General features: G+C 61.7%; 57 protein-coding genes (2 of these 57 running past the window's edge). 26 read left to right on the top strand and 31 right to left on the bottom strand.

Features of this window, described 5'->3' with window-relative positions; genetic code table 11:
• The 3 genes in view from FGU65_RS02230 to FGU65_RS02240 are tightly spaced (each overlapping or abutting the next) and all read left to right on the top strand, a layout consistent with a single transcriptional unit that may run on beyond the window.
• Positions 1–954, top strand: the end of a protein-coding gene (locus FGU65_RS02230) for a hypothetical protein (RefSeq protein ID WP_301662763.1). Its footprint begins 981 nt before the window's first position; 954 of the gene's 1,935 nt are visible here — the last part of the coding sequence; the start codon falls outside the window, past its left edge; its stop codon occupies positions 952–954.
• Positions 954–1,997 carry a polysaccharide deacetylase family protein gene (locus tag FGU65_RS02235; RefSeq protein WP_301662764.1) on the top strand — a complete coding sequence of 348 codons (1,044 nt, stop codon included), beginning with the start codon at positions 954–956 and terminating at the stop codon, positions 1,995–1,997. Before FGU65_RS02230 ends, FGU65_RS02235 begins: the two co-directional genes overlap by 1 nt.
• Positions 1,990–2,979: a GNAT family N-acetyltransferase gene (locus FGU65_RS02240; protein ID WP_301662765.1), complete on the top strand. Its 990-nt coding sequence runs from the start codon at positions 1,990–1,992 to the stop codon at positions 2,977–2,979. Before FGU65_RS02235 ends, FGU65_RS02240 begins: the two co-directional genes overlap by 8 nt.
• A gap of 92 nt (positions 2,980–3,071) precedes the next feature.
• On the opposite strand, the gene FGU65_RS02245 is transcribed toward FGU65_RS02240, so the two are convergent.
• The 4 genes from FGU65_RS02245 to FGU65_RS02260 form a co-directional block, all read right to left on the bottom strand.
• Positions 3,072–4,247 (bottom strand): glycosyltransferase family 4 protein, encoded by a 1,176-nt coding sequence (locus FGU65_RS02245; RefSeq protein WP_301662766.1) that lies wholly within the window; start codon positions 4,245–4,247, stop codon positions 3,072–3,074.
• A 103-nt stretch (positions 4,248–4,350) separates the two neighbouring features.
• The gene (locus tag FGU65_RS02250) at positions 4,351–5,724 is read right to left on the bottom strand and encodes a lipopolysaccharide biosynthesis protein (protein WP_301662767.1); all 1,374 of its coding nucleotides are present in this window, start codon (positions 5,722–5,724) and stop codon (positions 4,351–4,353) included.
• Between the two features lie 103 nt (positions 5,725–5,827).
• A complete protein-coding gene (locus FGU65_RS02255) occupies positions 5,828–6,961 on the bottom strand; it encodes a DUF7982 domain-containing protein (protein ID WP_301662768.1) in 1,134 nt (377 codons plus the stop codon).
• Between the two features lie 167 nt (positions 6,962–7,128).
• Positions 7,129–7,392: a DUF8044 family membrane protein gene (locus FGU65_RS02260; RefSeq protein WP_301662769.1), complete on the bottom strand. Its 264-nt coding sequence runs from the start codon at positions 7,390–7,392 to the stop codon at positions 7,129–7,131.
• Positions 7,393–7,627: 235 nt separating this feature from the next.
• Between FGU65_RS02260 and FGU65_RS02265 the strand changes: the two genes are divergently transcribed.
• Positions 7,628–8,848 (top strand): hypothetical protein, encoded by a 1,221-nt coding sequence (locus FGU65_RS02265; protein ID WP_301662770.1) that lies wholly within the window; start codon positions 7,628–7,630, stop codon positions 8,846–8,848.
• A 286-nt stretch (positions 8,849–9,134) separates the two neighbouring features.
• Here FGU65_RS02265 and FGU65_RS02270 read toward each other — a convergent pair whose 3' ends face one another.
• From FGU65_RS02270 to FGU65_RS02280, 3 genes are all read right to left on the bottom strand, one after another.
• Positions 9,135–10,145, bottom strand: coding sequence for a GNAT family N-acetyltransferase (locus FGU65_RS02270; protein ID WP_301662771.1), 1,011 nt, complete (start codon positions 10,143–10,145; stop codon positions 9,135–9,137).
• A 277-nt stretch (positions 10,146–10,422) separates the two neighbouring features.
• Positions 10,423–10,983: a hypothetical protein gene (locus FGU65_RS02275; protein WP_301662772.1), complete on the bottom strand. Its 561-nt coding sequence runs from the start codon at positions 10,981–10,983 to the stop codon at positions 10,423–10,425.
• Positions 10,984–11,234: 251 nt separating this feature from the next.
• Positions 11,235–11,498, bottom strand: a complete 264-nt coding sequence (locus FGU65_RS02280; RefSeq protein ID WP_301662773.1) for a hypothetical protein — start codon at positions 11,496–11,498, stop codon at positions 11,235–11,237.
• Between the two features lie 156 nt (positions 11,499–11,654).
• Here FGU65_RS02280 and FGU65_RS02285 point away from each other — a divergent pair, with 156 nt between their 5' ends.
• The 3 genes from FGU65_RS02285 (at position 11,655) to FGU65_RS02295 (ending at position 13,945) form a co-directional block, all read left to right on the top strand.
• On the top strand, positions 11,655–12,482 hold the full coding sequence (locus FGU65_RS02285; RefSeq protein WP_301662774.1) for a helix-turn-helix transcriptional regulator: 828 nt from the start codon (positions 11,655–11,657) through the stop codon (positions 12,480–12,482).
• Between the two features lie 146 nt (positions 12,483–12,628).
• Complete coding sequence (locus FGU65_RS02290) at positions 12,629–13,540, top strand: UbiA family prenyltransferase (protein ID WP_301662775.1); 912 nt, start codon at positions 12,629–12,631, stop codon at positions 13,538–13,540.
• 180 nt (positions 13,541–13,720) lie between these two features.
• Positions 13,721–13,945 (top strand): hypothetical protein, encoded by a 225-nt coding sequence (locus FGU65_RS02295; RefSeq protein WP_301662776.1) that lies wholly within the window; start codon positions 13,721–13,723, stop codon positions 13,943–13,945.
• Positions 13,946–13,998: 53 nt separating this feature from the next.
• Here the strand turns inward: FGU65_RS02295 and FGU65_RS02300 are convergent, their stop codons facing one another.
• Entirely contained in the window at positions 13,999–15,951 is a 1,953-nt protein-coding gene (locus FGU65_RS02300; protein ID WP_301662777.1) for a serine hydrolase domain-containing protein, read from the bottom strand.
• 201 nt (positions 15,952–16,152) lie between these two features.
• Here FGU65_RS02300 and FGU65_RS02305 point away from each other — a divergent pair, with 201 nt between their 5' ends.
• Positions 16,153–16,599 (top strand): hypothetical protein, encoded by a 447-nt coding sequence (locus tag FGU65_RS02305; RefSeq protein WP_301662778.1) that lies wholly within the window; start codon positions 16,153–16,155, stop codon positions 16,597–16,599.
• Positions 16,596–17,240: a DUF1673 family protein gene (locus tag FGU65_RS02310; protein WP_301662779.1), complete on the top strand. Its 645-nt coding sequence runs from the start codon at positions 16,596–16,598 to the stop codon at positions 17,238–17,240. The genes FGU65_RS02305 and FGU65_RS02310 overlap by 4 nt, the downstream gene beginning before the upstream one ends.
• Before the next feature lie 262 nt (positions 17,241–17,502).
• On the opposite strand, the gene FGU65_RS02315 is transcribed toward FGU65_RS02310, so the two are convergent.
• Positions 17,503–17,625 (bottom strand): hypothetical protein, encoded by a 123-nt coding sequence (locus FGU65_RS02315; RefSeq protein ID WP_301662780.1) that lies wholly within the window; start codon positions 17,623–17,625, stop codon positions 17,503–17,505.
• 125 nt (positions 17,626–17,750) lie between these two features.
• Between FGU65_RS02315 and FGU65_RS02320 the strand changes: the two genes are divergently transcribed.
• Genes FGU65_RS02320 through FGU65_RS02330 form a run of 3 tightly spaced genes read left to right on the top strand, consistent with a single transcriptional unit; the run spans position 17,751 to position 18,948 of the window.
• Positions 17,751–17,939, top strand: coding sequence for a hypothetical protein (locus FGU65_RS02320; protein WP_301662781.1), 189 nt, complete (start codon positions 17,751–17,753; stop codon positions 17,937–17,939).
• Positions 17,939–18,670 carry a hypothetical protein gene (locus tag FGU65_RS02325; protein WP_301662782.1) on the top strand — a complete coding sequence of 244 codons (732 nt, stop codon included), beginning with the start codon at positions 17,939–17,941 and terminating at the stop codon, positions 18,668–18,670. The genes FGU65_RS02320 and FGU65_RS02325 overlap by 1 nt, the downstream gene beginning before the upstream one ends.
• Positions 18,670–18,948 (top strand): hypothetical protein, encoded by a 279-nt coding sequence (locus FGU65_RS02330; RefSeq protein ID WP_301662783.1) that lies wholly within the window; start codon positions 18,670–18,672, stop codon positions 18,946–18,948. Before FGU65_RS02325 ends, FGU65_RS02330 begins: the two co-directional genes overlap by 1 nt.
• A 241-nt stretch (positions 18,949–19,189) precedes the next feature.
• On the opposite strand, the gene FGU65_RS02335 is transcribed toward FGU65_RS02330, so the two are convergent.
• The 8 genes from FGU65_RS02335 to FGU65_RS02370 all read right to left on the bottom strand — a co-directional run bounded on the left by FGU65_RS02335 (position 19,190) and on the right by FGU65_RS02370 (position 25,742).
• On the bottom strand, positions 19,190–19,492 hold the full coding sequence (locus FGU65_RS02335; RefSeq protein WP_301662784.1) for a hypothetical protein: 303 nt from the start codon (positions 19,490–19,492) through the stop codon (positions 19,190–19,192).
• Positions 19,493–19,500: 8 nt separating this feature from the next.
• Positions 19,501–19,845 (bottom strand): hypothetical protein, encoded by a 345-nt coding sequence (locus tag FGU65_RS02340; RefSeq protein WP_301662785.1) that lies wholly within the window; start codon positions 19,843–19,845, stop codon positions 19,501–19,503.
• 3 nt (positions 19,846–19,848) lie between these two features.
• Positions 19,849–20,157 carry an ArsR/SmtB family transcription factor gene (locus tag FGU65_RS02345; RefSeq protein ID WP_301662786.1) on the bottom strand — a complete coding sequence of 103 codons (309 nt, stop codon included), beginning with the start codon at positions 20,155–20,157 and terminating at the stop codon, positions 19,849–19,851.
• A 530-nt stretch (positions 20,158–20,687) separates the two neighbouring features.
• Positions 20,688–21,665 carry a hypothetical protein gene (locus FGU65_RS02350; protein ID WP_301662787.1) on the bottom strand — a complete coding sequence of 326 codons (978 nt, stop codon included), beginning with the start codon at positions 21,663–21,665 and terminating at the stop codon, positions 20,688–20,690.
• Positions 21,666–21,683: 18 nt separating this feature from the next.
• A complete protein-coding gene (locus tag FGU65_RS02355) occupies positions 21,684–23,573 on the bottom strand; it encodes a TolB-like translocation protein (protein ID WP_301662788.1) in 1,890 nt (629 codons plus the stop codon).
• Positions 23,570–24,292 (bottom strand): hypothetical protein, encoded by a 723-nt coding sequence (locus FGU65_RS02360; RefSeq protein WP_301662789.1) that lies wholly within the window; start codon positions 24,290–24,292, stop codon positions 23,570–23,572. Before FGU65_RS02360 ends, FGU65_RS02355 begins: the two co-directional genes overlap by 4 nt.
• A 17-nt stretch (positions 24,293–24,309) precedes the next feature.
• A complete protein-coding gene (locus FGU65_RS02365; protein ID WP_301662790.1) occupies positions 24,310–24,906 on the bottom strand; it encodes a hypothetical protein in 597 nt (198 codons plus the stop codon).
• Positions 24,907–25,028: 122 nt separating this feature from the next.
• A complete protein-coding gene (locus FGU65_RS02370; RefSeq protein WP_301662791.1) occupies positions 25,029–25,742 on the bottom strand; it encodes a winged helix-turn-helix transcriptional regulator in 714 nt (237 codons plus the stop codon).
• 161 nt (positions 25,743–25,903) lie between these two features.
• On the opposite strand from FGU65_RS02370, the gene FGU65_RS02375 reads away from it, so the two are divergent.
• The 4 genes from FGU65_RS02375 (at position 25,904) to FGU65_RS02390 (ending at position 29,483) form a co-directional block, all read left to right on the top strand.
• Positions 25,904–26,728 (top strand): hypothetical protein, encoded by an 825-nt coding sequence (locus FGU65_RS02375; protein WP_301662792.1) that lies wholly within the window; start codon positions 25,904–25,906, stop codon positions 26,726–26,728.
• A 47-nt stretch (positions 26,729–26,775) separates the two neighbouring features.
• Positions 26,776–28,113, top strand: coding sequence for a hypothetical protein (locus FGU65_RS02380; protein WP_301662793.1), 1,338 nt, complete (start codon positions 26,776–26,778; stop codon positions 28,111–28,113).
• A 201-nt stretch (positions 28,114–28,314) separates the two neighbouring features.
• Positions 28,315–29,235, top strand: coding sequence for a DUF7490 domain-containing protein (locus tag FGU65_RS02385; RefSeq protein WP_301662794.1), 921 nt, complete (start codon positions 28,315–28,317; stop codon positions 29,233–29,235).
• Positions 29,236–29,237: 2 nt separating this feature from the next.
• Positions 29,238–29,483 carry a DUF5671 domain-containing protein gene (locus FGU65_RS02390; RefSeq protein ID WP_301662795.1) on the top strand — a complete coding sequence of 82 codons (246 nt, stop codon included), beginning with the start codon at positions 29,238–29,240 and terminating at the stop codon, positions 29,481–29,483.
• Positions 29,484–29,496: 13 nt separating this feature from the next.
• Here the strand turns inward: FGU65_RS02390 and FGU65_RS02395 are convergent, their stop codons facing one another.
• The 5 genes from FGU65_RS02395 to FGU65_RS02415 all read right to left on the bottom strand — a co-directional run bounded on the left by FGU65_RS02395 (position 29,497) and on the right by FGU65_RS02415 (position 34,886).
• Positions 29,497–30,069: a hypothetical protein gene (locus FGU65_RS02395; RefSeq protein ID WP_301662796.1), complete on the bottom strand. Its 573-nt coding sequence runs from the start codon at positions 30,067–30,069 to the stop codon at positions 29,497–29,499.
• Positions 30,060–31,763 carry a hypothetical protein gene (locus FGU65_RS02400; RefSeq protein WP_301662797.1) on the bottom strand — a complete coding sequence of 568 codons (1,704 nt, stop codon included), beginning with the start codon at positions 31,761–31,763 and terminating at the stop codon, positions 30,060–30,062. The genes FGU65_RS02395 and FGU65_RS02400 overlap by 10 nt, the downstream gene beginning before the upstream one ends.
• 9 nt (positions 31,764–31,772) lie before the next feature.
• Positions 31,773–32,516 carry a carboxypeptidase regulatory-like domain-containing protein gene (locus tag FGU65_RS02405; RefSeq protein ID WP_301662798.1) on the bottom strand — a complete coding sequence of 248 codons (744 nt, stop codon included), beginning with the start codon at positions 32,514–32,516 and terminating at the stop codon, positions 31,773–31,775.
• 76 nt (positions 32,517–32,592) lie between these two features.
• Entirely contained in the window at positions 32,593–33,324 is a 732-nt protein-coding gene (locus FGU65_RS02410) for a hypothetical protein (RefSeq protein ID WP_301662799.1), read from the bottom strand.
• On the bottom strand, positions 33,321–34,886 hold the full coding sequence (locus FGU65_RS02415) for a PQQ-binding-like beta-propeller repeat protein (protein ID WP_301662800.1): 1,566 nt from the start codon (positions 34,884–34,886) through the stop codon (positions 33,321–33,323). The genes FGU65_RS02410 and FGU65_RS02415 overlap by 4 nt, the downstream gene beginning before the upstream one ends.
• A gap of 209 nt (positions 34,887–35,095) precedes the next feature.
• Between FGU65_RS02415 and FGU65_RS02420 the strand changes: the two genes are divergently transcribed.
• From FGU65_RS02420 to glnA, 3 genes are all read left to right on the top strand, one after another.
• Positions 35,096–35,863: a winged helix-turn-helix transcriptional regulator gene (locus tag FGU65_RS02420; protein WP_301662801.1), complete on the top strand. Its 768-nt coding sequence runs from the start codon at positions 35,096–35,098 to the stop codon at positions 35,861–35,863.
• Between the two features lie 117 nt (positions 35,864–35,980).
• On the top strand, positions 35,981–36,742 hold the full coding sequence (gene gpmA, locus FGU65_RS02425) for a 2,3-diphosphoglycerate-dependent phosphoglycerate mutase (protein WP_301662802.1): 762 nt from the start codon (positions 35,981–35,983) through the stop codon (positions 36,740–36,742).
• Between the two features lie 83 nt (positions 36,743–36,825).
• On the top strand, positions 36,826–38,154 hold the full coding sequence (gene glnA, locus FGU65_RS02430; RefSeq protein WP_301662803.1) for a type I glutamate--ammonia ligase: 1,329 nt from the start codon (positions 36,826–36,828) through the stop codon (positions 38,152–38,154).
• A gap of 21 nt (positions 38,155–38,175) precedes the next feature.
• On the opposite strand, the gene FGU65_RS02435 is transcribed toward glnA, so the two are convergent.
• Together FGU65_RS02435 and FGU65_RS02440 are read right to left on the bottom strand one after the other, a co-directional pair.
• Positions 38,176–39,630 carry a hypothetical protein gene (locus tag FGU65_RS02435; RefSeq protein ID WP_301662804.1) on the bottom strand — a complete coding sequence of 485 codons (1,455 nt, stop codon included), beginning with the start codon at positions 39,628–39,630 and terminating at the stop codon, positions 38,176–38,178.
• Positions 39,631–39,686: 56 nt separating this feature from the next.
• Positions 39,687–40,598 (bottom strand): class 1 isoprenoid biosynthesis enzyme, encoded by a 912-nt coding sequence (locus tag FGU65_RS02440; protein ID WP_301662805.1) that lies wholly within the window; start codon positions 40,596–40,598, stop codon positions 39,687–39,689.
• Between the two features lie 681 nt (positions 40,599–41,279).
• Here FGU65_RS02440 and istA point away from each other — a divergent pair.
• The gene (istA, locus tag FGU65_RS02445; protein WP_301662806.1) at positions 41,280–42,758 is read left to right on the top strand and encodes an IS21 family transposase; all 1,479 of its coding nucleotides are present in this window, start codon (positions 41,280–41,282) and stop codon (positions 42,756–42,758) included.
• The gene (gene istB / locus FGU65_RS02450) at positions 42,758–43,507 is read left to right on the top strand and encodes an IS21-like element helper ATPase IstB (RefSeq protein WP_301662807.1); all 750 of its coding nucleotides are present in this window, start codon (positions 42,758–42,760) and stop codon (positions 43,505–43,507) included. The genes istA and istB overlap by 1 nt, the downstream gene beginning before the upstream one ends.
• A gap of 296 nt (positions 43,508–43,803) precedes the next feature.
• Here istB and eno read toward each other — a convergent pair whose 3' ends face one another.
• A complete protein-coding gene (eno, locus tag FGU65_RS02455; RefSeq protein ID WP_301662808.1) occupies positions 43,804–45,096 on the bottom strand; it encodes a phosphopyruvate hydratase in 1,293 nt (430 codons plus the stop codon).
• 67 nt (positions 45,097–45,163) lie between these two features.
• On the bottom strand, positions 45,164–45,526 hold the full coding sequence (locus FGU65_RS02460) for an antibiotic biosynthesis monooxygenase family protein (protein WP_301662809.1): 363 nt from the start codon (positions 45,524–45,526) through the stop codon (positions 45,164–45,166).
• A 139-nt stretch (positions 45,527–45,665) separates the two neighbouring features.
• Between FGU65_RS02460 and FGU65_RS02465 the strand changes: the two genes are divergently transcribed.
• Positions 45,666–46,406: a TrmB family transcriptional regulator gene (locus FGU65_RS02465; RefSeq protein WP_301662810.1), complete on the top strand. Its 741-nt coding sequence runs from the start codon at positions 45,666–45,668 to the stop codon at positions 46,404–46,406.
• 9 nt (positions 46,407–46,415) lie between these two features.
• On the opposite strand, the gene FGU65_RS02470 is transcribed toward FGU65_RS02465, so the two are convergent.
• Positions 46,416–48,722: an efflux RND transporter permease subunit gene (locus tag FGU65_RS02470; RefSeq protein WP_301662811.1), complete on the bottom strand. Its 2,307-nt coding sequence runs from the start codon at positions 48,720–48,722 to the stop codon at positions 46,416–46,418.
• Between the two features lie 22 nt (positions 48,723–48,744).
• The gene (locus FGU65_RS02475) at positions 48,745–49,134 is read right to left on the bottom strand and encodes a hypothetical protein (protein ID WP_301662812.1); all 390 of its coding nucleotides are present in this window, start codon (positions 49,132–49,134) and stop codon (positions 48,745–48,747) included.
• A gap of 271 nt (positions 49,135–49,405) precedes the next feature.
• Between FGU65_RS02475 and FGU65_RS02480 the strand changes: the two genes are divergently transcribed.
• Positions 49,406–49,819 carry a YybH family protein gene (locus tag FGU65_RS02480; protein WP_301662813.1) on the top strand — a complete coding sequence of 138 codons (414 nt, stop codon included), beginning with the start codon at positions 49,406–49,408 and terminating at the stop codon, positions 49,817–49,819.
• Positions 49,820–49,948: 129 nt separating this feature from the next.
• Here the strand turns inward: FGU65_RS02480 and FGU65_RS02485 are convergent, their stop codons facing one another.
• From FGU65_RS02485 to FGU65_RS02495, 3 genes are all read right to left on the bottom strand, one after another.
• Entirely contained in the window at positions 49,949–50,293 is a 345-nt protein-coding gene (locus FGU65_RS02485) for a hypothetical protein (RefSeq protein WP_301662814.1), read from the bottom strand.
• Between the two features lie 114 nt (positions 50,294–50,407).
• Entirely contained in the window at positions 50,408–52,321 is a 1,914-nt protein-coding gene (locus FGU65_RS02490; RefSeq protein ID WP_301662815.1) for a PP2C family protein-serine/threonine phosphatase, read from the bottom strand.
• An 18-nt stretch (positions 52,322–52,339) separates the two neighbouring features.
• A complete protein-coding gene (locus tag FGU65_RS02495) occupies positions 52,340–53,650 on the bottom strand; it encodes an STAS domain-containing protein (protein WP_301662816.1) in 1,311 nt (436 codons plus the stop codon).
• 285 nt (positions 53,651–53,935) lie between these two features.
• Here FGU65_RS02495 and FGU65_RS02500 point away from each other — a divergent pair, with 285 nt between their 5' ends.
• From FGU65_RS02500 to FGU65_RS02510, 3 genes are all read left to right on the top strand, one after another.
• Complete coding sequence (locus tag FGU65_RS02500; protein WP_301662817.1) at positions 53,936–54,424, top strand: hypothetical protein; 489 nt, start codon at positions 53,936–53,938, stop codon at positions 54,422–54,424.
• Between the two features lie 428 nt (positions 54,425–54,852).
• A complete protein-coding gene (dps, locus tag FGU65_RS02505) occupies positions 54,853–55,404 on the top strand; it encodes a DNA protection during starvation protein (protein ID WP_301662818.1) in 552 nt (183 codons plus the stop codon).
• 62 nt (positions 55,405–55,466) lie between these two features.
• Positions 55,467–55,733 carry the beginning of a ZIP family metal transporter gene (locus tag FGU65_RS02510; RefSeq protein WP_301662819.1) on the top strand. Its footprint extends 558 nt past the window's final position, so only the first 267 of its 825 coding nucleotides appear in the window; it begins with the start codon at positions 55,467–55,469; its stop codon lies beyond the right edge, outside the window.

The raw sequence follows: 55,733 nt of genomic DNA on the forward strand, positions 1-55,733 counted from the left end.
CGGATTGGAGCAGCGCAGATCCATCTCAACAGTAAATACGCAGCGTACTTCGGGCTCATCACCATTCTCTACTGGCAGCACGCGTACGGCACCGAAACCCGATCCTTCTATGAAAAAGTCGTCTTCTCCGTCTATGACTCCCTGCAGGGAGCAGCCATCGGCAATGTCGGAGCCGTGACACAGATTGCAAAGTTCGATCTGCTCCAGATTGTCCTCGACAACCTCGGGTATGCGCTCCTCGTCGCTCTCATGCTCCTCGGGCTCTTCAGCGTCCTTGCGCATGAGAACTCCCGTGGAACCGGCGTCACGCTGCTCGTCCTCACCGGCGCCCTCTTTGCGTTCATCTATATCCCCGCTCTCGTCGGATCGAATGCAAGCCTTCCGCACCGCTGGTTTTTATACGCATACGTTCCGGCATCCATTCTCGCCGCTATCGGCTGCTGGTCGATGCTCGCTATTCTGAAACGGCCGGGGGCGAAGATCGCCGCTATCACCGCCATCGCCCTCTGTTTTACGTTCTTCATGACGACGAACTCTCTCGTCAACAGCGACAGTCCCCTCTATCCGAATGTCCGCGAAGATTCCATCACATGGGCACGGGAATACTATTACGACTCGGAGGTCTATGCCGGCCGGTTCCTGGCAAAACGCAGTTGTAACGACAACATCGTGACCGACGGGCGGTTCACCAACGTCTTCACGGAATACTACGGCTATGAGTGGGTGTATCCCATGTACCCGTCGGATCCGGGCTCCTATGCGAAGGGAGTCGTTCTCCTGCGGGAGAACGTCAGAAACGGCCGCATCGTCGACCGGCCTACCGGATACGTCTACACCTACGAGAAGGCTCCGAAGGCATTCCTCGACGGGTTCGAGGGAGCCCGGTACACCCGGGCCTACTCGTCGTCGAACGTCACGACCTACGTCCCCTGCCCGAGCTATGAGGTGCATTGATGCAGCAGCGCACTGCAGTGCTGGAGCTGCTCCGGCAGGATACCGACATCTGGGACATCTTCACCCGGAAAGAGGAGTATGATTCCGGCTTCCGTGACGGCTTCGGCCGCTTTCCGCACTACCTGAGTTCGTCCGGGAGCCCGTTTGAACCCAGCGTCTCGGAGTACCTGCACGACCGCGGCTACAGGATCGAATATCCGGACGGCCATCCCTTTGCCGTCTGCCTGACGCACGACATCGATACCGTCTATCAGCCCTCCATCGCCAAGGCGTATACTGCCCTGCGGTCCCTGAAGTCAGGAGACCTCCCGGGAGGCCTTGCCGGCATTCTGCAGCTACGGTCAAGAAAACTCCCTCTCTGCAATTTTCGGGATATTATGGCGCTCGAGGAGCAGTATGGCGCAACCTCCAGCTTCTACTTTCTGGCTCTTGCTCCCGGCGACGAGGACTACGCGTACGACGTCAGGGAGCTTGAGGCGGAGGTCGGGGCGATCGCCGATGCCGGCTGGGAGGTCGGGCTCCACGGCGGCCACCGGGCATACTGCGACCTGCAGCAGCTGCAGGCCGAGAAGAAACGGCTGGAGGCGGTTCTCAACCGATCGGTTGTCGGCTACCGGAACCACTTTCTCAGGTTTCAGGTCCCAAAGACCTGGCGGTGCCTCGCCGAAGCGGGGTTTGCATATGATACCACCTTCGGCTACGCCGACTGCGTCGGGTTCCGGAACGGGATGTGCCACCCGTTCCGGCCCTACGACCGCACCGCCGGCAGGGAGATCGAGATTGTGGAGATCCCCCTGGCAGTTATGGATGTCACGCTGGACATCTATATGCGGCTTGATGCCCGGAGGGCGTGGGAGATTACCCGCCGCATCATCGATGCGGCCGAGCGCTGCCGGGGTGTCGCCACCATCCTCTGGCATAATACGTCCCTGGGAGACGGGCAGCGGAGGTTCTATGAGAAGATCCTGAAGTACTCTGCGGAGAAGGGGGCATGGATGACGGGCGGTGCGGAGATAGCCCGGGTATGGAGGAACCATGACTAAAATTGACGTCCGGGAGGTGCAGAGCGATGAGTATCGTGCATGGGACCGCCTGGCCGTGGATTCTCAGCAGGGCACGGTCTTTCATATGAGTGACTGGATACGCACGTGCGCCTCTCTATCGCGTACGAGCGCACTGCCGGTCGGCTATTATGAGGACGATATCCTGACGGGGGGATGCCTGCTCTATGTTCGAGCAAAATTCGGTCTTCTTCACTTCGCCGACTCCACCGCACGATTGACCCCGTATGGGGGGTATCTCCTCCCAGAACCCGTCAGCACCCGGGTGCGAGAACGAGAGGGGCTGAACCGATCGATTATTCTGGGTATCGCGGACGAGATCTCCAGGATGGGTTTTATCGATGTGAATATCGTCAACACACCGGCATTTCAGGATATCCTGCCGCTCACGCGGAACGACTGGGCAAGCCGCGTATACTATACGTACATGCTCCCCCTGGTTGCAGATGTCGACTCCCGGCTCTCGAAGAAAGTGCGATGGGCCGTCCGCAAGGGAGAGAAGAACGGTATTCGTATCGGGAAATGCTATGATCCGGAGGTCTACTGGGATCTCAGCATCCATACCTATGCGAAGCAGAACCGCAAACCCCCGTATACAAAGGCGTTCCTGACAGGCATGCTTGAGATGATCGCGGAGAATACCTTCGGCGAGATGTGGATCGCGAGGATGCCGGATGGAGAAGCGATCGCTGCCGAAGTGATCACCTGGAGCGGCCGCACGGCAGATCGATGGTCCGCCGTATCAAATTCTGCCAGGGGGGATACGGGTGCAACATCACTCCTCCTCTATGGGATATTTCAGGACCTGTGGGAACGAGGATTCGTGAGCATTAATTTAATGGCCGCCAACACGCCGAACCTCAGTACATTTGTTTCGAGCTTCAATCCGGAACTGGTCCCGTACTACGGCATCGAAAAATCGCGGTTCGGATTTGGTCTGGTAAAACCATCCCTGATGCCATAGATGCAGGCGTCCGGCGAGCTCTTTTCGGTACACGGCACGGATATGAAGTAGATAACCCTGGAAGCGAGCAGCAACAGCCGCCGGACGGCGATTTAGCCCGCAGCACCCAGAGTGACTGTCTCTAGAAAACCCTTGAGTTTCTTCATCTTAACCGACCAGTCAAGGTGCTCTCGGGCATATGTGCGCATCTTCTGTGGGTGATCGGCATCGGCGCAGACCTCGCCGGCGAATGCCAGAATGCTCCTGATGTCGATGGGGCTTTCGTCGGGAGGAACCCTGAGGATATACGGGAAGTCTGCAGAGAAGTCAGGATCGGCGCATGCCATGATGTACGGGATTCCCCGGGCGCAGTACTCCCGCGCCTTCAGTTCGGCCGTCTGCGTCAGCCCTTTCCGGTGCATCCCGAGGCTCCCGACGGCCACATGGCACCGGTCAAAGAGGGCGCTTAAATCCTCGCCGGCCAGAAACCCGTGGAAGACCACCCGCTCGCTGATGCCGAGGTCGCCGGCCAGGCTCCGCAGGCGGGGGATCTCGGGGCCGCCCCCGGCGATGTGGAGTGCGATCCCGGGCATCCCGCTGCAGGCGGCAATGCCCCTGATGAGACGGTCGAGACCGTGCCAGCGGCTTACGTTTGCGACGCAGAGGATTCGGAGCTCCCCATCGCGCATCGCAGGGGCGTCCCGCTGCGGGACCGAGTCGACGGCAAACCCGTTTTCTATCGTGACATGGGGTATGGAAGAAGAGCCCGCCCGTTTCACCTGATATGCCGTGATCTCATCGGTAACCCCTACAATGCCGTCGATTTTCCGCCGCAGTATCCTGCCGAAGAGGATGTCGTGCAGGGCGATGAGATACTCGCCACTTGACCACCGCTCCCGGCTTTCGATGCACTGGAACTCGACAACCAGCCTGCAGCTTCGGGGTCTTTGCAGCGAGCGTATCGTTGAGATCGAGAGCGGGGGAACCCTGCAGTAGATGACGTCTGTCGGACCGAGCAACGCAAAAAGGTCGCGGAGAGCCTGGTTTATGCAGATGTCGCGCCGGAGCAGAGCGCCGAGGGTCATGCCCGGATCGCAGGCGGTCTTTGGACGGCTGTAGAAGATCTGATCGGGGGTTACTTCTCCCGGTTCCAGGCCGGCCCGGTCTCTGAAACTGAATATCTTTGCATCGACGCCCAGGCTCTGCAGGGAGCGTATCTGGGCGATCATCTTCTTCGAGACGCCTGGTTGAGCCTCCTCGAGCGGTCTTGTGAAATAGACGACCCGCATACAGGAATCTTCAGAGGCACTACTCTTTATACTGGTTGTGGATCCGGCAGCGCCGATCCCCGCTGCGGAGCGCTGCCATGCCGTTTCTTTCAGTGGGAGCATGCTATTCGGCTCCCGGAGTGGGATGGTCGATGATTCGGGCGCTCTCCTCCTTCTCGATCAGGCCTTTTTCGAGTATGACCATGATTGCGAACCAGACGAGGCCGTATACCGCAACTGCGGCCACCGCCCCGACAAGATTGAATGCCTGCGTGAACAGCACCAGGAGGGGAAAGTAGACGGCCAGACTCAGGAGGTGAACCTGGAGCGTCATTCTCGGCATCCCGATCGACGCCATTGCAGGCGCAAGAGGAAAACCGAAGATGGCGATGATCATTGTCGCCATATAGAGCACCGCGATCGGATACGCCTGAATATATGCCGTTCCGAAGAGGAAGCTGATGACGGGTGCGCCGAAGAGGGCGAACCCGAGCCATATCCCCGCTGCCAGGCTCCCGGCAACGATCCCCGACCGGATGATGAGGCGTTTGAACTGGACGATCTCTTGTTTTGCCCAGAGATGTGAGAGATCCGGATAGATCGCCTGGTAGAGCGGGTCAGAAAGCATTGCGGGTATCCAGCCCAGCTGCTTGGCAATCTTGTAGATCCCCGCTCCCTCTGCGCCGACGACGCCGCCGATGAGGATCGTGTCCACCTCCCGCGACCCGAGCAGCACCGAACTGTTCAGGTTCGTCGCCACGAGAAACCCCACGAGGCCGGGCGAGCGGGCGATGGACTCGTTCAGCGGCGTATTGAGGTATTCCAGATAGCCTCGCCGGGAGAGTTCGCGCCACCCGAGGATCAGGAGCAGCAGGTATCCCGCGACCGTTGCGACCATCCATACGATAAGGACCAGCCACAGGCCCGCCCCGAGGGCGAGGACGACGAGGATCCCGATGAACCTGATGACCGCCGATACGATGTTCTGAACGGCAAAGAGCCGGAACCGCTTGAACAGCCGGAATATGCCGGTCGGGACGCCGGAGAGATTGAAGAGCATGACCAGGCTGTAGAGAGCCGCCATACGCACCGTCTCCGGGTTCCAGGCAAACCACTGGCCGAGCAGTACAACAGCAGCAATGGCGATGAGGGTTCCGATGCATGCCGTGGCGAAATCCAGCAGGGTGCAGAATTTGACGAGACCCATGAACCGGTTGGGTTTCCCGTCTTCCAGTGCCTCTGTGCCGTACTTGATGAGCGCCGTCCATGACTGGAAGTTTACCAGGGCATCGATGATGAAGGCAAACGTGGTGATGAGGACGAAGATGCCGAACTGTTCCGGGCCGAGCAGCCGTGCGGTGATGGCATATGTGATGAGACCGAGCACCCAGGCGACCATGTTGCCGGTGAGAAGCGTTCCGGCGTTCTGAAAGAGATGCCGCAGCAGGTCTTCCTCAAACCACCGGAGTACTCTGCAAAATCCGAGTTTCCCGATCATATGTGCCCTCACCGGCTGTGACGCTCATCGGCGTGCAGACACATGCAGGCTGTCCCGGTGAAACGTTCGCGCCGCATCGATACCTCCCCGTCTCAGCTCTTCGTCAGCTCCGGATATCCCCCGCCTTTCTCTGAACCCTGTCCCGGTGGTCGATCCGTCCTCCCCGGTGACGCTTCAGGAGCGATTGCAGGGATTCCGCTGCTCCGGAATTTGAGGGCAGATGCTGATCCTCCGGAGACTGCAGGATCTCGTTCAGATTCAGGCGAGGCTGGGATGCTCTGATCTCGCTCAGGTCCGGGAGTGGCTGCAGGATTTCGTTCATGTCCGGGTGAGGCTGGGAGGATGCCCTGATCTCGCTCAGATCCGGGAGTGGCTGCAGGATCTCGTTCATGTCCGGGTGAGGCCGGGATGCCCGAACCTCGCTCGGGTCCGGGAGTGGCTGGGGCGCCGGGGACTCGTGAGAGTGGACGGAGGACGCGGGCATTCTCTCCATGAACCGAACCTGGAGGTGAAGCGACCGGTCATCAGGGTTAATCGTCACCCTGTCGATCGTCGTGACCTTCCCCATGCCTTTCGCAAATGCACAGGCGACCAGACTGCAGATGGGGCAGGGGGATATCGTGCAGCATTCCGGTTTTTCTGCCCGGGCAACAGCGCAGCCGGAGAAGAGCCGGTAGCCGATGATATCAACGAAGACCCGATCGCTGACCTGCCTGCCGGTTACTTGATCCGCAACCTCAAGTGTGTCGGTGAGGATCTCTTTCAGGGCAACAAATATCTGAGATTTCTCTGATGGGAGGGCGAGAGCATGGTTCTCTTCGAGATGCTTGAGGAGGGGAGCGGCTGTCGGGGGCAGGAGGATGCCGTGGCCGGATCTGTCGGCGGTCAGGGAAATATCCGGCGGAAGCCCTCCCCCGTCTGCAGGCACAAACTGTCGAACCTCTCTGTCAGGAGGGATAAAGAAGGCATTTCCTTCTGCATTGAGGCCGGTGCATGCCTGCGAGGCAGCATACGTATACGTGTACGAGGATGCAAGGCAGCTGGCGAGCTCCGGATTGACCGGGTTGTCGCGGCCGAGGGTGACGGCGAAAGCTCCCCCGACCAGGCAGGCTATTCCTGCGAGGGAGAGTGTGGCTCTCGTAGTGTCCCCTACCTCGGTGAACAGTATGCATAAGAATGCGAGAAGCGCAGTCGCGAACAGAAGGATTCCCAGAACTCCGGATTTCGGATGCGACAATATACCCATTATTCTCCCTCATGTCTGGTGCCAGGAACGCACCTGGCTGCCGGATACACCCTACAAGGATTGGGAGGTAATAAATGTATCTCCTCTTCGCCGCGGGGGCACCCGCAGGCTCAGGGAAAACAGGCCGTTGCCACCGTCGTGTTGCTGACCTGTCTGGTTCACTGAACCGCTCTGAAAATACCTATGGCAACGGCCGCCGAGACGAGCACGATTCCTGCTGCAACAATATATTGCAGGCGGAAAAGGTATGTCGATCTGACATATCGCGTTTCAGCAAGTTCGGCGATGATCAGAAAGCCCAGAAACCCAAGGAATGGATAGACTTCAGGGGATATGCCGGGCATCTGCACCGTAAGGTATGCCGCGAGCAGCAGCCAGGCCATGAGCGCGATCAGGGCGCCGTGTCTCTTCCGCAACCCCATCAGCAACGACTGCTAATCCATATTACTTAAATTTATCTCATCAGCGGCTCTCCGGTGAAATGGCCGGGATAATCGGGAGGCTGCTGGCTTCCGGAGCCGCAGGCCACGTATTCCGGAAATCACACCGAATCTCGCCGTAAAGCAGTGTCCGGGCGATACTGGCCTCCCTAAACCGGCGGTTTTCAGAGCCCCGGCCTGTGGAAAGGTATATATGAAACATGCGCCAGTCTCCTGCATGCTTCATTCCGGGACGGCAGAGGGGCTGAAAGGGCAGACATCCTTCATTGAACTGGTATACGGACACCTCACAGACTATAAGCATCCCGCCGGTACAAACGAGGAGCACCTGCGGGCGGTGATGGTGTGGCTCTGCAGCGCCCAGGACGCAACCGGGTGCGGGGGTGTCGCTGCAGCCTACTATCCGTACGTGGGCTGGGCACCCCCCTATCCCGAGGTCACGGGGTACATCATTCCGACGTTCCTGCATTACGCGGCGTTTTCGGGGGACGGCAGATACATCGAACGGGCGATCGGCATGGGGGAGTGGGAGCTTTCTATCCAGATGCCGGACGGAGCGGTGCGGGGAGGATGGGGCATCAATGACTACCCGCTTGTCTTCGACACCGGCCAGGTCATCTTCGGCTGGCTCTCCCTGTTTGAGAAAACCGGGCGGGAGGAGTTTCTGGCGGCGGCAGTACACGCGGCAGACTGGCTGGCCGACTGCCAGGACGCGGACGGCAAATGGTCCCGTTTTGTATACAAGAAGATCGCGACGACCTACCACACCCGTGTGGCCTGGCCGCTGCTCCTGGTCTACCGGCGTACCGGTGACCCCCGGCACCGGGATGCGGCAGAGCGACATCTCCGCTGGACGCTGGATCAGGTGCACGAGGACGGCTGGATCGACAACATGGGTTTTACGCAGAGCAGGCCGCCGTTCACCCATACCATCGCCTACACCCTGGAGGGGCTGCTTGAGTCCTCACACTCCGTCCCGGAACCCCTGGCCGGCAGGATCCGCGCCACCGTCCGGCGGGCATGCGACGCCATCATGGAGAGCTACAACCGCCACTATCCCCTCCCGATGCCCGGGACGTTCTCCCGGGGATGGCGGCCGTCGCACCGTTACACCTGCGTGACCGGCGATGCACAGATGGCAATTCTCTTTCTCCGGCTCTATCAGCTCTTCGGCAGTCCGCAATACTCCGATGTCGCTGATCGACTGTTGCAACAGATCAAGGAAGTCCAGTGCCGCACCTGTGCGGACGCCGGGATCCGGGGAGGGCTGCCCGGTTCGTGCCCGATCTGGGGAAGGTACCGGCGATTCTCGTACCCGAACTGCGGACCGAAGTTCTTCGCCGACGCGCTTATGCTCAGAGAGAGCATCGTGCAGAATCGGTGCATCGATCCCGTCTACCGGCCGTTTCACGGTGCCCCTTCTGCCGCCGGCTTTTGATCGCTGGGCCACACCGTCTGACAGTAGAAAAAATATCATTTTCTCCCGTGATGCCAGATGTCTTTCATGGACGAAGCAGTGCAGCCGATCCCGGATCATGCCGGGACGGTCTTCCGGGACGCGGGGGCGCACGGGCTCGAGCACGTCCTGCGGGTCACCCGCCTCTGTGAAGCGCTCGGCGCCCGTGAAGGCGCGGATATGATCGTCCTCATCGCGGCCGTCCTTTTCCATGGCAAAGCACGCACCTCCCTGCAAGCGTATGAGAGGCAGAAGATCTGCGCAGACATTAAACCGGGATCCCATCGCCTCCGGCCAGTGCATTCTTCATCCGGTAGGGCAGCGCAGCCATCTTCGAGAGCAGAACAACCCTCGAATAGATCGGTACATGATCTGCCCCGAAGTCTGCTTTTATCCGAAACCGGGTATTGGTCGGGTCAAGTTTCTGCCGGCCGAGGAATATCGTGTCGTATCCGTTGTTCCACGCCCAGACAAGCCCCTCCCAGAAGAGAGGATAGGTAGGGTGAAAGGTGCCCGGCAAGTTTCGGTTCAGGGAAAGGTACTGAAAATATGCCGTCCTGCCGGCCGGGTGCAGAAAGGTGAGCAGCCCCCCGGCGTAGAGATCACCCTTCGCCAGCGACGTTATCCGCATATCAGCCGGTGAGAACGTCTCCAGAAGTCTCTGGAAGAAGGAAAGCGGCAGGATATCTCCCTGCATCCGCGTGAGGTTCTCGACGTAGTAGCGGTAAAATTGTTGTATCGCCTCTTCGCGGCAAATCTCCCGGATTGTAAAGCTCTTCTCATCGAATCTGCGGATGAATTTCCTCTGCCCTTTCTTTGCAGGGAAGCTCTCCCAGATGCTGTCGGGAGGTCTCTGGCGCAGGTTGAGAATCATGTTGCCGGTATCATCTGCAGGGTAGTGGTCGTATCCGATATGATCCACCAGCGACGCTTCATTCACGTTCAGAAAAAGATATCTGTATTTTTGCGCGAACAGGGAGAGTATCGCGTTCAGATCATGGGGATTGAAATCGGTATCCAGCAGGATGCTATTGCACTCGGAATACGGGATGGGATCCAGCCCTTTCAGAAACGGCAGTCTTCGGGTCTTCGAAGGGAGAATCCCGACTGCTTCCCGGCCTTTGTAGAGTATCCAGTACTTCAGATCGAGGTTGAGCGCATCCTCGAGCACGCTCTTCCATTTCAGGCTGTGGAAGAACGTCCCCTCCGGGGACCGGTTGTTGAACGATTCCCAGACCGCTGCATTCTCTTCCGACAGTTCCTGCAGGGAATATTCCATGGGGGCTCATGCTCTGTCGGTATAAAAAATACTTTCTCTGCGGCACAGGGTGGACGCCTGCCCGCCTGTAATTCCGGCTGGACGGTAGCAGAGCAGTCTCTCCGAACCTCTGTCGACTCGCCGTCTCTGAGCACCTCTCTCCTTGCAGGCGTCCGGCTGCAACGTGCGATCTCTTCTCGTTGCTACCGGCGCCCAGGCATCGTCCTTTGTGCAGATTCACCAGCGGAGATGAGGCGGTGCGTCGAAGCACAGGAGCAGGAAAAAGAGGTGTCAGAAGTCAGATCCGTTTCAGCCAGGCTTCCCTCCAGAAGAGCAGGCACGACCTGTCACAGTTATTGTGCCGTTTCCCGTCGCAGTACACCCCCTCCAGAAATACGGTGGGACTTCTGAGCTTCCGTACTTCACCGTTGGATTCAAGGGTGATTGAGCGCACTTGCTTAAACACGTGGTATTCTTTTCCGCAGAAGGTCTTCATCTCAGGCATGAAGAGCAGACCTTTGTACTTCCCGTTTTCGTCGAGTGTAGAGCGGATCTCTTCCAGGGATCTGACCCGTACCCTGTCGCCGGGCTGCAGGTTGAGCACGTCGTCCACGGGCAGATCCCCGGTATGCATGCTGGCTGGTAGATCTTTGGCGTGGGCGGCGACACTTGCAGGAGAGATCACCTGCAGAATCCGTTTTCCCACCGGAGTGACGTATGGAATCTGTTTCACAGCAGATATCAGAGGAGTCTTGAGTGAATCGTTCCATGCCCTCTGTGTGAGCGATAGATATGATGGCCGGGTAAACCCGTATACCTCCTGAACCATGAAGGTGCAGGGTATTGCATGTTCGTCCATATTTCCCCCATATTTCGTTGGACACCACCGGTATACTTCAGGGTCGTGCAGAGTGCAGCCACGCACGCGTGTACCCTTCAGCCAATCGCATGATCAGCAGGAGCCTCCCGGTATATCCGGGTTTCAGGACGCCATATTATATATTATTTGCTGCGGATGCGCCTCTGTGCTGCTCTGCAGTAGAGGCGGCAGGAAGATCGGTTTCTCTCTTCGCCCGAGCGCCATATCTCCTCTATTTCTCCTTTCTGCTGCTATCCCCGCTCGATCGCCATCCCCTGCTCGCGGAGCGTCCGCTCGATCCCGTCGAGAAGTTCGGCATCGCCGAGGGCATGGTCGAGCATCGGGAACTTGCCCACCAGGGGTATCGCCTTGAAGAGCGCTACCGGCTGCTTCCCGCCGGCCTCGCCGGCGTCGCCGGGAGGGACCTGGAGCGCCGACCCGTCGGCGTAGACCGCGACGTTCCCGTAACCCTGTGCGTCCCAGAGCTTTCTGATGATATCACGCGTCGTTACCATAGCATTTTCACCGTATATGCCCTCTTTGCCCCTCTCTTTGATAAAGCCTCGCCTGTCCCGGCGCCGGAACCGCTCTATTGGAGACTGCCGGAAAGAGGACGCAAAACGAATGGAAAAGATGATATGCGCATCGGACTGTATTCCTGTTGTGTAACTATGGAAGAGATCTCTTCTCTGGATATCTACGACGAATTCCGTGAGGAAATTCAGGCGATCTTCCGGTCGAGGCTGTTAACCCAGATGCTGGTCGCCCTGGGAAGCGGAGCGAAGTCACTCTCGGATCTCCGTGATATCACCGGCAGTTCCTCGCAGGCGCTCATCCCGAAGATCCGGCAGCTGGAGTCGGCTCATTACATCGAGTCCGAGCGGGGAGATTATGTCCTCACTCCCCTCGGCAGGATCGTGGAACCTGAGATCGAGCGGTTGGTGACACTGATGGGCGTGCTCCAGCGTCACCGTGATTTCTGGACGCAGCATGACATCGAGAGCATCCCGGCGGAGATGCTGAAAGAGATCGGCGACCTCTACAGCTCGGAGGTCGTCAGGGACGTTGAAGAGAATATATTTGCAGTCTATACCACGTTTTTGAACCTCTTGCAGAATGCGAAGTGGATCCATGCCGTATCCTCGATAATGAGCCCGGCTCACGCTGAAGCGATGATGGGAACGGTGCGGCATGGGAAATCGGTCGAGCTGGTCATATCCGCAGATCTCGCAGACACGCTCATTGCCGACCCGTACAGCACCATGCTCCGGTCCCTGGAGGATTGCCACGATTTCAGGATTTATGTCTCTCCGGTCCCCGTCAGGCTTGGCATGACCGTAACCGACAGCTGCCTGTCGCTCGGGCTCTATAAGCGGGGAACCGATGCCTACGATACCTCCGTCGATCTCATCAGCTTCGATGCGACCGCGAACGCCTGGGGCGAGCGGCTCTTCCAGTACTACCGGCAGGTATCCGAACCGCTGGTTTACGACCCCTGAATACCCTTTCTCCCTCATGTGTAGCAGGAGAGGTTCTTTGTTTTCGCTCGGTTAGCTGCGGTGTTGAATATTCATCGGGCAGCTTAATCGGACAGATGAATTTTCATGGTCATAATAAATGTTAACTCTCTTTCTGAAAGCTATGCATGTCCGAAACTGCATATCGACCGAAAGCCGTTCAATTCGATCTCCAGGGGATCATTCAGCCCCTGATATACAGCTCTGCATACCTCTCGCTCGCCGGGGCGGCGATGGTCTGGATCTCCTGCGTTCTGCAGGGCATTGCCTTCGACCCCGCCGCCGCCGCCGTCATGGTGCTCGTCACGTTCTCCATCTACAACCTCAACCGGAAGACGGACGAAAGTGAGGACGCCATCAATCATGCCGAGCGCTACGCGTTTACGAAAAAGTACGGAAAAGTCCTCTTCGCTTCCGCAATCGCAGCATACATTCTTGCACTTCTCCTCGCCGTCTTCCAGGGTCTCGACAGTCTCCTGGTAGCGGCCATACCGCTGATCGGTGGCGTCGCCTACAGCATCCCCTTCTTCCCCACACGGAGCGGACTCATACGCCTCAAAGAGATCCCGGTGATGAAAAGCCTGATCGTGGCCGTTGCTTGGGCGGTCCCGCCCGCTCTCCTGCCGATCTGCCATGCCGGTCTCCACGCAGACCTCTCGACCGCCATCGTCGGCATCTTCTACTTCTCGCTGGTCTTCATCAACACTGTGGTCTTCGACATGCGGGACGTGGAGGGTGATGCGGCCACCGGCGTCCGGACAATCCCGGTGATCCTCGGTATGAGACGGACAAAGATCGCCCTCACGGTTCTCAACGTCTGCCTTGGCGCTGCGTTCGTCTACGGTGGCCTCGCCGTCATGGGCCTTCCGGCAACCCTGCTGCTGATCGCGAGCGTGACCTATGCCCAGTGGTACATTCTCTCCTTTCACCGCCTCAGCACCGCGAAGATCCTCTGCGAGGCGCTGGCGGACGGGCAGTTTATTCTGCTCGCCGGGGTGCTCTTCATCATCGTTGGTCTGGTGCCTATCGGCCTGACCTGAACCTGGCATGCAGCCGGATTCATGCCCGGAGATCTCCGCTCCCCCCGCCCCGATTTTTTTAAAGATTCATACACGCGATGAATCTTCATCAACGGAATATATGTCTATGACTTCGGAGAATTGTTCAGTGCGTGATGATACCCATCCCGCCAGGTCGTCCCGGAGATATGTGATGCGGAGATGAGCCCGAACCCAGTTCTCCCCGGTCCCGCCGAACCGGTAACCGGGAGGTATGCGGCACGGGGCAGCGCATCGTTTCCGGCAGAGGAACTCCGAAAGAAGCCGAGCCGGTCCTGGTGCGCCCTCTGCGCCTACTACGACCCCGAGCGTGCCTACTGCCTGTACGTGCATACTCCTGCCGGTATCCTCTTCGTCTGTCCGAGAGTCCTTGACCAGCAGGAATAGGCCTCTGTGTTTACGCGGCCGCAACGATGCTTTTTGAAAAAAGGGTGCCCTCTTCAGAGGCAGAAAATCCAGAGGTTCCATGCGCTTGCCCACCAGAGCAGGGCAAGCAGGGCGACGGTGACGATCGCGTAGTGCACCCGCTCCGGCACCGTCCAGTACCGCTCCTTCCAGGCAAGGGCGGCAAAGACGACGCTCGCCACCGTCATCACGGTCGCAACAACCGGCAGCGTGAGCGCTCCGGCGAGCGGCGACGGGGCTGCCGGTTCGTAGAGGTAGGCGGTGATGAGCGCTCCCTGCGCCCGGATCCACGGCACGAGGACGAACGCGAAGAGGAGGAGAACCAGCGCCGCCGCCCCGGCTACCCACCGTGCGATCCGGGCGGGCACCGGCACCGGAGGCTCCGTGATAGCGTAGGACCGGCGGAACGCGGCAAGCAGCGGCCAGAGCAGGACGGTCGCGAGGACAATCCCGGCCGCCGTTTTGAGCGCGTTGAGGAAACCGACCGTCGCGTACCACGGGACGCGCTCGAAGACCATGATGGGGACGTTCTGTATGCAGAAGTAGTCTGCCGTGCCGTCGGCCGCCTGGTGGAAGACGATCTCGTGGACGGCAGGTGACCCTCCTGCTGTCTTTGTAAAGACCCCCTGCTCGACCTCGGCGAACTCGAGCGTCCTGCCGCCGCGGTTCAGGAGCAGTGTTCCGTCCGGGCTGACCGTGACCGCAATCTCCTCCGGGGGAGCCAGGAACATCTCGAAGGTGGCGTAATTGCGGCGGTTGCTTGCGTAGGTGCCGGCGTAGGCCTGCAGACGGGCGGCCGCGGACGGATCAGGTTCCGAAACGCTCGACGGCTCCGCCGGATAGTAGTGGTTCATGAACGCGGCGAGCAGCTCTTCCCGCGCCTCGCCGCCCCCCGCACTGTTGTAGGAGACGAAGAACCCGGCCCGCTGCTCCGGGATGATCGCGAGCAGGGAGTGGAAGGTGTTCGTGTCCCCGCCGTGTACGATAATCCGCCGCCCGTTGATGAAATTCTCATAGAACCCAAGGCACATCCCCGCGACCCGCGGGTCGTTGGCGAACGTGCGGGCGTGCATCTCGCGGGCGGCGGCGGGAGAGAGGATGGTCGCGTTCCGGTAGGTTCCCCCATCCATGTGGGCGGTGAGGAACCGTGCCATGTCGGGTGCTGAGGAGGTGATCATCCCCGCCGGGCCTATCACAAAGATCGTGTCTGGGATGGGTTCGTTCTGCGGGCCGGCATACGCGTAGCCCTGCGCGAGGTCGGCGGCCAGTTCCGGCGGGAGGTCGGCGGCGATGCTGGTGCGGTTCATCCCGAGCGGGTCGAGGATGCGGGACGCGAGATACTCCTCGAAGGGGATGCCGGTGACGTCCTCGACGACGACGGCGGCAAGCGTCGTGCCGTAGTTTGAGTAGGAGGAGACGGTTCCCGGCGGGCGGACGCGGGCCGGAATGTTCTCCCTGCAGTAGTCGCGAAACGAGACGACCTCGTTCAGGCTTGCGGCCGCGAAGTGCCGTTCCGAATCCTCGAACCCGGCGGTGTGGGTCATGAGATGGCGCAGGGTCACGGGCTGTCCGGGATAGGTGTCCGGGATGGTGATGTCCGTCAGATACCCGTTCACGTTGGTATCGAGGTCAATCCGGCCTTCGCTTGCGAGCTGCATCACCGCGGTCCAGGTGAAGAGTTTCGTGATCGAGCCGATGTGAAAGAGCGTCCGGTCCGCATCGACCGGTGTCGCGTTCTCGATATTGGAGAACCCGTATCCCTTTGTAAGCACCAGGTTGCCGTCTTTGACGACCGCGACCGCTGATCCGGGAACGTTGTACTTCGCGAGGTTTGCCGGCACCGTCGCGTCGAAGAACGCCTCCACCTCGGCGGGATCGGACGGGCCGTCGGTACTGGCAGAGGCGGCGGCCGGGGCGGCGAGAGCGCAGATGAGCAGGACGAGCAGGACGAGCAGGACTGCTGCGGTCGTCCTGAGGCTTCGAACCATAACAAAGCGTATTTTTCACCGGGGCTGTAATAACGCTGCTGGTTTTCGCCACCGGCGCCGGGAGGGCTTTCGGCAATTGGTCAGTTTGAGAGGCGATTGCTTCCACAGATCCGTTGCCGGTTTCCTGCCGCCCCATCGGTATCGGCGGCACCTGCATGCCGGATCATAACGTTTAAAAAGTCAACTCGCATATGTTGACGCATGCCCCTCCCGCTGAGTGACCGGCAGTTCGAGTTCTGGAGGCTCCGCAGAAGCGGCTTCGCCAATATCCGGATCGCCGGCCTCTTCCAGGTATCCCGCCAGGCAGTCTCAAAGGCGCTCCTCACCATGGACCGGAAGGTCGAGGAGACGCTCCTCGAGATGGCCTCTGCAAACCAGATCGACGTGGAGCGCATGAACGCTGAGAAGGGGATCCTCTTCGGCCGCTCCGCCCCGCTCAACGTGAACGCCATCGTCTTTGTCTCCGCCAGGCGCGGTGTGCAGGTCTGGTACGAGCACGAGGGGGACTGCGGGGCATGCCCCCGGTATGCCCAATGCATCGAGCTTCTCTGGGATTTTGCCGACGAGATGGGCGTTTCCCTGACGAAGACCGACGACCCGACGCGGATGGCGGACGAACTCTTCGCGAAACTGAAGGAGATCGTATGACCATGCCTCTCACTGAGACGATACGGGCGTACCTCGGCTGGTGCCCTGCGGCGAGGCATGTGCAGGCGAGCCTGCCGGCGCACCCGGAGTTCCGGACAGACGACGTACCGGGTGGGCCGGGCGGGCCAGACGGACGAGCGGCAACCGATGCCGGTTGGCGGAGCCGCTACCATAACCAGGTCCTGGTCCCGGCGGTGGTTCTGTCGGCTGCGTCAGCGACCGCTCTCCTCCTGATTGAGGAGACGCCCGGCTATCCAATCGTGTCGACTGCCATCGCCATCGGAGTTGGATCGGCCATCGGATTCCTGATCAGTTACCAGAAGTGGTTCGGACGGGTCGCAGCCGGTGAGTTCGTCCGGATCCGCGGAACCGGGAGGCAGCAGATCGTCCGGCGCGTAAGAGCACTTGCTCTCTCCATGCCGGCGTTTTTCGTGGTTCTCATCGCCGGTGTGGTGGGTTTTGCGCTGTACGGCACGGTCGGCCAGGCTCCCGCGTTTCTGCTGGGCGGGAGCCTCATCTGCTGGGAGCAGTACTGCTTCACGCTCATCTGGGAGCGGCAGCACCGGGCGGTCCTGATCGCAGAGCGAGGCTCGTTGTATACCATTGAAACGGCAGTACGCGCTGAGGAGGAGGCGGTATGACGCCGAGTTTCTCCGAAGCGATACGAAAGTGGGCGGGATGGTGCCCGAACCGGGATGCTTTCACACAGATCCGGAGGGTTCACCCGTACGCCGGTGCCAGCGCTTCGGGACCTTTTGACCGCGATATACAGACGGTGAGCGGCGTGATCGTGGACTATGGGGGGATCGGGATTTCCGTCCGCCTTTTTATCGCAGTGATCGTGGGCCTTGCTGTGATCGTTGCCGGCCTTTTTATCCTGTTGCGTCCCGTGCCGGCTCTCTCTCAGCTTATCCCCGCCACCGTCATTGCCGCGATGGTGGTGTACGGAAGCAGAAAGGCAGCCCGGATCGTTGTCGACGCAAAGGCTATCACCATCCGGCGACCGCTCTTCCCGCCTCTGGTCATCCCTCGGGATGCCGTTGCGAGGGCAGCGGTGAAGGAGAACAGGGTGCCGGTCTCCCCGCGGCACCTTGCGGTAGTACTGACCCTGTGTCTCGCGTCGTACTTTGCCGTCACCTGGGGGGGATCTGTTGCAGCCGGATGGCAACACCGTGGGATTCTGGATCGCTATCGTGCTCTTCACCCTGGCGATGTTCTATCACGCCGGTACCCGGGCACGCTACCCGCAGGTCGTGACCGTCACGACGGCGGACAGCAGACTGATCGCGATCTACACCGACGATCCCGAACGGGTAGCCCGGATGCTGGGGGTGACCTGATGGCGATCTCCCTCGAGTACGTCAGGAAAAAACTCGGCTGGTGCCCGAATGCGGTGGTGCAGCCGGATCGGAGATTGGATACGGCGTACCCGGACTACTATGGTGCACATGACGCTGCAACGCCCTTAAAACGGGGGATGGCTGTTGATTACCAGCTTGTCAACAACAGATCCATACTGCTCGGACTGCTCGCCCTGTTTGGATACTTCATACTCTCTGTGATAGGCTTATGCATACCCGACCTGCGCCCCGGTTTCTATACGCTTTCGGGCATCTCCCTTCTGGCATATGCTGCGGTGCGCTTCTATCTCGATACGAAACGGGCTGCAATAGAGTTTAATCAGAGCTCCATTACTATCAGAAGGCCTCTCTTCGGACCTCTCGTCTTTGACAAGAGTTTCATCCGGTCGATCGAGGCGAAAAAGACGTATCTTCCCATACCCCGCTGGGCGTTTGCGGTTCTCTCCCTTCTGTCGGCTTTGATACTGTTCTTCAGTATGATACAGGTCAATGTGATGCGATGGGTGAACGGCTATGCTGTGACCCCGGATTTTGCATTTAGCCTTTTCTTCGCAGCCGGCTTTGCGGCCGTTATGCTGGAACTGAGCTACCGTTCCCATGCTATGCTGTCCTACCCCGGCTTTCTGAAAGTAAAACTGAACCCTGACGGAACGCTCCGCCTCTATGCAAAGGATCCCGACGATCTCGCCGCGATACTGGGAGCGCCGTGATGCCGAAAACGTGGTTTCGGGTCGATGCGATCCTGAAAGAAGAGCTGATGCGCTCCATCGTCGTATGGTTCGTCTCGTTCCTTGCAATCGGCGGACTGACGGCGACGGGATACATCCGCGTTCCCGGATTCTGGCCGTTTGTCCTCGCACTCGTTCCCACCGCAATACACGTTGCTCTCATGACCCGGTACCGGCGAAGGGAAGGGATCGCCGATCCCTCGATCCCGGCTATCGTATGTCACCTCATGGGGTCGCGTTCCGAACGTAATGAGAAATAGATCGGCTCAGTCCGGATCGCAGCACGAAAAGCGTTCGATATCCTCACGGTCGTCGTCTTCGCTCTCGACTACATCTCCACTGCTGCTTGTTGCCCGGCAGTCAGGCCTCTCTGGATCGTCGTCCTCGTCGGCGCCGCGAAACCGGGCACATCCTCTTCGAGTGATGTGCTGCCGGGGTCACTCTGCTCGCACGGCAAAAGGAGATGGACGGGAGTTACAGTGCGTCGGCACCAGCTCAGACTTATTCGGCCACCTTTGCTAGGATCCCTTCGATGGTGTCGACCTTCTTCTCGATACGTTCGAGCGACTGCCGGAGTGCCGCAAGGTCGGCAGCAGCACTCGATGATGCCACCGCACTCAGATGTTTCTCAAGCCACTGCTCTGCCCTGACGGCGATGACGAGCAGGAGGGCGATGACCACGGCCCAGTAGAAAACCGTGAGCACCGACGAGTCGATCAGGGACAGAAGATCGATGCTGAAGAGTGAGGCTCCGACAACGAGAGCAGCCAGCAGAAGAGCGGCCGCTGCCCTGGCGGATGGCATCTTCTCTCTCACTCCGCCACGTTCTCGAGGATCGCCAGGATGCGATCGGTCTTCTGCTCAAGGGAATCTACTTTGGTGCGGAGCACCCGAATTTCGGCGTCCGTCTCCGCCGTGTCGGGAGCACGGCTCGCGAGATTGTCCATGCGCTGCTCGACCCATTCCTTGAACTTGACAACGACGTAGACGAGCAGCGTAAAGGCAGCCAGATTGATCGTCACCCAGGCAATGCCCATCACACCGTAACCGAGTATCCGGGGTTCGATGAGCAATCCGCCGAGAATCACGCCCGCCCACAGTACGAGAACGGCGGCCCACGCCGCCATAAAGAATTTTTTCACCAGATCTTCCGCCATATTTTACTCTCTCCGTAATTTTTCGATCGTCTCCGTGTTCACCACCAGTTCGAACGGCACCGCCCGGTAGTACCGCCGGAGATACGGCGGCTCTTCCGACGTCCTGCTGGTCGCTTCCACCAGCCCGAGTTTTTCGAGCTGCTTGAGGTAGATGTTCACCAGCGGGCGTGAGATGCCGAGTTCCTCCGCGATCTCGCGGGCGTACTTTGCATCGCCCGAAACCGACCCGAGAATGGCGAGACGCTGCTCGTTTCCCAGCATGCTCAGCACCCGTGCCAGCTCGGGGATTGTGTTGAAAGATAATGTCAACACGTGTTTAATAATATTTACACCAATATAGTTCTTTCGTTTCTGCCGATTCTGTGGTCCGTTCCGGGGGGTTGTGCACGTATCCGGCGTTACAACAGATAGATTCAGAAAAAGATGAGAGAAAGGGAGTGTATCCCCCGTCCCCATACGCGCTACCGTACCCTCTGGGCGCACTGAATTCCTGTTGCTGTGGCGGGGTTCAGGCAATTGATGAGGTTCCCTCTCTTGCTCCGGATGGCCGCACTCCGGGGTATTCGGAGCACGGCTTTCCCTTGGGTATCGTCATGACTGTCCCCGCCCCTTGAGGGGCGGGGGAGGAGGCCGGAGGCCGGGTGGGGCGGGGTTGATGATGTCTGTGGATCTTCGCAGTAGACGGGGTAGGGGAGACGCCCGGGACAAGCCCGGTCCGGCGCCAGCCCGGTCAGGGGAAGAACGCGGTATACGCTTGAATCCCTGTATCGAAGGGTAGCGCTCATGTCCCCCGTCCCCGCGAAGATTCCTCTCGCGGAAGAGAGCGTTCGGAAGCGGCGCTGCTACCCCCGCCCCACTGCAATGCTGATCGCCGCCGTCCCGCCGTCTGCGGCCGGCAGGGCTATCCCGCCCGCCGGGCCGTGGGTGACCGTGGCGATATACCCGCCGTCATTTGTCCTGACGAGCGATCCCGTCTGACTCCCTTCGCCGAAATCGACGGAGGTGTCCCGGACCACCGCCCCGGACTCGTCGAGCAGGATGAGGTGCAGTTCCTCCCCATAATGGTACCAACTGCCCGCTCCCTCGATCCGCATCGGGAACGCGGCGAAGGCGTAACCGCCGCCCGGCAGCCGGATCACCGGGGTGAAGGCATCCAGCGTCCGGCGACCGGCAGGCGTCCCGTCCGGCCCGAACGTGGCAACGACGGTCTCGAAGCTGCCGTCGTTCCCGAGCCGGATGACCTCGTAGACCACGCCGATCTCCCCTTTGGTCTCCCAGAGATCCGAGATGTCCCAGATGAGGGCACCATCTCCCTCGTCCACCGTCTGCTCCCAGAGCACGGCGCCGTCGGCGCCGATGCGGGTGACGATGATGCTTCCGATGGCACGCTCCGCGACCAGGCGTCCGCCGGAGCCGTCGGGCAGCACCGTCTCCCACGACGCCGCGGTGTCCGGGCCGGTGAACGGCGCCAGCGTCCGGTTCCAGAGGAGCGAGCCGTTCGCATCGAGCATCGCCGCGAAAGAACAGGGCGGGCTGAGGTTCTCACCGCCCGGCACCGTCTGGCCGGCGATGGCGTAGCTGCCGTTCGGCATTGCCGTTACCGACGATGGGACTGTGTCGCGCCCGAAAGAGAGGCGGGTCTGCCACGCGATGCTCCCGTCCAGGTTGAATTTGATCACCGAGGCGTCGCGGAAGGGTGGCTCTGGAAGATCCGCCGGAGCCGACGCGGTGAAGAGGCACCCGGAGATCATGACCGCTCCGATGAGCAGCCCGATGGCCGGCAGGGCGTATCGCATATATGTCTGCTTTCTCTCACGCATAGAAATAGCCTCCTTTTTTCACCCGGAGACGGCCGCCGGCGGCGCGGGCGACCGGTGCGGCACGGACCGCACCCACGGGTAGTAGTGAACCTCTCCGCTGGGCGGCGGGGCGGCGGAGAGGAAGACCGTATACCCGCTGCCGTCCGGGTCGACCACGCTGAACCATTCGTAGGGCGGAGCAGTCGCATTCGCCGGAACCCGGACTTCCCCGTCGCCGACGTATCTGCCGTCGACGTACACGCTCGCCCCTTCGTCGCGGGGGTGAATGACGTACCAGCCTGCATCGTCTCCGATCGCATCAGGCGGCGGTTCCGTCACGATATTCTGCGGAAAGAGGTCGATCGTCTCTCCCGGTTCCGGCACGGCGGTGATGCAGCCGGTATAAGCTGCAGACCCCTCGCTCCGGATGGAGTAGCGCGTAACGAGAGGGGCTGCGGGGTCCATCTCGAGAGCGAGCGACGTCCCGTCGATCGTTCCCTGATACTCACCGTCGAACCGGACCTCCGCTCCGTCGGCGTTGTACCAGTGTACCACGTAGCGGCCGGCGGGCTGCACGCCCATCGGTACACTTCCGGATGCATTGGCAACGGAGACGAGCGTCGTCCTCCCGGTCTCCCGGTCGTGCACGAAGACGTCCGCATACCCGTTCGTGTCGCCCTCCACCAGATTGCTGGCCTCCGAGACGAACGTGACGTACCGGCCGTCGGCGGAGATGTCCGGAGATCCGGACGTGCCGTTTCCCGGTGTGCGGTCGGAGGCGACGGAGACGAGCGTGGTCGATCCGGTCTGCATGTCATAGACGAAGACATCCTCTCTCCGGTTGGCATCGCCGGCCGTCAGCGAGGCGTCGGATGAGAATGCAACGAAGCGGCCGTCCGCCGAGACTGCCGGTGCCCGCGACCATCCGCTCGCATGCGTACCCGGGGGGTAATCGGTGATCCTCGTGGTGCGCCCGGATGCCCGGTCGCGGACGAAGATGTCGACAGGGGGAGAGGTTCCGGGAGGATTCTCTTCGGCAAACGACCGAAACACGATACGGCTTCCATCGCTTGAGATTGCCGGAGAGACGGACGGACCTATCAGCTGCACTCCTGCAGGAGAGTGCGAGACGAGCGATGTCTCGCCGGTCTCCCGGTCGTGCAGGAAGACGTCCGTCTCACCGTTCGCATCGCCGAACGCGAGATTGTCGGCACACGATGCGAATACCACCCACCGCCCGTCCCCGGAGATCCATGAGGGGTATGACTCGCCGTTTCCCTGCATGCCGTCCGATGCCGTCGAGACCCTCCCTGTCTCACCGGTCTCGCGGTCGTGGACGAAGACGTCGACCACCCCGTTCGTGTCCCCCGGAACCAGATTGTCGGCCCACGACGAGAAGGTGACGAAGCGGCCGCCCGCAGAGATCACCGGATCGATCGACCGGCTGTTGCCCCCCGTGCCGTCGGAAGCCCTTGAGATCAGTTCCGCTTCCCCCGTCACCCGGTCAACGACGCAGACCTGGTGCGACTGGTTGCCCGCCTCCATACTATACGGGTTCTTCGGCAGCGGCGCGATCGCCTCGAACGCGATGTACCGCCCGTCGCTGGAGAGGGAGGGGTACGTGAAGCTCGAGTACTCCTCCCGCAGGTCGGTCGTGTTCACGATGCTGAACGTCTCGCCGCTCTCCCGGTCGTGGAGGAAGATGTCACCGGGCGATCGCACCCGCCAGAGCGTGGGGATATACTCGCCTGCCGTGACGAAGCCCACGAACCTGCCGTCGGCGGAGATGGCAGGATACCCTGCCCAGCCATCGAACTGCGTTCCCTGCACGGCATCCTTCTGCGGCAGATCCCCGCTCCCGGTGCACCCGGCAGCGAGCAGCACGGCGATGAGCACCGCCGCAGGCCAAATGCCGCGATACGCTCTCATCTCCCCTCCATCCGCACGACGGTCTCCGCCTGTGCAAGTTCGCCTGGCGTGAAGACCGTGAAGGACGACCGCCGGCCGGGAGGTTCGGGGACGGTCGATGCCCGGGAGACGACCCCCGTCGTGTCCCCTTCGGTCGTCACGAGGTCCGGGGCCGTCCGCCGGGCGACGATGATGGTGTACCATGGCCGGTCGGTCGAGAAGGCCACCTCGCTGAGCGGCTCGAGGGTTCCGTTCTCGAGCAGGAACAGGTCGCTGTACTCGGCCGTGTAGCGGAGGCTTCCCGACTGGCTTTCGGCGAAGATGGCAAGGCCTTCCTCCCCGAAGGCGATCTCGCGGAACGGCAGATCCTCGATCGCCGCGAGCACGGCGATCGGGTGGACGCCGGATGCGGGATGAATGGCCGTACCATCCTGCCAGATAGAGAGCTCTGCCTGCTCTGGAACATACCTGGCCGAACAGAACTGTTCTGCTCCCTCTGCGACACCGAAATACTCCAGGAAGACCGATTCGAGCGAACCCTCAGCATCGAGATTGACCCGGCACTGGTCGAGCACCACCGTCCGGTTGTCCACCCCGCTCGCCGCAACCGTCGCGTTCCAGACTGCTGCAAGGGGAGGGGCGCAGGTGTTCTGCGGTGCGGCAAACGCCACCGTCTGCACCCCTTCCCCGGGAACAGAGCACCCGGCGGCGAGCGCGGATGCGAGGAGCAGTATGCACATAAACCCTCTCATCTCCGTCAGGCCTCCCGTACCGGAACGCCCGCCGGTCCTGCGGCGACGATCCGGACGAGCCCGCAGATGCCGGTCGCGACGATCACGAGTTCGAGGTAGAACCCGATATCGAGGAGCAGGGCAAAGACCGGATCGAACCCGAAGACCTCGACGGGCGGCACGGCAGTCATGATGCCGTCGAAGAGCCACCCGACGAACAGCGGCAGCCGGTCGGCGAGCAGCGGGGGAGGTCCGCCCGCCCAGGTTTCCGGGTTGACGAAAAGAGCGAAGATCAGCGGACCGGCCGCGAAGAACGTGCAGACCACTGCCGCGACCTTTCCCCGGAGCGATACGAGGCCTTCGATGATCGGCAGCGGTGTTGCAGCGGCTGCCACAATGATATCGAATATCACAGCGAACATGATGCCGATAGACCAGGGCGGCGCAGGGGCTCCGGCGGTGACGGCGGTGACGCCCATCATGATCCCGCACGCGGCAGCTGCGAGGAGCGGCGGCAGGACCCGTGAAGCCCGGTCGAGGAGGCGAAGGGAGAGAACGGCGAGCCCGACCGCACAGACTGTCATGGGGAGCATGGCGGCGGCGATATCAGGCAGCGTTGTCACTTCCAGGACGGTCTCGACCTTTCATGTCAGTCCGTTTTGTTTCCTGCCATAAAGCATTTCTGTGCCAACTCTCTTCCTAACCGGCTAAAGAGACCGGGGCGGACGCTGCAATCGGCGGTGCATCAGCCTGCGAGGTGCTTCTGCACCAGACCTGCCGAATCGCTGGCGATCGCGTAGGTAGCACCGCGCCCATTCCGGTCGACCCGCACGATCCCGTCGGCAGCGAGACGCCGCATGTGCCAGGAGACCGACGGACCGGTGATGCCGAGCTCCTCTGCGATCTCCTTTCGTGATCCGGCGGGTGCCTGCAGAAGCATCTCCAGGATCGCACGCTCCGTCCGGTTCCGGAGATGTACGAGGATCGTTCGTTCGCGCTCTCCGATGGTGCCGTGGTTCTCAAAGTAGCGGGTGCAGCCGCCGGCCGTATGGGAGACGATCTTCCCCTCCCGCTCGAGCACGGCGAGGTGATAGTGCAGGGTTCCCGTGTTGATGCCGGTCGCACGGTGCAGCCCGCTGAAGTGAATGCCCGGGTTGTCCCTGATCTGCTCGAAGAGCGTGCGGCGGGTGGCGTGGTCGAGGAGACGCTTGCGTTCGAGAAGTTTGTACCCGACGAAGAGCCAGAGCGGCGTGGTAAAGAGGAACAGGATGACGATCGGGACCCGGTCCGCAAGGTCGGGGGAGACCGACGCGGCGGCGTGCCACAGCAGATAGCGCAGCCCGAGCTGCCAGTGCGGCACCGGTTCGCCGTCCACTGCGGGCGGGGGCATATCGTATGCGCCTTTGAAGAGACAGATGCAGACGAGGACGATCGCCGCCCGCTTTGAGAGTACCCGCATGTTCCATACCTCCTCAGCCTGTTCGAGAGGTTGTCTGGACACCATGTAAGGTTTGTGTACCGATCGTCTACGCATCCGGCGATCGGTAGATGATCGGCACAGAAGAGGTTTATCCGCAGGTGTCGCGATCTCGATTGCAATCGGATTGAACGGTGAATCACATGAACGGAACATGGTATGCAGCCGCACTGGTATGTGCGGCCGTGATTGTCGGCATTTGTATTGCCTCCGCACCTCTTCAACCGAGTGCCGGGTTTTCGGCCGCCGCCGAAGGTGCCCGACCGCCCGGCCAGGAGATCCCTCCCATCATTGTGAAGGGGTATCCGTACTCGCTATCGGGGGAAGGCGGCGGAGCGGAAACGGTTGTAGTATGGTTGATCGGACGAAACTGCTTCGAGCAAACCGTCGTGGATGCCGGGGACGGCGGGTTGTTTTCGTTCGCCCTGCCGGCGGAGCGGACGGCCGGACTCGAGAGCGGTCCGTATTCTCTCATCGTCCAGAACCCCGGAGCGGACGGCGTCTTCGATCCCGGCGCCGGTGCAGCCGTCCGCGTGATCGGGAACCGGAGCACCGCTTCTGTGGACTCCCTGTCAGCCGTTGCGGGCGAATTCGTGGCGGTTTTCGAGAGTTCAGAGATCGACGATACGGTGACGGCCTATAGGTTCCTCCTCGAAGAGCCCTGGATCCGGGTCGACGGCGCTGAAGGCTGCCTGCTCCCGGACGTCCGCGCCGGCGTTCGGATGACCGTCTCCGGAACGACGAACCTGCCCGCAGGCGAGCTGTTGACCGCCGATTTCAGCCGGGTCGAACCGCGCCGTGACGGCCTGAAGGTGGTGGCGCTGACCGTCTCCGGGGGCGATCCCTACAACGCCTGGTCGCTTGAGACCGATACCGGGGAGTTCGAACCAGGGGAGTATTTCCTTACCGTGGGGCGGAGCCGGCCCGGGGCGATGACGGTCGCCTTCACGGTCACGGGTGACCGATAGACGATCCGTACAGAAAACGTTTATCCGGCGCGGTCCTGATCCCCTGTATGGATGCGGAGACGACAGGAAGGAGCGTATGCACCATCGTCCTGCTCGCTCTGCTCGCGGCGCCGGCAGCAGCCGCGGACGCGTACGAAGATGCACCGGGAAGCAGCGTTCTGACCATACCGGTCTTCGGCCCTCTTCCCTGGGTCTGGCCGATTGATGTCGACGCGAACCGCGTCGTCTGGGTCGAAGACGAGGGGAGCCACGTGGGAAACTCTTCCGTCCGTGTCTGCACCCTCACCACCGGCGAGGAGAGAACGGTCGCGGAGAGCCTGCAGGAGACCGCGTACTGCAGCGGCCGCCGGGCCGTCACGCCGGGAGTATCCGGCGATCTGGTCGTCTGGACCGAGAACCTGGGCGCCGCCGTCCACGTATTCGACCTGGCCTCCGGTGGAGAGCGGATTCTGTTGCGTGGAGAGGTATTTCGGGGGCGCAGCATCACCCAGAATGACGGATCGCAGAGGACGGTCTGGGAAGCCGTAGCCTACGAAGGCCCGGTATACCTCTCCGGCCCCGAGGATATGCAGGGGTGGGACACGATACACGGGGACGTTTTCTTCGACTTCCCGGCCGTCGACGGTGACCGGATCGTCTGGGTAGAGGGGAACGGCGCCGACAGGGGTTCGAGTGATATTTACCTCTACAACCTCACCTCAGAAGAACTCGTTCCGGTCTGCACGGCTCCCGGAGAACAGACCCGCCCGAAGATCTCCGGCGACCGGGTTGTCTGGCAGGATATGCGGAGCGGGAACTGGGACATTTACTCCTACGATCTCACGACCGGCGAAGAGCGGGCAGTCTGCACCGATCCCGCCCGGCAGATCCATCCCGATATCGACGGCGACGATATCGTCTGGCAGGACCGGCGCAACGCCTACCTCGGAAGAGACTGGGACAATTCGGACGACATCTACCACTTCGACCTCGCCGCCGGAACCGAGCGGCCACTGGCGACGGGGCGGGAGGAACAGCATGACCCCGCCGTTGCCGGCGGCCGGGTGGTCTGGGTGGAGAGCGTCCGGTGGAAGGACGATCCGCTGCACGAGGGGAACCGGCTCCTGGTGTACGATCTTGTCACGGGCTCGACCCGGTGCATCCCGGCAGAAGGCGGCACCGTCATGGATCCGGTCATCTCCGGCAGCCATGTCGCTTTCTGCGTGATCCGCGACACTGGGGAATCCTGGAGCGTCTCCGTATTCGCCCTCGACGAGGAACGCCCCAACCGGACTTTGGCCGCCCCCGCAGCTACTGCGGAACCGGTGCCGACCGCCGCGCCGGGGTACGCGGCTCTTTCGGCGATTGCCGCCCTTGCGGCGCATGCGTGCCGCCGGCGACAGTGAGCGACGGCACACGTCAGGCTCCCGCTTTGCAAGCAGGCCGACAGGAAGAGAGATCGTACAGAAACCTTTTGTCCCGGCGGCCTGAATTTACCTCTGAAGGAGCATGAAGCGGTTTGCAGGTGCAGTCATTCTCATAGTGCTCGTCGGCGCGATCTTCGCGGCCGGGTGCACATCCCCACGGTCCCACCCGGGGTACGGAGCGTGGACCTGGCCATCCCCGACGGCCAGCCGGCATCGAACATCACCGAGGTCGTGGTGAGCCCGTACCTCGACGCCGTATACGCGGAAGTGAGCGACGTTGCGCTGCAGATCAGCGCAAAAGACTACGGCACGGATATCGTCGCGGCCGAGACGACCGTTCCCGTCGGCAACCTGACGCCTGGAAAGACCGGGAAAGAGCCGGTATCCCTCCGGCTCGAGAACGGCAGAAAGTACGACGTCTGGGTGATGGTCTGGCAGGGCGGCCGGATGCAGGAGAAAGGGTCGGTGGACGTCTCCCTCCCGGACCGGACGGTTCCGGAGCGGAAACTTGCCTACTCGCTGCTCACCATCACCGCCGTCGACGTCATGACCCCCGATCTCGATGCCGACCCGATCACCCTGGATATCATCACCGGGATTACGAACAGCGGCCGGAGCCAGTCCGGCGATCTCGCGATGGAGGTCCGGCTCGTCAACCTCCAGACCGGGATCACGGCTGTCCGCGAGTCCCGCCCGCTCGGGATGGTCGCTGCAAATACGGCGACAGAGAAGCAGGTGAGCGTGACGGTGCCGAATGGCTACGACTATACGGTCACCGTCCGGCTCACCGAAGACGGCGCACCATTTGCGTCCAGCACCGGCCGGGTCACCTTCGCCCCGCAGCCGCAGGTGGTCGTCGCCGGCGGGCAGTCGGGGGTTGTGCCGGACAGCCTTCTCTCCCATACGGATGGGCTGTCCTTCGGCCTGACAGTCCCGACCCCGGCACTGACGGCGCCCTGCCCGTCGACGGCGCAGATCGGGCAGTTCCGCGTCCAGAGCGGCGGCGCACCGGTGCCGACCACAGCCGCACCCGGGTTTCCGGCAGCAGCAGCCATCGGGACGCTCGCGGCCGCTCTTCTCCTGCTGCGCCGGAGGAAATAGGGATGGTGTTCGACGGGCCGACAGCGCGGAGGGTCTACCTCATCGCCGCATCCGCCATCTCGCTGATCGTCGTGCTCTTCGGGGCGGCAAACCTCATCGCCATCCTGATCGAGGTCTTCGCTTACCCGCCGCCCCAGCCCTACCCGGTTCCGCAGTACTATCCGGGTCTGCCGGGAAGCGCGGCGCAGGTGGCCGTCGGGCTGGTGGTCTGGGGCTACCACTGGGCGAAGCTGCAGGCGGAGCGGTGACGGCTGGACGCCACTACCGGCACCGCACTCCCGCCCAGATGAGGAGCAGCCCGACGAGCGGCATCAGGTATGCAATATAGAGGATGCCGACGACTTCGTTCAGACCGCCCGTGACGACCGGGTTTGCGGGGTCGGCGGCGAAAACGACGGCCTGGTGGTAGATGAGATACCCGGACGCGATACTGACGAGCGCGGTAACGGCCACCGGTCCGCGAATGGTGTGTCTGCACCGCTCCGGAAACGTGTACAGGAACAGAGCGGCGGTAGGCACAAGAAGCGCCAGAAGGAGCGTCTCAAACTGCCCCGGGTGGATGCCGGTCAACGCCGCCGCACCGCCCCGCAGAACGAGGAGCGCTATCACCACGGCGAGCGGGATGCCCCGGAGCCACCGGGTGGATTCGCCTTTGATAGTCCTGAGGAACTGCGCCGCGCCGATCAGGGAGGCTATCGAGAGTGCGGATACGACGACCGACGGGCCGAAGACGCCGCCTGATGCGAGCGCCACCGCAACCGTCCCCCAGAGAAAGAAGAAGACCGCGCTCGTTGCAACGAGCAGGAGGGCAAACGGCCCGGCCTTCATCGCCATTTCGCTCCTCTGCGGCGGATCAGCAATATCCCGAAGCAGCAGGCAACCGCCGCTGCGACCGCCCCAAACCCGGGGGCACGGCCGGGCATCACCGTCCACCCATGCTCTCCAAACGACCGGGTCGTCCCGGCAAGGATATATCCACCGTCTGATGTCGGCGCAAGAGCAGAGACAGCATCCGTCGCGTCCCCGCCAAGCGAGATCGCCGAGGTCACGTTTCCGGTGTGATCGGCCAGCACCAGCCACCCGTCGTCCGGCCCGCCGGTGTAGGCCGTGCCGGTGAATGCGTATCTCCCGGGAGACGGCGCCGCAGCTGCCGTGACCACGAAGAGGCCGTCGGGCATATCCGGTATCCGGCTCCAGACGGTATCACCGCCCCCACCGATCAGGACGAGACGGGTCTTTGGAAGATCGCTTTCGGGGAGGACGGCTCCGCCGATGCTGAGGTAGCCGACGAGACCACCGCCCGGTACCCGGAGCAGCACAGTGGGGGCGCTGCAGTCCGTATCGTCAAGCGTCCTCGTCCAGAGCGCCTCACCCGATGCGTCGGTCTTGATCAGCCGGAGCGGCACGGCTCCGGAACTTCCCGCTCTCCAGGGATTCTTCACCGCCACCAGGTAGCCGCCGTCGACGGGCGTCCGGATAAGATCGTCCACCATCCCGGCATCGTTGCCTCCGATACACCTGTTCCACTCCTCTTCCCCGTCCCGGTCGACCTTGAGCAGCCAGGCGTTGTCGGTTTGGGTCGCACCGGTTGTCCTCTTCCCACCGAGGATGAAACCGCCGTCACCGGTCTGGATGACCGTCGAGAAGACGAGGTACTCGTCGTCCTCCCCGAACGTCCGGCTCCAGATTTCCCCGCCGTCGGATCCGACCCTGAGTATCCAGGCGTCGGCAGTGTCTTTCTCAGGTGTCCACCCGGTGTTCCCGGCGACGACGTAGCCGCCGTCGGAGGTCCGGATCATGTCGAGCACGTTCTCCCAGTCCGGTCCGCCGTAGGTCTTCCTCCAGAGTTCGGTGCCGTCGGTGTCCGTCCGGATAAGGAGGACGTCATGCTCGCCGCTTCTCCGGTGATTGTTGGCAGCGATCAGGTATCCGCCGTCACCGGCCTGCACCACCGAGGCAACGTCGACGTTATCTCCTGCACGGTAGGTCCGGTTCCAGACCTCGGTGCCCTGCGCGTCCGTTCTGATCAGCCAGACGGACTGCTCGTACCAGGTCACCGGCGTACCGGTGGGCGCCGGAGTCGTGTACGCTTCAGCCATTGCCCGGGAGATCTCGGCGAGCCGGGCGTTCTCCCTCCCGGTCAGGCACATATCCGGGCCTGCTGCCGGATCAAACGAGATCCTGGTTACCGAACCGCCGTCCTCTGTGGCTACGGTCTCGTGCAGCACCGGATACTTCCGCCAGATCTCCCGCAGTTCCTCCTTCATCGCCGCTTTCTCTGCATCCGGGCGGAGAGACCGGTCGACGGAGGCAAGCAGGTTCTCCTGCTCCTCCGCGGCCCCGACGAGCATCACCCAGTACGGCGAAGCCTGCTTAACGGCATCGTCGATCTCTATCAGGTCGACGGGCAGTTCTCCCGGCGCCGGTTCGGTGAGCGTGATCGGGCGGGGAGTATCGGCGGCGGCTGCCGGGAGAACGACCATGCCGGCCAGCAGAAGAACGCACGCACAACAGAGAAGGTACTTCATCGGATTGCCTCATTCCCTCAGTCTCCGACGCGACCGGGCGGCAAGCAGCCCGCCCGAAACCGCAATCGCAGCGATCCAGGCACCAAACCCGGGCACTGCTTTCTCCTCCGGCTCCGGCTCCAGCGTAAGCTCGAGCCGGTTTGTGGTGTTTTCAAAGACGACCTCGCGGTGGAGGGTGATATATCCGTCCCGCTCGACCGTGATAGTCTGTGCGTAGCCGAACGCGTTCTGTATCAGGTAGCCGCCGTCGCCGTCGGTCTCGGCCGTCACGTGTTTCGAAGTGCCGCTCAGCGGGAGGACGGAAGCAAACGTCACCGTCGCACCAGGGATCCGGTGCCCGTCGGTATCGGTCACCTTTCCGATGACAGTGATGAACGGCGGCGGGGGAATGTCGACATTGACGTAGACGGGCAGGACCGCCTCCGACGTCTTGCCCCGGGTGTCGGTGAGCGTGACGGTGATCGTCTCGTTCCCTTCAGCGACCGGGACGGTGCACGAGAACTCCGCCGCGTCTCTGCACGACACCTCGCCGACGCTGCTCCTGACTACCAGACTCTGTATCCCGGTCGAGGCGTTGGCCATGCCGACGACCGTGGCCTGCGGCGGGACGGCGTTGCTCCAGATCGTCTCATACTGCTTCGGCGACGTGACGGAGAGCATCATCCTCGTCTCGGTCGGTTCGTCCCCGGCCGCTGCCGGGACCGTGGCCACCGCCAGCAGCAGGAGGATGAGAATACAGGGAACCGTTCGCATTGTTCTTTTCTCCGAAAGAGCAATTGGAGGGACGGGTTTATACGTTTTCTGTGCGATGCGTCTTCGCATCCGCCGGTCACGCGTAGACGACCTTCTCCGCAAGCCCGATCTCCCGCGGGGCGAAGACGACCCGCGCCCGGGGGTCTTCATCGATCCGGGTCGCCTTCAGGTTCTCGTTCTGCTGCTTGCCGTTCGCCTCGATGATCAGCGGCTCCCGGATAGGGTAGATCTCGATGGTGTGCCAGACCTCGGCGGTGGCGAAGGATATCTCCCGCAGGGGATGGAACGTGCCGTTCTCGATGGCGTAGATGTTCCCGTAGGTGTCATCGTAGGTCCGGTTCTCCTCGTGGTGAAAGACTTTCAGGTTCATCCCGCGCTCACCGTAGGAGATCTCCCCGAACGGGATATCATCGACGGCGGTGAGGACTCCGAGCGGGTGCGGGCGGGGCGGCCGGTAATCGAGCCGCTGGGACGAGAGGTAGGCGCTCCCATTCCGGAGAACGAAGGCGGAGTGTACCCACGGTTCTCCCTCCATATCGGCGAAGAAGTGGAACTGGAGGTAGGTGACCGATCCGTTGGCGTCAAAGCCCATATCGAGCATCGCACCTCTCGCCGTCTCGTTCTCGAACGGTATCCCGCTCGCCATCGCCTCCCAGGCCTCGAGAAGCGGGGGGTTGCACCGCTCTACCGGGAGAAGCGGTACGGTAGCGTAGTCTATCGTCTCGTAGCCGGGCGGGACGTAGAGGGCACGGCCGAGCACGAGCGCCACTGCGATGAGAATCCCGACCGCAAGCCACCGGTCCTTCACGCGGCCACGCTCCCGGCGACGAGATAGCCGCCGTCCGCCGTGCCGATACCACGGATCGCGTGCCGATTCAGATCGATCGCCCGCTCCTGCCGCCAGACCCCGGTGCCGGTGACGTCGTGGCCGGTGAGGGTGATCCCCGCATCCCCGGTCACGATCGAAAGGTAGCCGCCCGACGACGGGACCACGACACCGCCGTCGTCCCCGACGGCACGGGATCCCGTCACGTCGCCGTGACTGTCCAGGGAAAACGCATAGCCCTGGTGAGCCGGCACAACGCTGCCCATGAGATCCTCCGGGAACGTCGTCGACCGGTAGAGGACACCGAACCGTCCCGGCGCCGTCTCCCAGACACCCAGGAGTTCGTCAAGCCCCTCGCTCCCGAAGTCCCGCTTCCAGAGGACGGTGCCGTTTGCGTCCAGGCGGACCGCCTGCAGGTACGTCTCGAAGTGATCGCCGGCAAAGACGCCTTTCGCCTCCGTAACGACGAGCACGCCTCCCTCAGAGGCGGGGTAGACCGGGTGATACCCGATGCCGCCCGCGGTAGCAAGCGAGGTCTTCCAGATCCGGGTGCCGTTGTCGCTATAACAGGCGGTCGTATCGCCCCAGACCGCGACATACCGGTCGTCGGCAAGAGCAATCAGGGAGACGGGGGTCATTCCCTGACTCTCGTCGGCGAGCGACCGCCGCCAGAGCACCGCTCCCCCGGTATCGATGCGAACGATCTCAGGGGTCTCTACGGCCATCAGATACCCTTCGTCAGGCATCGGGACGAGTGCGGTCACCCGCCCGAACCCGGTCTCCACTGCCGATTGCCGGCGGATGCTCCCGTTCTCGTCGAGAACCACGATATGCACCGTGTTCTCCTCCTGACCGGGCTCCGTGACCGCGAGGGCATAACCGCCGTGGTGCTCGGCAAGGACGTCAGGCCGATCGTAGGCATCGAGATCAATCCGTGCCTCCCACACGATGTCGCCGGCGGCCGAGACTTTGAGAAGCCGGATGTCGGTCTCCGCCGCGGGCGCACCCCCGGAGTAGGGCACAGGGGGGATGACGCCTGCTGCGATTCCGGCAGCAGCCAGGAGTGGCGGGGCGGCGATGACCAGGACGGCGACCGCCATAACCGGGAGGACGCTGCGGTATCCTTCTGTCCCGTCTCTCCCGAGGAGCGAGCCGATGAGCCCCCCGAGTGCGGCGATCAGCGCTGCGCCGATCACAAAGAGGAGATCCCGAAACCACATCCTGCAGAGCGATCCGATGAGGTAGGCGGGATCGGGAATGAAGAGGAGGGTGCGGGCGGTTATCATGGCGACTGCGCCTGCCAGGGCGGCGGAGAGGATTTGTGTGTCCCGCCCCTCCGTTCTGGTGCAGTACGAGGCGAAGAATCCCGCAACGAGGATAACCAGCATCAGCGAGACGTACGTCTGTGTGATCCCGATTCCCGATAGGTTCTGGTTGTAGACAAACGCGCCGTTCCAGGTGCGTGAAAGCGCCTCCACCACCGCGAGGAAGGCTACTCCGGCGAGAAATCCAGTCCCGACCACGGTACCGGCGGTGCTTCGCATTCCAGGCCGGGAACCTTCAGGCACGGGGCACCCCCGCAGGCGACCCTGCCCCCATCCGCATCATAGAGGGAACTGGGACGCGGGATTATATACTGTTTCTGTCCCGATCGTCTACCTGAACGCGCCGAGGCCTCAATTTCGTTACAACCGGGCTGGGGCGCCTGCTAAAAAAACGCAAAGGTCAAGTGGCGGCGTTCCGATCTCGTAGCATGCGAAACCGGGCGGCGGCTCTCATTCTCATAACCCTCCTCTCTCTTCTTCCCGCCGGCGCAGCAGCCGAATCCAGCTACACGGTTACGTCGGCGGGCGGCTTTGTGCCCGACGGTCCGCCGGGAGACGCAGTGCCCATCGAGTGGTGGCAGGTCCCGGTCTCGATCCTGCTGTCCGGTTTTCTCTCAATCCACGCCCCGGAGCTCGTTGTCGTCGTCAACATTCTCGTTCTGCTGAATATCTGGCTCTTCTTCGGCTATCGGCGGATTGCCAAACGTGCCGCACTCGAACACGATACCCGGACCGCGATCTACGACCGGATCGTCGCCTGCCCCGGCATCCACGCAGGCGCCCTCGTCCGCGACCTCGGGGTGAACCGGGGGACGCTACAGTATCACCTGGAGCGGCTGCAGGAGTTCGGGATGGTCACCGCTGCCAGTGTCGAGGGGCACACCGGCTACTTCGAGAACCGGCAGAAGTACTCCGCCCTTGAGGAGAAGATGCTCATCCACCTCAGAAACCGGAATGCCCGGGAGATTCTCTCGATTCTGCATGCGAGCCGGGCGGCATCGCGCCGGGAACTCGCCGCCCGGCTCGGGATCGCCGGCCCTTCGGTCTCATGGCACATGCACCGGCTCGCGGCAGACGGGATCGTGGAGGTCGAGAAGGATGGACGGGAGAAGCGATACCTGCTCGCCGATGCGACTGCAGCGGCGCTCAAACGGCACCTGCCGGCATCGGGCAATCGAGGGGAGGGGAGGGGATGAGCACCCTGCGGAGTTACGGTTTTGCAGGCCGTCTGAGGGGCGGGATGCCGCCGGGATCTCTGTTCCACCGGAGATCTTTAGTGGAAGGAGAACAATCACGAAGATCGGAGGAGCACGATGGCACAGGTGATTCTGCTGCGGCACGGCGAGAGCCTCTGGAACCGGGAGGGCATATTTACGGGATGGACAGATGTTGATCTCTCTGAGCAGGGCATCGCCGAAGCCCAGCATGCTGCGGCGCTCCTGCGGGACGGCGGGTATACGTTCGATCTCGCCTATACGTCCGTGCTCAAACGCGCGATCCGAACGCTCTGGATCGTCATGGACGATATGGACCTGATGTATGTCCCGGTGCAGAGGTCATGGCGGCTGAATGAGAAGAGTTACGGCGCTCTTCAGGGGCTTAACAAACGCGAAACCGCCGAAAAATACGGGGAAGAGCAGGTGCATCTCTGGCGGCGCGGCTACGATGTGCGGCCGCCGCCGCTGCCGTGGGACGATCCGCGGCACCCCCGGTTCGATCCCCGCTATGCGGACATGCAGCCCGGCGAGCTGCCGGCGACCGAGTCGCTGCAGGACACGCTCGACCGGACGCTCCCGTACTGGCACGAGCAGATAGCGGGAAGCCTGCGGGACGGGAAGACCGTTCTTATCTCGGCGCACGGCAACAGCCTCCGGGCACTGGTCAAATACCTCGACGACGTTCCGGACGAGACGATAGCGGGCCTCAACATCCCCACGGGCTATCCGCTGATCTACGAGATGGACGACGACCTGAACGCCGTCCGCCATTTCTACCTCGGCGATCCGGACGAGATTGCACGGGCTGCGCAGGCGGTGGCGAAGCAGGCCGCGCCTGAGACGAAAACCGGGCGATGAACTCTCCGGCGCATTCCAGGCCGGCGCCCCTCCGGATGCACGATGCAAAGTGTTAAACTCGAGCAAGAGGCAACGCTTCTCGTATGTCCCCGGATACCGTTTCAACACTCCTCAAAAGGATCGAGCAGGACAACGTACGGTTTCTGCGCCTCCAGTTCACCGATCTCCTCGGCATGCCCAAGAACGTCGCGATCCCCGTCAGCCAGGCTGAGAAGGCGCTGACCGACGGTATCGGGTTCGACGGCTCCTCGATCGAGGGGTTCGCCCGGATCGAAGAGTCGGATATGCTCCTGAAGCCGGATTTTGACACCTACACCATCCTCCCGTGGCGGCCGCACGAGAACACGGTCGCCCGGTTCGTCTGCGACGTGACCGGGCCCGACGGCCGGCCGTTCGAGGGCGACCCGCGCTGCGTCCTGCGGCGCGTGACGGAGGATGCGAGGAAGGACGGCTACACCTTCAACACCGGCCCGGAGCTTGAGTTCTTCCTCTTCCGGATGGTCGATGGCCGGCCGACGACGCTCTTCCAGGACGTCGGCGGCTACTTCGATCTCGCCCCGACCGATCTCGCCGAGAACGTCCGCAGCGACATTATCCTTGCTCTCGAGGCGATGGGCTTTGAGATCGAGGCGTCCCACCACGAGGTTGCCGAGAGCCAGCACGAGATCGACTTCAAGTACAGCGACGCCCTGACGACTGCAGACCGCGTCATGACCTTTAAATTCGCGGTCAAGACGCTCGCCCTCATGAACAATCTCCACGCGAGTTTCATGGCCAAACCGATCTACGGCATCTGCGGCAGCGGTATGCACGTGAACTGCTCGCTCGCCAGGGACGGGAAGAACGCCTTCTATGACCCCGACGGCTGGCAGCAGCTCTCCGAGACCTGCATGCACTTCATCGGCGGCGTCCTTGCCCACGCAAAAGCGATCACCCGGGTGGCGAACCCGACGGTCAACTCCTACAAACGGCTGGTGCCCGGCTACGAGGCGCCGTGCTACATCACCTGGAGCACCTCCAACCGCTCAACGCAGGTTCGGATCCCCGCACCCCGCGGCAACAGCACCCGCGCCGAGTTCCGGAGCCCCGATCCGACCTGCAACCCCTACCTGGCGTTCGCCGCGCTCCTTGCGGCGGGTATGGACGGCGTCCGGAACCGGACCGAGCCCCCGGCGAGCACCAATACGAACATCTACCACATGACCGCCGCCGAGCGGCAGAAAGCCGGGATCGAGACGCTGCCGGCGAACCTCTACGAGGCGAACCAGGCGCTCCTCGCCGACGACGTCATCTGCAGAGCGCTCGGCAGCCATGTCGTCGACGCACTCGCGTCCATTGCAGACCTTGAATGGGACTCCTTCCGGACAGCGGTGCACCCCTGGGAGCTCGACCGCTACCTCGCGACCTACTGAGCATACCCCCAAATCTCTTTTCTACCCCGCATCGTTCGTGCAGGGCGGTTGCCGGTTTTTCATCTCAAGGGCGAGCGTTGTGCATTCCCGCGCGATCTCGGTTTCAAAATCCGTCACCATGCAGTACTCGCGGCCTCCCCTGCACAGTTCGTTCGGTATTCGTTCATCGGGAAACTGCATGTCACGGAAGAATATGCAGAGGTCTCCACCCTGGTTGCTCATCTGCAGGGCTTTGAGCGACTGGAAGATGCACGTCATATAGAGCCTGCAGGCATCCTTCATCTCCGGATAGTCGACGTATGCCGTCCGGGACAGTGCCGTAAGAAGGATGTCGATCGGGTGATGCTGGAGCCGGCCGACCCCGTTCGGGTAATACGTAAACGCCGTCACGATTCCGGTGCGCAGGTCGTCGGGAATATCGCGCAGATCGTCGGGCAGCTGAAAGAGGTATCCTGATCGCAGACAGTGTGCCACGAATCTCCCGGTGATCTTGCAGTCTGCAAGAACTGCAGGAATAATGCGTGTATATGCTCCTTTGAGGGCTGCGTGCACGTACAGATTTTCATCCGAGAGTGAACGATCACCGGCCCATCCCGCACCCATCACCGATACTTCGGCGAGGACGGCATATGCCTTCGCTGCCATATTCCATCGCTCTTCCGAGAGTGTTTCCCGCAGGGTGATCAGTGCATCTTCGGTGTACGCCATGAGCGCGTCCTGCGAGAACTGTGGTCTGTCTCCTCTCCTGCTTGAGAGTATCTGCAAAATATTCCGGTAATATGCTTCTTTCTCTGCAGCGGAGTATGCCGGATCGTCGATGATCTCGTCAAAAAGATAGGTCTTGCCGAAAGAGGATCCGATCCGAAACTTTTGGAGATACTCAATCTCTGGGGCCTGGTGGTTGAATTTCATTGCGCCGAAGAATGAACCGAGATATTTTGCAAAGAGTCCCCGCCGGATGTATTGTTCGGGACAGACTGCAACAAATCTGCAGACTTCGCTCTGGAGCAGTGCAGCCTCTTCGCTGCCGATTCCTGTCAGTTTGCCGAAGAGCTTTACCAGAGCATCAGGCTGAATGATGCGGTCCGGATCCGCACCTGCGACAAGATCTCTGTTTTGGAGGTATTTTCCCTTCAGGTCTTTTTTGAATTGCCGTACTTCGTTTTCCCGGCGTACAATCCCCTTATCTCTGAGTGAGGAATACCGGTAGTAGGTGACGGCTTCACGGTACATCGTGGAGTATCCCCGATACTGTTCGAGGTTCGTCGTGAGGAGCCCGTCTATGGATCTGACAGCCCGGGCGATGCGCCGCCGGTTGCAAAGCCTCCTCTGCTCCTGCCGTATGATGTTCGCGATCCTGTCGGGATCATATCCGTTGTTTCTGTACTGCAGGAGGTCGGCAAAGTCCCGGAGAACGTATCGGTGCGAGGCAGCATAGAGATCGGCACTGTCGTGAGCGCCGTAGAGTGCATCCAATACTTCCTGAACCGTGATACCCGCCTCCTCTGGCCTTCTGATGGTTCCAAAACGTTTCAATGGCCATAGACCGGCTTGCTGCTCCAGCCGCCCCGCATGGTAACGGCGCTGTCCGAAGAGGTCTTCGCCGCTTCAGCCTCGATATCGACGATCACGCTGCTGTATTCACCTATGCGCGCCATTTCGGTGGTACAGGCATCGTCAGGGAAATGCAGTTCGCGAAAGAGTGTCTGCAGGTTCTCTTCCCCGTGCTTCATCTGGAGCATGCGGAGGGAGTGCGATATTCGGAGTACCCAGAGATCCCGTGCATCAGGTATGTTCCGGAGGTTTTCTTCCGAGATTCTGCGCACTGCCGCAAAGAACACCTCAACCGGGTGGACATCCATGGCGCTGATGCCGTAGCGATAGTAATTGAACGGCGTGATGGTTTCTTCCTCCAGATCGTCGGTGATGTCGCGGAGGTCATCCGTAAGCTGATAGATGAGGCCCGCTCGCATGCAGTGTGCCAGAAACCCGGAATCGATGGTGTGGCCTGCAAGGATTGCCGGAATGATCCGGGTATATGCCGCTTTTATGGTGGCAATGGCGTACAGATCCGCCTCGGTAAGCGGCGTGGTATACTTCCAGTGGGATCCTGTGTAGGTCGCCTGCGCAATCGCGTGGTATGACTGCGCGACCATTCGTCCTCGCCGTTCATCAAGGATATCGCGCATATCCGTAAATGCCCGCTCCGAGAAGGCCATTACCGGATCGTTCGAATACTCCTGTTCGTCATACTTTTTGCTCGCGAGAATCTGCAGGACGTTCTGGAAATAGTCTGTCTTCTCCTCATCCGGATATCCCGGATCGTCGAGAATATCATCGAAGAGATACGTTGTTGCAAAGTGTCCTGAAAGCCGTGCAATACTCGTATAATCGGTGTTGCCGGCAGTCCGTGCAAAGAAGAACACCCCAAAAACAGATCGCATGAACTTTCCGAATACGCCCTTTTCAAGATAGGATTTTGGGCAGATGTCTATGAATTCACGGATGTATGCATGCAGCCATACAAAAGGTTCTTCTTGCTCTGTTCTACAGAAATACTGTGCAATCTGAATAAATTCTTCCTGCGACTCCAGAAAACTGTGATTCTCGCTCCGGCTTCCTGCAAGCAGCATCTCAACCCATCCGTGTATCTCGTCCTTCTCACGGTCCTGGTCCGCATTGATACCGAGATCCCGCATCATTGCAAATCGGTATATCCGCTCCTCAGCCAGCAAAAGCTCCCTGCGCTGCAGTCCCTTTTCGATATCGGTGGATAGGATCCGATCGGTGTACCCCACAACCGCTCGAACCCTCTTTAGATTCATGAGCCGTCTGCGCTCTCTTTTGAGAGACACAAGTACGCGTTCCGGGTGATGCCTCTCCCTTCGGAATGCCAGCAGGTTCTGATAGTCATGTTCTGCATACGCATACGAGGCGCGGAATATATCGTGTTCCGGCGTTTCTCCAAAAAGGGCAATTCTCAAGTCTTCCGTCATACAATGCCCGGATGTTTTGGCTCATCGTAAACTGATCCACTTTCCCCAAAAAGGCTCACCATAAATTGATCCACCTATCCCCCCTCCGGTTCCATCATCCGATCTGGAGGGGTCCTGTAGGTGAAATCGATGAGCGATATCCGACGCATTGTAGAGCTCTATAATCTCTATGGATCCAAGAGACGAGTCGCCAGAGAACTCAATATCTCCCGGAATACCGTAGCACGGTATCTCCAGCGGGTTCAGGAGGTCAAAGATGGAATCGAAGAAACAATTCTTCCCCGGGATCGTCAGATTCAGCGTTCCTGCACTGCTCTCACTCCCGAGATTCGAGACCAGATCCATGCGATCTTAAAGGCGAATGCTGACCTCCCGAAGAAACAGCGGTGGACTGGACGGAAGATCTGGGATCATCTCGTCAAAGAGGGTTATACCATCAGTCATAGCACCGTCAAACGGGAGGTTGCTTTATGGAAAGACCAGTATGGTCATCGGGAAGTCTACATCGCTCAGGAAACGGATCCCGGGTGCCGCGCAGAGTTTGACTTTGGCAAGACGGATCTCCAGGTCAATGCCCGCTGGGGCAAGTTTCCCATGGCCTCCATGGTGCTCAACCATTCCCTGTATCGGTTCTCCTACCTTTACCATCGTGAGACATTGCTTGAGGTTCTTGATGCGCACATTCGGTTCTTCAACGAGATCGGTGGCGTACCGGAGACCATCTTCTACGATAACATGGCGGCCATCATCAACCCCAGAACCAAAGAGTGGAACTCCCGGTTTCTTGAGTTTTCCCTCCACTATGGGTTTGAACCCCATGCCTGCAATCCCCGGTCTCCGCACGAGAAAGGAACAGATGAGCAGTCTGTCGGCTACGTGAGACGGCGGGCATTCAGTGAGCGAACCACGTTCTCATCCCTAAAGGAAGCAAACCAGTATCTGGCAACAGCGGTCAAAGAGATCAATGAGGGTTTCGTGTATCGCCGACCATCCCCTCCCAGTACAGGCCTCCTTCACGAGCAAGAAACATTTGCTCCTCTCCCGGCTCTTGAGTGTTCAACCTATCAATCCCGTTCAGCCAGGATCTCAAAATACTCACATGTTGTCTTCGAGTCAAACTACTATTCGGTGCCGGATACCTATCCCGGGAATTATCTCACCCTGAACTACTCTCCCGACACCGTTGAGCTGGTCGGTGGCAATGAGTTGCTTGCATGTCACGAACGCCGATTCGGAAAAGGGGAATTGGCCTACGACCTCACGCACTTTCTCAAAACCTTTTCACGAAAACCGGGTGCACTCCAGCATTCCCGGGTATTCCGGCAGTTAGACGAGGCAATTCAGCACCTGCTCCATCAGCACTATGCCGGGAGACACAAAGACTTCCTGCCGATCCTCTCGCTGTTCCATGAAGCATCGGAAGAGGAACTCGTTGCCGCGATCCGACTCCTGGAAGATCATGGCATGGTTCCTACCTATGAGACCCTGCGATGCGTCATCATGCACCAGGCAGTTCAGCTGCCGGAGACCTCGTTTCCTCCGGATCGTATCAGCATGGAGGAACCGAATTTCTCTCACTACGATGGCTATCTCCGGGGTGTTCTCTGATGCCTGCCGGAATTGAAGAACTCTGTCATATCCTGCGTCTCTCAGGGCTTGCTGCGGCAGTACGGGAACTTGAACCCGGTCCATGCTCCGAAGAGATTACGGGTTTTCTCCTTCATGCTCTGGAGTCTGAATACGAACTGAGATTAGCACGAAAACGGCTGAATGCCATCCGAATCGCGGGGTTTCCCACGATGAAGCGGTTTGATGAGGTTGTGGTCGATCTGTTGCCGGACGATGGACGAGCGTATCTTGCTGTCCTGAAACAGTTGCAGTTCATCGAAGAGCATCAGAATATCCTGATGATCGGGAACTCGGGAACCGGGAAGACCCATCTGGCGATCGCCACGGGAGTCCTGGCCTGTGAACACGGGTATCGGGTGATGTTCAAGACGACGGCGGGACTTGTCAATGAGTTGGTTGAAGCGAAACAGGAGCGGCGATTGACGTATCTTCTCCGACAGCTGAAACGAGTGGATCTCCTGATCCTGGATGAATTGGGGTATATTACCTTTGACCTTGCAGGAGCGGAACTGCTCTTCCAGTTGCTTGCGTCTCGGTATGAGACCGCGAGCACGATGATTACGTCAAACCTGGTCTTCTCCGAGTGGGTGAAGATCTTTCACGATAAGGCACTGACAGCTGCCGTGCTTGACCGAATCACGCATCGAGCCCTTGTCATGAATATGGCAGGAACCAGTTTCCGTCAGCGAGGAACACCCAAGGATTCATCAGGGAGAAGGCGAAAGTGATAGCTCAGGTGGATCAGTTTTAGATGAGCCAAGTGGATCACTTTTGAATGAGCCAAAACACCCGGACTTCTCTCCTAGCGTGTTGTGTGTACTTCACGCTCCTGCAGCGGATGATTGCCGCAGGTCTGATCCCGTTCGTGCTGGCCGTAGATAAGTCTCACCAAGGATACTATTTGTAAATATCGGTCTCAAAAATCCCTGGTCAGCAAAATGGAACCGCCGGTGCCGCCTGATGGTTTCCCGGTCCGAACAGAATATCGAGTGGGGTGCCGGTGGCGCTCCGGCGCCTGCACCCCCTACCGGATGAACCCTTTCCGCCCGGCATACCGGGCGGCATTCCCTGCCTCTTCTTCGATCCGGAGGAGCTGGTTGTACTTCTCCACCCGCTCACCGCGTGCCGGCGCCCCGGCCTTGAGGTGGCCGGTCCGCATCGCGACGGTGAAGTCGGCGATGAAGGTGTCGACGGTCTCGCCGCTCCGGTGGGAGACCATCGCGCCCCAGCTGTTCTTGTGCGCAAGCCGGACGGCGGCGATCGTCTCGGTGACCGTCCCGATCTGGTTCGGCTTGATCAGGACGGCGTTCGCCGTGCCTTCCCGGATTCCCCGCTCGATCCGGTTGACGTTCGTCACGAAGAGGTCGTCGCCGACGAGCTCCACCCGATCGCCGATCGCGTCGTTCAGCAGTTTCCAGCCGTCCCAGTCGTCCTCGGCGAGCCCGTCCTCGATGGAGACGATCGGGTAGGTGTCGGCAAGTTCCCGGTAGCGGTCGACCATCCCGGCGGCGTCCAGGGTCAGCCCTTCGGTCCGGAGTTCATAGGCGCCGTCCGTATAGAAGCTGCTCGACGCCGGGTCGAGGGCGATCCCAATCTCCTGGCCGGGACGGTAGCCGGCCCGCTCGATCGCCGCCACGATCAGGTCGAGCGGTTCGGTGTTCGAGGAGACGGCGGGCGCGAACCCGCCCTCGTCGCCGACGCCGGTGCTGTAGCCCTTCTCTTTGAGGAGGGTCTTGAGGGCGTGGTAGATCTCGGCACCCCAGCGGAGCGCCTCGGCGAAGGTCGGAGCGCCGTAGGGTGCGATCATGTACTCCTGGAAGTCGGGCCCCTGCCAGTTTGCGTGCACGCCGCCGTTGAGGATATTCATCGCCGGCACCGGGAGGAGCGGCTCTGTCGGGTCGCCGAGGTACTCCCAGAGCCGCCGCCCCGCTGCTGCGGCGGCAGCCCGGGCGACGGCCATCGAGACTGCAAGCGTCGAGTTGGCGCCGAGATTCTCTTTGTTCGCCGTCCCGTCGAGCCGGATCAGCGCCTCGTCCACCGCCTGCTGGCCGCCGGCGTCGAGCCCCGTCAGGGCGTCCCGGATCTCGCCGTTGATCAGGCTGACCGGCCGCTGCACGCCTTTTCCGTTGTAGCGGCCGATGACGCCGTCCCGGAGTTCGAGCGCCTCGTGAACGCCGGTGGAGGCGCCGGAGGGCGATGCAGCGCGCCCCATCGCCCCGCAGGCGAGGGTGACTTCGGCTTCGACGGTCGGGTTGCCCCGGGAGTCCAGGATCTCCCGGGCATGGATCGATCGGATGGTTGTGTCGATCTGGGTCATACATATCATCTCAGTGGTGCTTTTTGTCCGGCGATGCGCATGAACCTTCGGATCGCCGGCAGGGTTCTTAGACCGGTCGCGGTGCCGCTCCGGGCCTGACGTCCCGTGCCCTGGCCGCATAGACGGTGAAGTCCGTCACCTCGGGAGGGCCGGTCAGGTACTTTTGCAGCTGTTCAAGGGGACCTTTCAGGTCTCCCTCCGGGTGGAAGAGCTGCGCTGCCGATGCCTTCATCGCCGCATCGTCGTCCCAGAACGTGACGATGACCTCGGTGTCGGGGTCTTCCTCAGCGAGGAGTATGATATCTCCGCGAAACCCGCTCATGCCGATCGCCATGATCTCATCGAGGGTTTCAAGCGCCTTCTCCCGCTGGCCGCTCTTGTACTTCCAGCGGGTCATCCGTGCAACGACCATAGTAACCGGAGACTCCACGGGACCGATCGCTCTTATACCTTGTGCCGGGTGGGGGGGGGCATCGCCCGCCGCCCCCCTCCGCTCGAGGGAGTGCTTTTGCAGGATCCGCTCTCCGCGAGGGATAGTCCTATGCCTGGTGCAACCAAATAGAGTTGCAATGACGATCGAGATCATCCCGCAGCTCCGCACGCTCGGCCTGAACGAGTACGAGGCGAGGGTCTACTCCACCCTCGTCGGGCTCCGCAAAGCCACCGCACGCGAGATCCACCGGCTGAGCGGCGTTCCCCGCGGGCGCATCTACGAGATCCTCCACGACCTTGTCCGCCGGGGGTTCATCGGCGTCGAGGAAGGCTCACCGAACTCCTACTACGTGCTCGACACCGACGCCGTGATCGACCGGCTCAAAGAGGACGCCGTACGGTCGCTTGAAGAGGCACGCACCGCCTTGAAAAGCCTCGAGGTCGAGCTGCCGGTGCCGCCCACGCCCTGGTTTGTCCTCCGGAGCGACTGGGCGATCGAGAACCACTTCCAGTCGGTCTTTCGGAAGGTGCAGGACGAGCTCCTCGTCCTCTGCCGCGATCCCCTCTTTCTGCAGGAGCACGAGCGCCTCTTCAAACAGCTCCGGCGGCGGATCCAGGTCTCCATCGTCGTCAGCGACAAAGAGGCGTTTTCTGCCGTCAGGCTCCCGATATACGAGGCGGACGGGCTTCTCCGGGACTTCTTCGACGAAGAGATCCCCGGGCAGGGGCGCGTCGATATGACCGCCGTCTTCTTCATCGACGCGAAGGAGATCTTCTTCATCGGCAGAAGCGGTGCCGAGCAGGTTGCGTTCATCGGCACGGAGCGGGCTTTAATCCGCTACCTGGCAAAAAGCATCGCTGAGCGGATCCGCGAGTAGGAGAGGGGGTCAGGCCAAAGCCGCCTGCTCGGCGCCCGCGTCCCGCCTTCCGGCGAAGCGGTACATGAGCGAGAGCACGGCCGGCATGACCAGGATCGCGCCCACGAGCGAGAAGCCGACGGTGATCACCGTCACGATCCCGAAGTTGCTGATGATATTGAAGGACGAGAGCACCAGCGCCGAGAAGCCGAAGACCGTGGTCAGGCCCGAGACCGTGATCGCGGTGCCGATCTTCTGGACGGCCGTCCGGATCGCTGCCGAGATCTCCATCCCCCGTGCAAGTTCCTCCTCGCAGCGCTCCATGATCAGGATGGTGTACTCGGACGCAACGCCGATCGTCATCGAACCGAGCACCGCGGTCAGGGGCGTGTAGTCGATCCCGAGCAGGTACATGATCGCCCCGTTCCACCCCACGATCAGGACGATCGGGATGAGGGGCGAGACCGCGTTGATCTTCCGGTAGACAAGCAGCAGGAAGCCGAGGATGAAGGCGAATCCGAGCACCGTCATCCCGGTCTTGGACTCCTTGATGTCGTCCATCAGCCCTGCAAACATCTCCATGGTGCCCGTGACCTGCCCGTGGACTCCTGCGGGAGGTTCGAGCCAGTCGATGTCCTTCCCGATGTCCTGCACGAGCGAGCGGGAGGCGTCCATCTCCATATCCACGGTCGAAAACTCCAGCACGGCCTCCATATTCCCGTTCAGGTAGCGGCTTTTGGACGCCTCGGGGATCCGGTCGACGATCGCGGCGATCTCCTGCTCGGTATCAGGGAGCGAACCGCCGTTGTAGTCTGCAACCAGGGTGGCGATACTGGTAACGGCGGTGATCCGCTCGTCCTCAAGTTCGTACTCCCCGAAGTCGCGGATCCAGCCGAGCACCCCGGGGTCGAGGACGTCGTCTGCTGCGATGACGACCGGGATGCTCGAGGTCGAGCCCATCGTCCGGGTGATCTTCTTCATGTCGAGCAGCGCCGGCATCTCCGAGGGGACGAAGGTCTCCCCGTCGGCGTTGATGGCGACCCGGCCGTCGAGCTGGAAACCCACCGCCGCCACCACGCAGAAGAGCAGGATCACCGGCACCGGGTGTTTCGCGACCGTGTAGGCGATCTTTCCGAGCAGTGCGTCGTAGCGCTCGATGAGGGAGCCGCGTGTCCCCGCAGCGTGCGGCGGCTCCGTCTCGCAGCCCTGCCAGTCGAGCTCGCAGGAGGCGACGTCGTCCAGCACCCCGACATGGGGTTTTGAGCGGTAGTGCATGATGAGGGCGAAGGTCGGCACGATGACGAGCGCCGCGAGGTAGCAGCAGACCACGCCGAGGGTGCAGGTGACGCCGAAGTCGGCGACCATCGGCACCGGCGCCAGGAGCATGGCGATAAAGCCCATTGAGGTCGCCCCCATGGCGACGAGGATGGAAGGGCCTGCGTTCGCGATCGCCGCCCGGACGGCCTCAGCGAGCGGCATCTGCCGGACGCTCTCGTCGAGCCGGGAGTGGAACTGGATGGCGTAGTCGATCCCGATCCCGATCAGCACCGGGAAGGCGGCGATCACCGTCATGCTGATAGGGATCCCAAAAAGCCCCATGATCCCGAAGGTCAGGATCAGCCCCGTCGCAACGACGGCCACCGGCAGCAGCCGGTAGCGGACGTGGGAGAAGAGCAGCATCACGGCGAGCACCATGAGGAGCATGGCGGCCCCGATCAGCATCCCCATCGACGAGCCCATCTCCTGTTTCATCTCCTCCTGGAACGCCGGCGTGCCGGAGACGGTGACGCTGACCCCCGGCGGCGGGTCCGAGATGCCGATGAGCGAGTCGATCCCGGCAAGCACCTGACTCTGGGCGTCGCTCGAGACGCCCGGTTCAAGCGTGACGACACCGATCGTCATCAGGTTCGACGGCACGTACCGCTCGAGGAGGTCTGCGGGCACCTGTGCTTTTGCGCTGATAATATCGGCCTGCGACCGCGGAAGGTCGCCGCCGCCCGCTGCCTTGATCATGGTCACGATGCTCGAGACATCAGCCACGTAGCGCTCGTTCCTGATATCCTCCTCGAGGAGATCGATGTAGGCGAGCACGTCGGGGTTGAGGACGTCGTCGGCCTCAAAGAGGATCATGATGGCGTCGGAGCTGTAGGTGTCCTTGTAGTGGCTGAGCAGGGCGCCCCGCGAGGTGGTCTTATCGATGTAGGTGTCGTCCCCGGTCTCCATCGAGACCATCGTCATGCCGAAGAGCGCGGCGATGAGGACGAAGGCGAAGACGCCCGCGACGGCGAACGGGCGCGAGACGATGGCGTCCGCGAGCAGGGTGAACGGTGATTTCACTGCCGGTTCCTCCGTCGGTGTATCAGGCGTCCGCCCCGTATTCGCCGATGATCGCCCGGGTTACATCACGGGCGACGGCTTCGTCGCTCCGCCGGTTGGTGGCGATGCCGCATTCGGCGGCGAACCGTCGGAGACGGGCGGGGTCGCGGATGGTGTACTCCCCCTCGTAGCCGCAGGCTTCCAGGCACCGCGATACGAGCAGGGCGACGGTCTCTGCATCGATCTCGTCTTCCATTATACCGGCGTGCAGCAGGTCGACGATGCACCGGTGGACCCGCGGCGGCAGGAACCCGGCCTCGTCCCAGACCCGGAATGTTGCAAAACCCTCGTCTCCGTGCGGCAACCGGCCGGGAAGAAGCAGTTCCTCCCCGACAGGCGTGTTCCGGACTGCTGAAATGTCTGATAGAATCATGGTAACCGCCAGTTTCGTGAGAAGAGGTCTGCGCGATCCGGTGATATATGTGGTGCAACTGCAGAGGGGGGCAATTCCTGAATGACTCACCATTTCTCCCTGGCAACCCGTCCTGCTTTTGGCCTTCGCGATCTGCAGCGTCCTTGGGGAGATCCCGGCACGGTGCGATCGACCCTCGCGGCGGTTTTTGGAGTGGGTAGTTTCATAGTGTTGGAGGCGGAGTGGAGCCGCAGCCCCGGGGCGAGGGGCAGCAGCAGGAGATGAGGAAAGCATGCAGAAGGCAGGTCTGATTGATGAATCCCGGAAACCCATCGCAGAGGTGAATAAGCGATTCTCTGAAGGTTTCACGAAGGGTGACGCCTCGATAACGGCGGCAGGTTTTGCCGATGATGCGGTCATCTTTCCCCCGGATGCGGAGATGGTTCGGGGAAAGCAGGCTATCGAGGCGTACTGGCGGACGGTCATGGAATCAGGTGTTACAGAAGCGACGTTGACCACGGTCGAAATCTCAGGGAGCGGCGATTACCGCCATGAGATGGGTACGGGTGTCCTCACGGTGCACTCTCAGGGTGGAGCGCCGGTCGAACAGCAGATCAAGTACGTGGTCGTATGGAAGCGCACGGCTGAAGGATGGAGGAATGCATGGGACATCTGGAATAGTTCTCCCGCTGCATCCGGGAAGTGAGGGAGAACCTTCGGATCGGTGCTGTGATGCGCCGTGTAGATCCGGTCACGGCATATTCCCGGCACCGGGGTCACCCTGCTCGCCACGATCTGGCCTCCGGAGAGACCGCAGAGCGGCATGTACGCGGCGTCAGCGTACCGCGGGAAGGTGCCGGGTGGAGCATGCGGGGAGGGTTCCGTTTGCCGTGGTGCGTGGATCGTCTGCCGCCCCGCCAACCGGAACCCCGATGCTGGGGCTGACACCGGGCTGGCCGGGTGCGACCCGGGTATACCGGTTCTCGTCCGTAAGATCGGTGCCGTTGACGGAGAGGGAGTAGACCGTTTCGGGCTCGCCGGTGACGGTCACGGTGAAGGTGCTGCCGTGGACGACGTCCGCTGTGCTCGACTCGATGGTCAGCGCCGCCGCCCCCCCGACGAGGGCGCAGAGGAGCAGGCAGAGGGTCAGCGTCAGGAGGATCCGGCGGCAGGGTGTCATAGAGAACGATATCGGTCACGCTTCTTTAAAAGCGTATTGCAGCGTTCCGTCCGGTCTGATAAACTCTTTTGCAAAAAAGCCGGGTTAAATCCTTCTGATGGGAATCTCCGGGCATCACTCGATCACCCGCAGCACCACGACCGTGATATCGTCGAACTGCGGAGCTTCGCCGGCGAACGCGGCGACGGCGTCCCGGATCGCGTCCGCGACCGCACCGGCGGAAAGGTCGGCAGCCTCCTCGACGACGGCGCGGAGCCGGTCTTCCCCAAGCATCCCGCCGCTTTCGCTCTCCGCCTCGGTCACGCCGTCGGTGTAGAGGACGAGGAGGTCGCCGGGCAGCAGCGGGAGCGTGACCTCGCCGTAGTCCATATCCTCGAGGAACCCGATCACCGGCCCGGTCGGCTCGAGCGTCTCATACGTTCCGTCCGCCCGCCGGAGGATCGGCGGGTTGTGGCCGGCGTTGACGTAGGTGAGGGTGCGTGCCCGTTCGTCGACGACGGCGTAGAAGAGGGTGACGAAGCTGACCGAGCCGGCGTCCTCGATGACGGTATTGTTCGCCCGGCGGATGGTCTCGGCGGGTACCCGGCACCAGCGTGCGACGGTGCGGACGGCCGTCCGGGAGAGCGCCATGTAGAGTGCGGCCGGCACGCCCTTCCCGGCCACGTCGGCGATGACGAGGGCACAGCGCCCCTCACCCTGGCCGAAGAAGTCGTAGAAGTCTCCCCCGACCTCTTTGGCCGGGAGGGTGAACGCCGCCACCTCGCACCCCCGGGGCTGCGGGACGCTGCGGGGCAGAAACGCGGTCTGGATATCGGCGGCGATCCGGAGCTCCGACTCTTTCCGCTCGATCTCTTCGCTGTATTCCCGGATCCGCTGCACCATCCTGTTGATGCTCCCCCCGAGCCGGACGAACTCGGTCGTGTTCAGCCCCCGGACGGTATGGTCGAGGTCGCCGCCGGCGATCCGGTCGGCATCGTCGATGACCGCGCCGACGGCGGCACCGACGGAGCGGGAGAGCCATACGGCAAGCCCGATCCCGAGCAGCGCGGCGGCGAGACCGATGACGGAGTAGAGGACCAGCAGGTGCTGGCCGATGGCGTCGATCCGGGAGTGGTCGAAGACCAGTTCCAGCACCACGCTGCCGTCGGTCACCGCGGCAGGGTCGTGGAGGTCGACGAAGACCCGGCGGGTCGTTGTCCGGCCGGCGGGGTCCTCACTCGTCGCCGAGGTGCGGTCTGCAAGAACGTCCATGACCCCGGCACCCGCAATCTCCCCGACACCAGTGCCGGCGACGACGTTGCCGTAGACGTCGATGATGCTGACGGCGGCGAGGTCCGGGTTGTTCTGCAGCAGCGTCCGGACGGTGTCGGCGTAGGAGAGGTGCGACCGCACATCGGCGAACTCGGGCGCGTCGATCCCGAGTTCGAGGACGTAGCGGTGGTCGGGTGTCGGGAGGTAGGCGAACTTGCGGAGGCGGCCGGAGACGTTCAGGTCGCCGGCGTCCTCGATCGAGCGGACGACGCGGTCGGCGGCGAAGGCGTCCCCCTCGCGGATGGCAGTCAGGCGGGAATAAAAGGCGGGGAACTGGCGGAAATCGACCCCGATGACGTCCGGGACGGTCGAGAAACGGATGGTCCCGTCGGCGTCGATGATGTAGAGGTCGAGGTCGCCCGGGAACGCGGGGGCGAGTTCGTCTCTGAGAGCCGCAAGGTCGATCGCGGACGGATCACCGCCTGCTGCGCGGTAGGCGTCGGCAAACTCCCCGAGCCCCTCCTCCATAGGGGGGTTGAGGTCGTCGTCGACGAGGGCGAGACCCTTGTCGACGAGGCGGACCGCCCCGATCCCGTTCTGCTCGGTGTACTCCCTGAGGGTGTCGTACTGCCGGACGGCGTCGCCGCTCGCCTGCAGGTACGAGACCGCCAGCACCAGACCGACGACGGCGATGATGATGAGAGCGACCGAGACTGCAAGGACACTCCGGATCGAGCGGGCGGGCATCTCCGGATCCCTGCGGCCTGCAGTCCTCATCGCCTCCCCGTCCGATGCCTAGACCCGCTCGATCCGGGTGACCGGCGCGATCCCGACCGTGGCGCTCCGGAGCTTCGCGATCGGAAGGAGGTGGTGGAGCGCCGTGAACGTCCCCTTCTCAAGCGCCGTCGCGATCCCCTCCTCGAGGACTCCCGGCTCCACGAAGGGAACGCCGGCGTAGACCGCTCCGGTCGCGTAGATGAAGAAGGGTGATGCCGGAGCACCCGCCCGGGCGTAGGTGAGGGGCTCGATGACCGCGGGGTCGAGCGCCGACTCCGCCCGTGCCCGATCGACGACGTAGCCGAACGCGATGAGCGTCTCACCGTCATAACGGGGCTCGATATCGGTGGCGGTGACCGCATCGGCCGCGAGGCTGCCGGGCCGCTTCCCGAAGTACATCGAGTGCGGCTGTGCCGGTTCCGTCTTCCCGGCGGCGCGGTGCGCCTCCAGAAGCGAGGATCTGATGTCCGCACTGCAGATGCCCCGGACGGTGCCCCGCAGCAGGAACGAAAAGACGCCGGTGTAGTCCGGGTCGTTCTCGCTGAGGTGATTGGCGATCGTCTTGACAATATCCTGCAGCGCTATCCCGTCGGGGCCGTCCGCCGCGAGGGTGAGGTGCGTCGGGAACGTGCCGTCGACACCGGCGCGAAACGCGCTCGCCAGCGTGATGTGCCCGCCCTCGAGGTGCTCGGGCAGGAGGTAGTCGGGCGTGAGGTTTCCGTCCGCCGGCATGGTGTAGACGGTGCCGCGGATGCCGAGCATCTCGCCGACGAGTGGGGCTGCTGCTTCGAGATCCGGTGCGGCCGCTCCGATCCCGGCCATGTAGTCCCCGACCGGCACCGGGACGGCGGTGATAGCCTGTTCCGAGAACGGCCCGGCATAGGCCGCCCGGAGGCTGCCCGCGTAGCGGAGGATCGCACCCTCTCCGCCCCGGTCGCTAAAGGCGCCGCCCGCCTCCTCGGCCTCGCCGCCGGCCGGCCGGAGGTCAGCGAGCGCCGCAGCGAGATCGGGATACTCCTCGATGACCCGCAGAAACCCGCCCATCGCAAAGATCTTGTGGACGTACTCCCCGACGCCGGCGACGGCGACCCGGCCGCTGCGCTCTTTCATGGTGATATAGAGCGACTGGAAGAACCGGAGCCCCGCCGAGCTCATGAAGTCCACACCGCTCATGTCGATGACGACCGCCCTGTCGCCTTCGTGCAGGGAAGAGCGGAGAAGTTCGTCGACTTTCTCTGCTCCGAATCCGTCCAGTCTTCCGCATGCAGATACTACTATGACATTTCCCTCTCGCGTCACCGTGCAGTCCATGCAATCACACTGATGCATCAACCGGACGTAAGAAAAGGATTATTATTCTCTTCCGGCGGGATCGTGTAGCAGTCCGGAGGAATTGGGGATGTGCCCTATGGGAGTACAGGAAGGAGAATGACCCCCCGGCGCCAGGTATCCGGGTCAACGGATGCCCCTGCCTCTCTGTGCGGGAGAGGGATGCGGCTGCCCGGCGGCTATCTGGATATGCGCAACTCCCGGGATAAACGCTTTATACCGGCCAGCCAAGATAAGATAATTGTTCACGGTCCGTTCGTTGCAACCGTATATGGGGTTGAATCAATGCTGCATGTGAAAGATATCCCGGAGGCTACACGGTGGGAGATGGCCACCCACGTGCTCGGCCGGCTGGTCCTGGCACTCGGACAGGAAGCGGAGAGCGAGACCGCGGCTTCCTTCCAGGCCAGGATGTTCTCTGAGATGGGTCAGGAGATCCGTGCCATCGCTGACCGGTACGGCCTGCCCAGAGGTCACGCCGCAGACATCGTACAGACGCTCGGTATCGTTTCGGTTGTCCTCTTCGGGCCGGCGTTTACAACGCGGTTCATCGAAGGATTCCCTGAAGAGAGCGTCATCAGGCTGACCGATTGCGCCATGTTCCGGGAGGAGAGTGCCCACGGCATCTCACCGCTCCAGGTCAACAGCGTCTGCCAGGCATATGTCGGGCATGCGGTAGAGGCCCTGAATCCTGAGTTTTCCATCTCCATCACCCGTGCCCGGTGCAGGGGAGATGCCTTCTGCGAGATGGTCATCGAGAGACGGAAACCCTGAAAAACCCTCGATAGCCCACTATCCCGGCGGCGGCCCGCGAGGTGCACGGAGCGCCCGCGGTTCTGGAAAGACGGGGGATGATCGTCTCCCTCGTATTCCCCTGCCTTTATCAACTGACGGGACACCACGGATTTTCCGTGCCCGTCATGCCGACAGCGATTGAGAAAAAAGATTTTGAGGAATGCCCGGCACCAGTTCCTTCTTCTCCCGGCCCCCGTAGCGGTGCTACGCGATGGCAGTCCTGAAGTTCCCGGCAAACGAGTCCATGTCTCCCCGGCTCCCGCAGGTCACGAACCCCTATCCCCCCTGCCCTCTCCTCCGGCGCCCGGGTTTTGCCTGCGGGTCTTCTCTTTTCGAGGTGTCTCAATCTATATATATCCGGATGAGAATGTGCTGCGTGTTCCGATTGTAACATCGGTGTGATGAAAATGGCGAAAGTTGCACGCGAAATGGTAGAAAATGCAGGAGTCGACGTCGATAAACTCCTCGAACTGCTCGTGAAGAATGCATCGGCCGAACTGACGACGTACTACTACTATACCATCCTCCGGTTCAACCTGATCGGGCTTGAGGGAGAGGGGGTCAAAGAGATCGCGGAGACGGCACGCATCGAAGACCGCAACCACTTCGAAGCGCTTGTTCCCCGCATCTATGAACTGGGCGGCGCCATTCCAAACGACATGGTGGAGTTCCACAACATCTCCGCCTGCAAGCCTGCACGTCTCCCGGAGGATCCGCGAAACGTCATGGAGATCCTCACGGTGCTGGTGAACGCGGAGCGGTGTGCCGTACGCGGGTATACCGAGATCTGCAACATGACTGCCGGCAAAGACCACCGTACCTACGATCTTGCGCTCGCGATCCTCAACGAGGAGATCGAGCACGAGTCATGGTTCTCAGAGTTCCTCGGAGAAGGGCCTTCAGGCCATTTCCTGCGGAGAGGAGAGACCTCGCCTTTTGTTTCAAAATTCCTTCGCTAGAGGAGGGGAGGTGTCCCTTCCTCTTTTCCGGCTCCGCATGCTGCCCGCCCCGGAGTAAGACGATGCTCATCGACTTCGCCGGGCTTGACCCGGTTCTGCAGGCGCTCCTCGCCGGGTGCTTCACCTGGGGGCTGACCGCTCTCGGAGCCGGGGGCGTCTTCCTGACGCGGAAGATGAACCGCAGGCGGATGGACGGTATGCTGGGGTTTGCAGCCGGGGTCATGATCGCCGCCAGTTTCTGGTCACTTCTGCTGCCCGCCGTCGAGCTTAGCGGATCGACCGGTCTTGCGGCCTGCATCCCGGCGGTCATCGGGTTCATCGCCGGCGGC

Origin of the sequence: Methanoculleus frigidifontis, assembly GCF_030464345.1 — an archaeon.
Lineage (GTDB): Archaea > Halobacteriota > Methanomicrobia > Methanomicrobiales > Methanoculleaceae > Methanoculleus_A > Methanoculleus_A frigidifontis.

Bases quoted from the DNA above. Each gene is read 5' to 3' on its own strand.
- FGU65_RS02495 (WP_301662816.1), bottom strand. From the start codon at position 53,650: ATGCATCAGTGTGATTGCATGGACTGCACGGTGACGCGAGAGGGAAAT.
- FGU65_RS02370 (WP_301662791.1), bottom strand. From the start codon at position 25,742: ATGCGGGTACTCTCAAAGCGGGCGGCGATCGTCCTCGTCTGCATCTGT.
- FGU65_RS02315 (WP_301662780.1), bottom strand. From the start codon at position 17,625: ATGACCAGAGGCGGGAAGAGCGGTCGCCGGATGGTGATAGCCTTTGCG.
- FGU65_RS02485 (WP_301662814.1), bottom strand. From the start codon at position 50,293: ATGACACCCTGCCGCCGGATCCTCCTGACGCTGACCCTCTGCCTGCTC.
- FGU65_RS02500 (WP_301662817.1), top strand. From the start codon at position 53,936: ATGCTGCATGTGAAAGATATCCCGGAGGCTACACGGTGGGAGATGGCC.
- FGU65_RS02355 (WP_301662788.1), bottom strand. From the start codon at position 23,573: ATGAGAGCGTATCGCGGCATTTGGCCTGCGGCGGTGCTCATCGCCGTG.
- FGU65_RS02260 (WP_301662769.1), bottom strand. From the start codon at position 7,392: ATGGGGTTGCGGAAGAGACACGGCGCCCTGATCGCGCTCATGGCCTGG.
- FGU65_RS02310 (WP_301662779.1), top strand. From the start codon at position 16,596: ATGACCATGCCTCTCACTGAGACGATACGGGCGTACCTCGGCTGGTGC.
- gpmA (WP_301662802.1), top strand. From the start codon at position 35,981: ATGGCACAGGTGATTCTGCTGCGGCACGGCGAGAGCCTCTGGAACCGG.
- FGU65_RS02390 (WP_301662795.1), top strand. From the start codon at position 29,238: ATGGTGTTCGACGGGCCGACAGCGCGGAGGGTCTACCTCATCGCCGCA.
- FGU65_RS02245 (WP_301662766.1), bottom strand. From the start codon at position 4,247: ATGCGGGTCGTCTATTTCACAAGACCGCTCGAGGAGGCTCAACCAGGC.
- FGU65_RS02300 (WP_301662777.1), bottom strand. From the start codon at position 15,951: ATGGTTCGAAGCCTCAGGACGACCGCAGCAGTCCTGCTCGTCCTGCTC.
- FGU65_RS02400 (WP_301662797.1), bottom strand. From the start codon at position 31,763: ATGAAGTACCTTCTCTGTTGTGCGTGCGTTCTTCTGCTGGCCGGCATG.
- FGU65_RS02490 (WP_301662815.1), bottom strand. From the start codon at position 52,321: ATGAGGACTGCAGGCCGCAGGGATCCGGAGATGCCCGCCCGCTCGATC.
- FGU65_RS02480 (WP_301662813.1), top strand. From the start codon at position 49,406: ATGCAGAAGGCAGGTCTGATTGATGAATCCCGGAAACCCATCGCAGAG.
- FGU65_RS02380 (WP_301662793.1), top strand. From the start codon at position 26,776: ATGGATGCGGAGACGACAGGAAGGAGCGTATGCACCATCGTCCTGCTC.
- FGU65_RS02440 (WP_301662805.1), bottom strand. From the start codon at position 40,598: ATGCGATCTGTTTTTGGGGTGTTCTTCTTTGCACGGACTGCCGGCAAC.
- FGU65_RS02305 (WP_301662778.1), top strand. From the start codon at position 16,153: ATGCCCCTCCCGCTGAGTGACCGGCAGTTCGAGTTCTGGAGGCTCCGC.
- FGU65_RS02375 (WP_301662792.1), top strand. From the start codon at position 25,904: ATGAACGGAACATGGTATGCAGCCGCACTGGTATGTGCGGCCGTGATT.
- FGU65_RS02420 (WP_301662801.1), top strand. From the start codon at position 35,096: ATGCGAAACCGGGCGGCGGCTCTCATTCTCATAACCCTCCTCTCTCTT.
- FGU65_RS02280 (WP_301662773.1), bottom strand. From the start codon at position 11,498: ATGGTAACGACGCGTGATATCATCAGAAAGCTCTGGGACGCACAGGGT.
- FGU65_RS02395 (WP_301662796.1), bottom strand. From the start codon at position 30,069: ATGGCGATGAAGGCCGGGCCGTTTGCCCTCCTGCTCGTTGCAACGAGC.
- FGU65_RS02415 (WP_301662800.1), bottom strand. From the start codon at position 34,886: ATGCGAAGCACCGCCGGTACCGTGGTCGGGACTGGATTTCTCGCCGGA.
- FGU65_RS02235 (WP_301662764.1), top strand. From the start codon at position 954: ATGCAGCAGCGCACTGCAGTGCTGGAGCTGCTCCGGCAGGATACCGAC.
- istA (WP_301662806.1), top strand. From the start codon at position 41,280: ATGAGCGATATCCGACGCATTGTAGAGCTCTATAATCTCTATGGATCC.
- dps (WP_301662818.1), top strand. From the start codon at position 54,853: ATGGCGAAAGTTGCACGCGAAATGGTAGAAAATGCAGGAGTCGACGTC.
- FGU65_RS02475 (WP_301662812.1), bottom strand. From the start codon at position 49,134: ATGATTCTATCAGACATTTCAGCAGTCCGGAACACGCCTGTCGGGGAG.
- FGU65_RS02290 (WP_301662775.1), top strand. From the start codon at position 12,629: ATGTCCGAAACTGCATATCGACCGAAAGCCGTTCAATTCGATCTCCAG.
- FGU65_RS02295 (WP_301662776.1), top strand. From the start codon at position 13,721: ATGAGCCCGAACCCAGTTCTCCCCGGTCCCGCCGAACCGGTAACCGGG.
- FGU65_RS02465 (WP_301662810.1), top strand. From the start codon at position 45,666: ATGACGATCGAGATCATCCCGCAGCTCCGCACGCTCGGCCTGAACGAG.
- FGU65_RS02285 (WP_301662774.1), top strand. From the start codon at position 11,655: ATGGAAGAGATCTCTTCTCTGGATATCTACGACGAATTCCGTGAGGAA.
- FGU65_RS02330 (WP_301662783.1), top strand. From the start codon at position 18,670: ATGCCGAAAACGTGGTTTCGGGTCGATGCGATCCTGAAAGAAGAGCTG.
- istB (WP_301662807.1), top strand. From the start codon at position 42,758: ATGCCTGCCGGAATTGAAGAACTCTGTCATATCCTGCGTCTCTCAGGG.
- FGU65_RS02250 (WP_301662767.1), bottom strand. From the start codon at position 5,724: ATGATCGGGAAACTCGGATTTTGCAGAGTACTCCGGTGGTTTGAGGAA.
- FGU65_RS02405 (WP_301662798.1), bottom strand. From the start codon at position 32,516: ATGCGAACGGTTCCCTGTATTCTCATCCTCCTGCTGCTGGCGGTGGCC.
- FGU65_RS02240 (WP_301662765.1), top strand. From the start codon at position 1,990: ATGACTAAAATTGACGTCCGGGAGGTGCAGAGCGATGAGTATCGTGCA.
- glnA (WP_301662803.1), top strand. From the start codon at position 36,826: ATGTCCCCGGATACCGTTTCAACACTCCTCAAAAGGATCGAGCAGGAC.
- eno (WP_301662808.1), bottom strand. From the start codon at position 45,096: ATGACCCAGATCGACACAACCATCCGATCGATCCATGCCCGGGAGATC.
- FGU65_RS02350 (WP_301662787.1), bottom strand. From the start codon at position 21,665: ATGCGTGAGAGAAAGCAGACATATATGCGATACGCCCTGCCGGCCATC.
- FGU65_RS02340 (WP_301662785.1), bottom strand. From the start codon at position 19,845: ATGGCGGAAGATCTGGTGAAAAAATTCTTTATGGCGGCGTGGGCCGCC.
- FGU65_RS02325 (WP_301662782.1), top strand. From the start codon at position 17,939: ATGGCGATCTCCCTCGAGTACGTCAGGAAAAAACTCGGCTGGTGCCCG.
- FGU65_RS02265 (WP_301662770.1), top strand. From the start codon at position 7,628: ATGCTTCATTCCGGGACGGCAGAGGGGCTGAAAGGGCAGACATCCTTC.
- FGU65_RS02335 (WP_301662784.1), bottom strand. From the start codon at position 19,492: ATGCCATCCGCCAGGGCAGCGGCCGCTCTTCTGCTGGCTGCTCTCGTT.
- FGU65_RS02270 (WP_301662771.1), bottom strand. From the start codon at position 10,145: ATGGAATATTCCCTGCAGGAACTGTCGGAAGAGAATGCAGCGGTCTGG.
- FGU65_RS02275 (WP_301662772.1), bottom strand. From the start codon at position 10,983: ATGGACGAACATGCAATACCCTGCACCTTCATGGTTCAGGAGGTATAC.
- FGU65_RS02360 (WP_301662789.1), bottom strand. From the start codon at position 24,292: ATGTGCATACTGCTCCTCGCATCCGCGCTCGCCGCCGGGTGCTCTGTT.